Here is a 57671-nt window from a genome sequence, read left to right as displayed (position 1 = left end):
CGTTGGCGATCGATCAATTTATTGCCGGAGAAGCGATTTTGGCTGTGGTCGGCATCTCACCGCTGGTCGGTGGAGCCTTCGCGTTTTACTTTTTCTGGAAGCATCAACCAGTTGTCGCGTTTTCGGCCTATGGAGCCGCGAGTCTCGCGTTCATCTTGCTAATGTTCGCGTTCGCCGCGCAGCGGGTCGACCGCCACCAAATGAATCAACCCATTATCACGCTGCTGCGCAACAGCGACCACGCAGACGAGCTGTTCTCTTACAACACCTTAGAGCCAAGTTGGGTCTTCTACAGCGGGCGAGCCATCCGGGAAGTGCAAGGAGATGAGTCACTGCTAAATGCGTCGATCGCGGCAAGCAGGTCTCCGCTGATCGTAACGACCCGAGCTCAGTATGATCACCTGTCGATCGAAACGCAGCAAAAGCTGGCCATCATTGAGTCGGCGCCGTACTTTCTGCGAAAAGATGAACTTGTTGTGTTGGCGTTTGGGGATTCTCCACAGGCCAAGACAGCGGCCCTGCGTCACTCGGATTCTCGCTAGGCTTTCTCCGTCAGCGACTAGATCGCGCAAAAGACCTCTGCATTTACTAGATTTTCTCTAAAAAACATTGACGCCCTGGGGCTGGTTCGATAGTTTGAAAGGAGCGCCCTCCTTCCTGTCGCATCCCACCTACCCATCGCGGCGATATGCTTCAATTAACTTCTCGCGCCAAATCGGTGACTTGCGACGGTATGATCCGTCGTGATTTTTTGCAAGTCGGCGCGTTGGGCGCCCTCGGTTTGTCGCTTCCACACCTGTTGGCCGCCCAAGCGCAAGGTGCAATCGCCGACAATCATGATGAGCGTAGCGTCATCATGATCTTTAATCTTGGCGCGCCGAGCCAAATGGATACTTTCGATCCTAAGTCCGATGCGCCGGCCGAAGTGCGTGGTCCCTTCAAGCCGATCTCGACGAAGAGTCCCGACATTCAACTGACCGAGATCCTGCCGTTACATGCCGAGATCGCCGATCGATTTTCGTTGGTGCGCAGTTGTTATCACACCGGCGCTGCGGTCCACGACACGGGACATCAGATGTTGCAAACGGGGCGTCTGTTCACCGGTGGGGTCAACACGCCGCATGCCGGTTGCGTGCTTGAGTATCTCCGCGGCCGCAAAACGGACTTGCCAGCTCATGTGATCTTGCCAGAACCGATGGGCAACACCGGCGGCAATTTGCCGCACGGACAAGACGCCGGATTCCTGGGCAAAGCGTATGACCCCTTCGCGCTGATGGCCGATCCGTCGAAGCCTAATTTTCAAGTTCCCGACTTGCTGCCGCCCAAAGAAATCGGTCAAGCAAGACTGGAACGACGTCGCCGTTTGCGCCAAGTCGTAGAAGGCTCGATGCGCGACTTTGAAGCCAGCGAGAGCGCCAAGCTGATGGACGCCAACTTTGAGTCCGCCTACCGCATGATCACCAGCCCGGCTGCTCGAGACGCGTTTGATCTCTCCAAAGAATCGCCGGCGATGCGCGAGCGTTACGGCATGAATCGCTTCGGTCAAAGCTGTCTGCTTGCGCGACGTTTGATCGAAGCCGGCGTCCGGTTTGTTACCGTCAACACGTTTCTGACGGTCTTCGACGAAATTACGTGGGACATCCACGGATCAAAGCCGTTCACCTCGATCGAAGGGATGAAAGAGATCGTCGCGCCAATGTACGACCAGGCCTACTCGGCCCTGATCCATGATTTGGTCGATCGCGGTTTACTCGACAATACGTTGGTCTGCAATCTGGCCGAATTCGGTCGAACTCCGCGGGTCAATCCTGCCGGCGGACGTGACCATTGGCCGCAATGCTTTACCGTCTATTTTGCCGGTGGCGGCGTTCAAGGAGGTCGCGTCGTCGGACGCAGTGATCCCAACGGCGCTTATCCGGCCGAACGTCCTACACCGCCGTCCGAGGTGGTCGCAACCATCTATCGTAGTCTCGGACTCAATCTCGAAACAATGCTCCCCGGCCCTGCCGGTCGCCCCTTTCCATTGGTTGATTTTGGAGCGCACGCAATCGATGAATTGTTCTAACGCGGCGCTATTCCCAATTTCGCTTCCACTTTCAGAGGATCCATGCGCGTCCATCGTACTTTCCTGTCACTCGCACTGGCCGCGGCTTTTGCCGCCGTCGTCGGCGATTTGCACGCAAACGAGCCTTCGCTCAGCGTGCTCCCCGGCGAGATCGTCCTCGATACCGTTAAATCGTCGCAACGAATCATTGCGCAGCGATACGACGGTGACCAGGCGTTGGCTGAAGCCCGCGATGTGGTCTGGAAATCGTCGGACGAATCGATCGCTACGGTAACCAACGGAACCGTCATTCCGCACGCCAACGGTCAGGCAATCATCACTGCCACGGTCGGCGACGTTACTTCGACAGCGCCGGTACGCGTTACCGGCCAAGATGCGGAGTTCCACTGGAACTTCCGCAACCAAATTTTGTCGATCTTCTCCAAGGCAAACTGCAACGGCGGCGCATGCCATGGCGCACTGGCCGGTAAGAAGGGATTTAAACTTTCGCTCTTTGGATACGATCCAGCGTCCGATTACGATTCGATCACACGGCACGCACGAGGGCGCCGTGTGACCTATAGCGAACCCGGCCGCAGTTTGCTGCTGCTCAAGCCTACCGGCACGCTTCCGCACAAAGGAGGCGTCCGCTTTGAAGTCAATTCGCCCGACTATCTCGCCGTCGCCGAGTGGATCGCCGACGGCGCTCCAGCGCCGCAAGAATCCGACGCGCGACTGGATCACCTTGAAATTTTGCCAGCGGCTAGTCGTCAGACGCCCGGCGATGAGCAACAGTTGGTCGTCATCGCTCACTATGACGATGGTCGCCGTGAAGATGTGACTCGTTGGGCCAAATTCGACTCGGTTAATACGTCCGTCGCCGAAGTTGCCGCCGACGGACATGTAGCGATCGTCGGTCCCGGCGAAGGCGCGGTGAAAGCCTGGTTCTTGAACCAAAATGTCCTGGCCTTTGTCAGCGTCCCTTATCCCGGCGAACCCTCCACGGCGGCGATCGCTGCGGCGCCGCGACGAAATTTTATCGATGATCGGATCCTCGCAAAGCTGTCCAGCCTAAACTTACCACCTTCGCCGCCGATCGATGACGCGCAGTTTGTGCGGCGCGTCTATCTTGACGCGATCGGCGTGTTGCCGACCACCGCCGAGACCCGGGCCTTCCTGGCTGATCCAGACCCGGCCAAGCGTGACAAGCTGATCGACGCGTTGTTAGAACGTCCCGAGTTTATCGACTATTGGTCCTATCAATGGTCCGATCTATTACTGGTCAGCGGCGATCGACTGCGTCCAGAAGCGGTCAAAAGTTACTATGGCTGGATCCGCGGTCAGGTCGAGAAAAATCGTCCCTGGGACGAAATGGTGCATGAACTGGTGACCGCCAGCGGCGGGACCTACGACAATGGCGCCGCCAACTTTTATGCGCTGCATCAAGATCCGACCGTCATGGCCGAAACCGTCGCCCAGGCGTTTCTCGGGCTCTCAATCGGCTGCGCCAAATGCCATAACCATCCGCTTGAAAAATGGACCAACGATCAGTACTACGGCATGGCGAATCTTTTTTCGCGGGTTCGCGGCAAAGGCTGGGGTGGCGATTTCCGCAACGGCGATGGCAAACGAACCGTCTTTACAGACACCGCCGGTGAGTTGGTGCAGCCCAGAACCGGCAAGCCGCAATTGCCGCGACCGCTGGATGGTGAAGCGATCCCATTTGCCGCGACCGACGATCGCCGCGAACATCTGGCAGATTGGCTGACCTCGGCGGAAAACCCCTATTTTTCGCGAGCGATCGTCAATCGAGTCTGGGCAAATTTCTTTGGGGTAGGGCTGGTCGAAAAGGTGGATGACGTTCGCCTGACCAATCCGGCCAGTAACGAAGAGCTACTCGCCGCCGCGCAGCAGTACCTGATCGAACATGACTTCCAGCTCAAAGATCTAATGCGGGCCATCATGCAATCAGCCGCCTACCAGCGCAGCAGCCAACCGCTGCCTGGCAACGAAAATGACGGTCGATTTTATTCGCGTTATTACCCACGCCGGCTTTCGGCCGAAGTGATCTTGGACGCTTACGCCGCAGTGACGAAGGCGCCATCCTCGTTCAATGGTTTTGACGCCGGCACCCGAGCGATGCAACTTCCAGACGCGAGCGTCGAGTCCGATTTTCTGGCGACCTTCGGCCGTCCCGAACGTCTGATTACGTGCGAGTGCGAACGAAGCGACGAACCGTCGATGACCCAGGCGCTGCATCTCTACAACGGTGAGACGCTATTGAAAAAGCTGAGCGCCGAAGGGAGCCGTTCGCAGCTGCTCGCGAAGAGCGAAATGTCGCCTCAGGAAATCATTGAAGAGGCCTATCTGGCGACTCTTTGCCGCTTCCCGACCACCGCCGAAACAGAAGCCATCGCCGCCGAGTTTGCGCAGCTCAAAGCCGAGGATCGTCAGGAACTGGTCGACGATCTGTTCTGGAGTCTGCTCACGGCGAAAGAGTTTCTCTTTAATCACTAAGTCATTTCCCCCGCCGGCATGCGATGCGAATTTTATTACTCACCACCGTTCTGCTGGGTGCAACGCTGTCAGCATCGGCAGCCGAGCCAACAGTCGAATACACGCGCGATGTAGCGCCGTTGCTGACCAAATATTGCGCCGGTTGCCACAATCCGGATGATGCAAATGGCGAGTTAATCTTGACCTCTTACGATGGCCTACAGGCAGGCGGCGAAAGTGGCGCTATTCTCTCTGCAGCTCAGCCTGATCAAAGCTTGTTGCTGGCCGTACTCGCATTAGAAGGCGAACCCAAGATGCCGCCAGCAGAGGAGCCGCAGCCAACTGCAGACGAAATCCAATTACTGCGCCGCTGGATTCAATCAGGTGCGCAAGGTCCCGCAGCGGATGACGCGCCGGCCATGATGAATGTCCCACAAATCGCTGTCCGTGCTGATCTACAACCAGCGACCAGCAGCATTGCCCTTTCGCCCAACGCGCAGTTGATGGCGATCGCCCGTTATGGGAAGGTCGAACTGGCGACGTTTCCTGACAGCAAAACGCTGCATCGGTTAGAGTTTACCGGCAAGGTCAATCAGATTGCTTTCTCGGCCGATGGAGCTTTGGTTGCCGGGGCAGGGGGGCAAGTTGGCGTGAGTGGGGAAGTCCGCATTTGGGACGCCGTGACCGGTGAGCTAAGACAGACCATTCGCGGACATCGCGACGCGATTTATTCGGTTGCTTTTTCACCGGATGGTCAAGTGCTCGCGACCGGCAGCTATGACAAAGATGCGATCCTTTGGGATCTCCCCTCTGGCACACCACGCAAGACTCTGGCCGGACACAACGACGCGATCTACGATCTCGCCTTCCGTCCCGATTCTCAAGTTCTAGCGACGTGCAGCGCCGACCGAACCGTCAAGCTGTGGGAGATCGCCAGCGGTGAGCGGCTAGAGACGTTTGGCGAAGCGACCGACGAGACCAATGCCGTCTGTTTTTCGCCTGATGGGGATCGAGTCGCCGCAGCCGGCGCCGACAATCGGATCCGCGTCTGGCAAGTCAGTAAGTCGGCCGCCGAAGGAACCAATCGGCTTCTCTTTACAAAATTTGCACACGACGCGCCGATCTTGGATTTGACTCTTTCGCCCGATGGCAAACTGCTGGTTTCAGCTGCTGAAGATCGGACCGTGCGATTTTGGCGTTTCGCCGACATGGAACTGCTGGGCGAAACCCCGCATCAGGCAGATTGGCCCGTCTCGCTGGCGGTAACCCAAGATCAAGCGCTGATCGCGCTGGCTCGGGGAGATTGGCAAGTCGAACCCCTGGCGGCGATGCGTTCCAAATTGAGCTCCGCCGCCGAAGCGATTGGACTCCCTTATCAGCCCCCCCAAGCGATTCGTTCGCCCCAACATGTCGCGTGGGACAAGCTGCCGACAATTGAGGAAGTAGAACCAAATAACCTGGTAGAGCAAGCCGCGCCATTGGCTTGGCCACAAGTGGTTCGCGGCGGCTTGCAAGATGACGCCGCAGGCGCCGACATTGATCTTTATCGCTTCTCGGCCAAGGCCGGTGAACAGATCATTTTTGAGACGCGCGCGGCGCGTGACAAAAGTCCTGCGGATACGTCTCTGGAGATCCTCGACGCAGCCGGGGCGCCGGTCCCCAGCGTCTTGTTGCGCGCAGTACGTGATGCCGAAGTAACCTTCCGCGGCATCAACTCTTCCACCATCGATTGCCGCACGACCAATTGGGAAGAGATGGAACTAAATCAATTTCTCTATATCCAGGGAGAAGTCGTGCGGCTCTATCGTATGCCGCAGGGGCCTGACTCTGGTTTTAATTTTTATCCCGGACAAGGAAATCGTCGGTCTTACTTTGATACAACCTCCCATGCGCATGCGTTGTTTGAACCTTGCTATATTGTCGAGCCCTACGCGCCTGGGTCGGAGTTGCCTGACAACGGTTTGCCCACGTTTTCGCTGAACTATCAAAATGACGATGACAGTCAGGGACGCGGAGCAGGAGACTCGCTGCTGACCTTTGTCGCGCCGCAGGACGGTGAGTATCTCGTACAAGTTCGCGATGTCCGCGGCTTTGAAGGCGCCGACTTCAAGTATCAGTTGATTGCGCGACGCCCGCTGGCTGACTTCTCGGCCAAGCTCGAAGGCGCCAATCCAACGATCAACGCTGGCAGCGGTAAAGAATTTACCCTGAAGATCGAACGGTTCGACAACTTCACCGGGCCTGTAGAAGTCGAAATCACCGGGTTGCCCCCCGGCTTTCAGACGATCTCGCCGCTGGTGATCGAAGCAGGGCATCTCGAAGCGACCGGCGTGATCACAGCGCTCCCCTGGGCGCCGGCGCCAACCGCCGCCAATCAGGCCACTTCTCAGGTGATCGCCAAAGCAAAGATTGATGGACAGGATGTGATCAAACAGGTCGGCAGTCTCGGCAAAATCCAACTTGCCGAGCGTCCCAAATTGGCGGTCTTTCTCTCTCCCCAAACTTCGCCCGGCAGCCCCTTTGGTAATCCGCCGCCTAGTCGCAGTTGGAAGACTTTGCGTCCCGAGCAGTACGCCACCAGCGATGAGAAGTCGGAGCTGGCCCTACTCAACGATGGTTCGCTCTTAGCGATCGGCGCCAACCCCGATCACGATCACTATCGCCTAGAAATCCCGCTTCCAGCAGGCGAAACCGTTCAGGCAATCGCTCTCGACGTGTTAGGGCATGCGTCGCTGCCGAGCGGCTCGCCGGGGCGCGGCGCAGAGAACGGCAACTTTGTTTTATCCAGCATTAAGCTCTGGTATCAGAAGGACGGTCAGGCGCCTCAGCCGATACAGATTGCTGCGGCCAACGTTGATTATGCCCAAGAAGGTTTCAGCGCGGCGGGACTGATTGATGACGATCCCCAAACAGGCTGGGCGATCGCCGAACCCCAAAAGGGCAAGTTTCCGGTCAAACGAAACGGCGAAGATCCTGCGCACCATGCCAAGCTAGAACTGGCGCAACCCTTGGTGGCGACCAACGCGGGAAAACTAATTTGCGAGTTGCGTCACGAGGGGAATCCAGGGCATCAACTGGGGCATTTTCGTTTGTCTGCATCTGCAGAGCCGCCGATCGTGCCGGACTACAAGTTTCCGACTATCGAAGAACTGACCATCGTCGCCGGCGAAACGATTACATGCCAACTGCGGGTCGACCGCCATGGCTTTGACGATCGTATACAGTTCGATGTCAGCAACCTTCCACATGGGGTCATCGTTGACAACATTGGTCTTAGCGGAGTATTGATTCCTGCGGGTGAGTCAGAGCGCACCTTGCAGCTAACCGCCGCCGTGTGGACACCTGCGTCAGAGCGCACCTTTCAGGCTTCGACCAAAGTCGAGGGAAATCAAGCTTCCTTGCCGATCCGACTGCGCGTCGTCCGCCCCAGCAACAAATAGCGCGACGCTAAACTATTTAGCCTGAACAGGCTTCGGCGTACTCTGGCGACCGTGCCGGTGCGCCTCGCGAAATTTGCTCCATCTGCAAAATACGCAAAATGCTTTGCAGGGTAAGCAGCAAATCTGTCGTGGTAATGATGCCAACCACACGATCCGCATCCACCACCGGCAGACACGAGATGTTGTTCTCGATCATATGCGAGACACTCGGCAAAAGCATCGATCTTGGCGAGACCGCCATCACCGGGCTCTGCATCACATCGGCGGCGACGCCATCTTTTGCAGACAGCAGGTCTCGGTCGCTGATCACGCCGACAGCTCGTTCTGCATCGTCAACCACCACCAGATGCCGTAGATGCTGGGTGCTCATCAGCTGACGCATTTCTGCAATCGAGCGTCCCGGCGAAACGCGGATCACCTGGGTAGACATCAGATTGCGCACCTCAATCTGGTTTTCTAACAGCAGATCAAGGTCGTTTTGCAACCTGCGCAGGATGACCTGCCGTTTTTCGTAAAGCTGCGATCGTCGACCTTCGGCCGCTTTGAGGTCTGGCTTGATCGCTATGGTCGCGTTGCGAAAGCGGCCTGAAAGCAAATAGCCGACCAACACGCCGACTGCCAGTGATAATGCCGCCACGACGAGCGTGGGTGCGGCATCCTGATCAAAAGCCGCCATCGATCCCAACCAAGTTTTGATGTCGATCATCATCGTTCGCTTACCCCACGCTTGAGACAATGCCTGCCTATTTTAGCGTAGGGCGAAAAGAGCCCAGCGGCTGGAGTTATCGAACAAATTGAAAGAGTTGTTCGGCGCCCAACCAGGATAAACTCAACACAATCGACGCAATCGTTATTTCTCATCCCAGGGGTCATCAAACCCTGTCGATGCGTGCGGCGAGAGCAAGAGTTCTTCTTCCTGGACGCGTACCGGGACGGCTTGCGAAGTTGGGACGATATCCGCTGCCGAGATAATCACTTGCAGAAATAGCATGATCCCGGCGCTAAGCACTAGTAGCAGAATGCTGAGACCAAGCTCCGGATCCCAAACACTCATCGAATCTCCCCCGATCTCAACCAGCGTCCAAAACGGATTGGAGATCTGCACCAGGCTATATTCGTCGTTAGGCAGCCAATAGCTTGAAAGCTGGATGATGATCGGCAGAAAAACGCCAAACAGCAGCAGTAAGAGATGAATGATCGCGGATAGAAAAATATCGCCTGATCCCAAGCGGCGCAAGCCGATCATCAATAATCGTCCGACGCCCAGGTAAATTACCACATACGACGTCGCAGCGGCGACATAAGCAATGAGCCTTTCAAAATCGAGATTTGTGCTCAGGGCAGACTGCTGAATCACCGCAGCCAACACGACGATCGAAATCGCCGCGCTGACCATGCCGCTCACGGCAAATAAATAGCCGCGCGCCGGTCCAGGCAAAAACCAATTGGAGTACAACCGACCGAAAATTGCCTTGGGAATCGAGCGCCGAACGCGCGGTGATAGGACCGGACTTTCGCCGACCATTAACGCTCCATGGATACCCCAATGAATCGCCAAGAACGAAATCATCACCAGCAGCGCATCCTCATCATAGGAGGATTCGATAAATCCCCAACAAAACCAGATGAAAAACAGGAAATGCTGCACAAGCATCACCACCCGCAGTTTTGTCGAACGATTTTCGCTGGCGAACGAAATGGCTGCGGCGGCGGCAAAATACATTAGCGCCAAATAGCTGAAATAGAAGGTCAGGATGCAGACCGTCATGGTCCAAAATTGCGAATTATCATATTGCCGCCAACCGGTATCTTCGACGACGACGGCGAGCGTTAGCCCCAGTGATGAAAAGAAAGCGAACAAAAACAAGATAATGACGGCGACCGACAACACGGATTGCCAGGACTTGGAGTTTGTCACCGTCGCCAACAGCAGACCTGCCATTGACAAAATCACCGAACCCAAAATCGCGGCCATCATGACGTAGCCAATCGTGATGATATCGATGCCGCGCAGCAAATAAGTAAACGCAACGCACGGAGCCAGCGCCGACAGATAGACGATCATCTGCAGGATGGCGCTCCCCAGTTTTCCGCTGATGATCTTGGTCGGCGGCAGGGTCGATACCGATAGCAACTCGTACGTTCCATCTTCACGTTCCCCCGCCAACGAACGAAACGCGGTGAATGGAATAATCACCAGCAGCGGAAACAGCAAAATATCGATGTAGCCAACCAGCATGATGGGTCCGTTGGCCGAGTAGTAAATTGCCGGCGAATTTAGCGCTACCCCCAACAGCGACCAGGCCCAACCGCAAGCCAAGACCAGGGTGAACGTGATGGCGAATTGCCGACTCTTGAGCGCTTGCCGCGTCTCTTTCACCAGAATCGGATTCAAGAACTCGCTACCGTATTCAACCAATTCGTCAAAACGCCGCAAGCGAGTTGCTGGCGGCGTCTGCGTGGGCTCTTCCAGTACTGCGGCCGACTCCACCGTCGTCATTGCACTCTGCCTTGGGTTACCGTCAGGAAGACATCTTCTAAGGAAGTATGTTTGGCGCCGAATTCGGCAATCACAAAATTGGCGTAGATCATCTCCCGCAGCAGCGCCGCCTCGGAGACGCGATCGCCGGCATGCGAAAAGATCACCAGTTCGCCGTCGACAAGCACGTTGGACAGATCTTCGCGCTCCGTCAGCCATTGGGCCAATCCTGCGGGATTCTCCAAACAACGAACTCGCACCGTTGAATGCGAAACTTGACCGCGCTGGATATCGGCCACACTACCGGTGGCCAGCAATTGTCCTTGTTCGATAATCCCGACAATGTCGCACATCTCGGCCAATTCGGTCAAAATGTGCGAACTAACCAAGATCGATTTTCCGTCGCTCGCCAAGCGATTGATCATCACGCGCAGTTCGATTCGCGCTCGGGGATCTAAACCCGCAGCCGGTTCGTCCAAAATCAGAACGGCGGGGTCATGGATCATCGCTCGTCCTAGGCACAACCGCTGCTTCATCCCTTTCGAGAGTCCGCTGATCGGTTTCTTGGCCAACACGTCGAGCCCGGTAAAGTCCATCGTGTAGTTCAGCGCGCGGCGTCGCTCATGGCCACGCAGACCATATGCACGCGCGAAAAAGTCAAGGTACTCCCAACAATTCACATTGGAATAAGTGCCAAAATAGTCGGGCATAAATCCCAACCGACGCCGGACGCGGTCGGGGTCGCTAATGACCGAAAATCCATCGATTAGCGCATCGCCAGCAGTCGGCAGATCGAGCGTCGCTAAGATGCGCATGCTGGTCGTCTTACCGGCCCCGTTAGGACCAATAAAGCCAAACACCTGGCCCGCGGCGACTTCAAACGAGATGTCGTTCACCGCTTTGGTCGCGCCAAAAAAGCGATGCAATCGCCGTAGTTCAATCATCGGAGTAGCGGTCGCAATCATCGGCTTACCATTTCCCCCGGATCATCTCGAAGCTTAACTCTGATTGAAACTCCGGCACTCCGACCGGTGTCAACGAACTCCGTTCGACCAGCGCTTCGTAGCTGTGCGGAGCGCCAGGTATTCCGGACCGCACCGACTCGTTCAATTCTCGTTCCAGCCGACTGGTCGCATGCGAGACCGCAATCGCCTCTTCTGGAATCTGTCGATAATAGTTGCCGCGGTTGTAACGATTACTGGCGTTATAAGCGTACTGATCAAAGCCCGCCGGTAATTGCAGGTCAAATTTGCTGATTCGACCTCGAATCTCACCGGCGATCTGCGGCGTGGTGATCGTCAGCGTTCGCTCTTCTCCGGCTTTCAAGTCCTTGGTCGCAAACAGATGCTTGGAGTCCTTACCGGTGATCACGACCTCTTTGATATCCACGCCGAGCAAATTTTTGATAACTACGGTATCGCCGCGGGGGGTGATTGCTAATTTCAATTCCGTTTTGCTCGGTCGTACTACCAGCATTTGATGCGTAACGCGGGAACGAAAGTACCCCCGTTTGAGATGCTGCGAGTCTTCACTGAGTAAAAAGAGCTGATCCTGTCCCCGATCGTCGCGTGACTGATTGATCTCGAACACCGCCGTATCGCGCGGAAAGACAAACCCCGCAGACGGCGCGAGGCCAGCATAGTAGGCTTGCCGTGACCAGGTGACCGCATCGCCTGTTCGCTGATCCAACAGAGTAACTCCGCGCGTTCGCAGCTTGACTCCAAAGCCGTCCGAAAATAACGCAAAACCGATCAGCGCGAACGTCACCATCGCCGCACCGGCCGGCACCGTCACAATGATCCAGTTGAGTCGCCCCGCACTGCGTAAGAGGAAATAGTTGACCGGCCCAATGACAATCACAAACAACGAGATCAGGACCTGAAACGAAGTCACCGGAGCCTGACCTACGCCTGGGATCATAAATTGCCAGTAGTGGGAATTGTCGCGCAGTTGCGACTGCCCGTTACGCTGGAACCACATCCAACGATCGCTGCCGATTCGATCCAGCAGATCCTTCCATTGACGCGAGTCGCCGGGGAACGGCGAACCAGCAATCGCGATGACCAAGCCCATTTGCCAAGGGCGCATTTTCAATTCCAAAGGTGGCGCTAGCCCATGGGGATCGGTTCCGATCCGAAACTCTCCATCATCCGCCACATAAGACTCGGCATAAGTGTTGCCAGAATATCCCCGCGTGCGCAGCTGATCGATTCCGGCTCGGCGCGCAAATGGACTACGATCGGTCCAATCCTCACCGACGCTGGCCTGGGGCATTCCCAGCAGTTTTGTTAGTTCTTTACAATCCGCGGCAAATGCTTTTCCCTCGGTTAGATCGGTCACAATCAAATTGCCGCCGCTGCGTACCCATTCGGTTAACGCCGCAAATTGCTCGGGTTGATTCGCTTGCATCCCCTGCAGATCAGCCCAGGCGACAAACATCAGATCGACCGAAGTCAGATTCACCCATTTTTGAGGCAACTCGCGTGGATTTAAGATCTCGATCCGCCCGAGTATCCAGAGTGTATTGAGAACTTCCAATCCGGTTTTACCACCGCCGATCAGCGTGTTGACCGCTCCCCGTTCTGAAGGGATCACTTCATTGATTAAGACGCGTAAATCAGGAAGCGGCGACTTTGCCTGATTGTCGAGGATCAATTTCACCTGCTCGTTGTACCAGGCGATTCGTTGATCGCGGCTCGGAGCATCCGAGTCGATCACGAGGATCGCCGGAAATGCCTCGCTGCCAGAGTTGCCATAATTGTCAGAAATCTGAACCGGACTATCATCCCGGGTCGACAGCTCTTTCAATTCGGTCCCGTTCTCATAGGTAGTGACATTCATCTGGTACCAGAACGAAGTCGAAGGTGCTGAAATCTCGGTGGTCGCTGTGGTCGCTCCTTGAGGGAGTTCGACCACGGCGCTGATCCGCATGATCTGATGACTGCGCCAATCGACGCCGCTCAAATCGACGGTCAGCACCCGATCGGCTTTGGTCGGCATGCCGTTGGAAGTATTGACCGTGACCCAGATCGGGCGATAGCCGCTATTTTCGACCCAGTTTGTATCGATGGTCATCGTCAACTGGTGCTTAGCTGACTTGCCGCCTGTCGGAAACGAAACGACTCCCCGGTTTTGTCCCCAAGCGGTCGCCGTTATAAGCACGACCCCAACCAGCATCCCCAACGCACACTGCGTTCGCCTGTCTGCATGCATGGGAATATTTTTTCCTCAGAAAAGTAACGGCGACAATAGGCTTTAATCTGCGGCGGCTTTAATCTGCAACATGGTGATCGGTCGGCAAGATCTGCGGAGCAGGCGTCTCATGCGCGAACGGAGACTGAAGCTTTTTACGTTGCGTAGCGCCAAACACCAGCGAAGCCAGCGCGGCGAATGCGAGCAACAAAACCTGGCCAATCGCCCAAACGACCAGTGCGATCAGCGAGAGCATCACCGCGACCGCCCAGGGATGTCCACGTACGGCGCTGGCCAATGTCCAACAGACCACCGCCAACACGGCGGTGCTTAACAACATGCCTCGAATAGTGAATTGCAGTCCTAACATGTCGCCTATTGTCTTCGACTGAGCAAGCTTTTCAAGAATATTGTCGAACTCGGCCTCGATCTCTTGTTCGATCCAGCAGACGCAATCTTGGCTTGGAACCGTTTTTTGCCTATGGTTGTCGGTAGAAAGCTCTGGTGGACCCGAGAAAACGCTGCATGAATTCTGAACTACGAAATCTATTTGATACCGAACTGGACGCCGTCTTGGCCGAACTTCCCGAGGCAGTCCATCAAATTCTGGATCAAGTTCCCCTGTACGTCGAAGACCATCCGTCGCTCGGCCTGATGAAGCAATTGCGCATCCTGCATCGCAGTCATCTGTGTGGCCTTTATACAGGGATTCCGCTCACAGAAAAGAGTGTCACGCATAGCGGGATCTTGTCAGACGCGATTCAGATCTTTCGCGAAGGAATCATCGCCCAGACAATCACAATCGCCGGAAACCTGACAATGGAGGAATTGCGAAACCAAATTCGCATCACCATCCTCCACGAATTGGGGCACTTCCACGGGCTCTCTGAAGACGATTTGCAAGAGCTCGGATACGGTTAACATTTGGCCCCAGATTAACTTCTGGGCGTCCCTACATCGGGCAATCGTCAGAACTTTTTCCCCCGTTTTACCGGTATATTCGGAAAACTGGCCAAGTCTCGGCCGTCTAATGTCGAAACGGAGGATGGAGCAATCTGATTTTCCATCTGTAGTTGGGCCATGCACGTTCAACCGTTGCTACTTTCGTCAGCCAGCCTAATCGGCTCGACGCTGCGCAGCGGTTCGACCTCGGCCCCAGTTCGCAACTCTTCGATCGCTCTCCCCTCCAAGTCGACTCAGCCCGAGGACGAACTCACTCTTTCTTCGGCAGCGTTGAGCGCAGCGGCATCCGAAGATCCAGACAGCGCCTCTGCTGTGGTCGACCTGACGCCGGAAGAGCAAGATCAGGTTAACCGGCTCAAAAGCCGTGACCAAGAGGTTCGTCAGCATGAGCAAGCCCATCTAACGGCGGCCGGCCCCTATGCCCTGGGCGGCCCCAGTTACACCTATCAGCAAGCCCCAGACGGCCAGCGTTATGCGATCGGCGGCGAAGTCCAGATCGATACTTCACCTATCGAGGGAGATCCCGCTGCGACGCTTGAGAAGGCCCGCGTAATCCAGGCAGCCGCTTTGTCCCCCGGCGAACCGTCGTCGCAAGACAAAGCGGTCGCAGCCGCCGCGGTTCAACTGGGTCAAGCAGCCCAAGCAGAGCTTCAGGAACAAGAATCGGCGAAAAAAACAGAACAGCCGTCCGCTGCCGCCTCCTTGCCAGCTTCCGCCGACACAGCTTCTTCACAGACTCGCGGCGAACCTGCCAAAAACCCCCAACCTGCCAGTCTCCGCTATTTCTCCCAACAGGCGGAAGCTGCCTATTCGCAGTCAGAAGCCAAATTGAGCGGCAGCCTTTTTCTGTTGGCGTAGATATAGTGAGAGTTCGCCTGAACCTCTTTCGCTGGGGCGGTATCTAGTTATTCTATAGATAGTGTTATTTCAACACCTTGAAAGGCTGATTTGGTGAAACTGGTCAAGGTCGCTGCCGCCGTCGTCAATCAAACGCCGCTCGATTGGGCCGGAAACCGCGATCGCATTCTGGCCGCCATCGAAGAGGCGAATCTCAACGAAGCGTCGATCTTGTGTCTGCCAGAGTTGTGCATCACCGGCTACGGCTGTGAGGATGCGTTTCTTTCGGCCGACGTCCAACGCACCGCTCTGGCCGTGCTGCAAGAGATTGCTCCCCGCACGCGTGATATGTTTGTCACGCTGGGGCTGCCGATGACCTATCGCGGCGTGCTGTACAACGTGGTCGCGATCCTGGCCGATGGCGAGATCGCCGGCTTTGTCCCCAAGCAAAATTTAGCCGGCGACGGCATCCACTACGAGCCTCGCTGGTTTAAGCCTTGGCCCGAGGGATTGCAGGCCGAAGTCGAAATCGAGGATCGCACCTATCCGTTTGGCGATCTCGTCTTCCAGATTGAAGATGCACTGATCGGCTTAGAAATCTGCGAAGACGCGTGGGTTGCGGATCGTCCTGGCAGTCGTCAGGCGCAGATCGGCGTCGACATCATTCTCAATCCCAGCGCCAGCCACTTTGCCTTTGGCAAGCATGAAATCCGCCAACGGTTTGTGCTCGAAGGTTCGAGAGCATTCCATGCAAGTTATATCTACGCAAATCTGCTTGGCAACGAAGCAGGCCGCGCCATCTATGACGGCGACGCAATGATCGCCACCGGCGGCCGCATGCTGGCGGTCGGGCCGCGACTTTCGTTCCATGCGTATTTGGTCACCACGGCGGTGATTGATCTCGACCTGACGCGGATGTACCGCGCTCGCAGCGATGCGTTTCGCCCTAACTATCAAGCCTCGCAGCAACCGTTGGTGCGCGTCCCGTTTACGCTGCCCGAGATCGAACCAGAGCCTGCTCACTATGTGCGAGCCGCCTGGGAAACGGGAAGCCATGTCAAGCAAGAAGAATTTACCCGCGCTGTCGCGCTTGGCCTGTACGACTACTTGCGTAAGAGTCACTCGCGCGGGTACGTCGTTTCGCTCAGCGGCGGCGCCGATTCGGCTGCGACGGCGCTGCTCTGCAGTTTGTCGCTCCGCATGGCGGCAGAAGAACTGGGCTTCGGAGCGCTCAAACATTCGCTCGATTTTATCCCCGCCGCCAAAACTGCGGCGGCCATTGACGATCTGGTCAGCGCAACTCTCGATTGCGTCTATCAAGCGACGCGCAACAGTGGAGAAACAACGCTGCAAGCGGCCAAGCAAATCGCCGCCGCGATCCACGCCAACTTCCATCATTTCCAAGTCGATCGCCTGGTCGAGTTGTATACCGAACTAGGCGCTCAAGCGTTAGGGCGACCTCTCGCGTGGACAACCGACGACATCGCGCTGCAAAACATCCAGGCTCGCACCCGTTCGCCCAGCGTCTGGCTGTTGGCGAATCTCCGCGGTTCTCTGCTGTTATCAACCAGCAATCGTTCGGAAGCGGCGGTCGGATACGCAACCATGGATGGCGATACCAGCGGGGGTCTGTGCCCGATCGCCGGCATCGACAAAGCATTTTTGCGACAATGGCTTGCCTGGATGGAGACGACTGGCCCGGCTGGCTTTGGCGCAACGCCAGCGCTGCAAGCAATCAACGTCCAAGCGCCCACCGCCGAGCTGCGACCGCAAGCGTCAGGACAAACCGATGAAGCCGACCTGATGCCGTATGACTTGCTTGACGCGATCGAGCGCGCCGCCATCCGCGACAAGCAATCGCCGCTAGAAACCTATCGCCAAATGCTGGCTCAGTTTCCTCAATACGACGAGCAACAACTGGCCGCATGGATCGAACGGTTCTTTAAACTCTGGTCGCGTAACCAATGGAAGCGCGAAAGATACGCTCCCAGCTTCCATCTTGACGACGAAAATCTTGACCCCAAAACCTGGTGTCGATTTCCAATTTTGTCAGGCGGCTTCGAACGCGAGTTGGCCCAAATGTGGCGCGTCGTGCGCAGCGAACCCTCAGCATAAATTAGCCGCCGCAAAGTAACCCAGGCCGTGTCTGCAGCTCTTACAAACACATTATCTTGGGCGATCTACCGCTCTATTCACCTCAAAAATCACGCCCTTCCGCCATCGGCGGCGCAATTTCTTCGGCCTGCTTTTTCTTGGCCGGCGACTTCTCTGCTTTGGCCGGTGCAGCGCCGCCGAGTCCGAAGAAGTTAAAGGTCGGCAGTTTTAACGACGGTTCTGGCTTCTCGCGCCACATGTCGAGTTCGGCGTTGAGCACCACTTGGCCATCACCCATGTTGACCCGTGCGTTTAAGCCGCGGAACCATTTCAGAAAGTTCGCTTCAAACTCTCGCTGGCCATCTCCCCAAGCAGTCGATATCCAGCGCGTCGAATCTCCATCGCCTGTCGGCTCATATTTTCCTTCTAGCGGGCAGACAAACTGAAGCGCCAGCAGATCTTCGGCAAACCCTTTCGCTTTCTCCGGCGGTACGCCAAGCTGCGCGGAGATCGCATGAAACAATCGCGCACTTCCCAACGAGCCGCGTTTGGCCCATGACTGCGCCATCGCATTGGCCAGCGGCGTTACGGCCGAATCAGAGATATCGCCGATGTGCACCCGAGCTTGCGCGGGATACGGGTTATCGGCTAGCGACAACTGCGGCGTCACATTCTGCAAAATATCGGGGTGAAACGACAAGGTCGAAAAGCCATTGTACTCGCGCCGCCAAAGCCCCAACGGAAACTGCGTATAGCCATATTGGTCTGGCGCCGCCAGCGCACCGATCACCGGAAGTTGATCCAACAAACCGGGCTTCGGCCAAGCGGTTAGATAGCCCGGCGTCGCTTGCATCATCCGCAACGTGTTTAACATCCCGCCGCTGGTATAGCTGTCGATCGGAAACGGCACATCCTGCAAGCCAAGTGCGTAATGGTAAAGTTGGTTGTCCGCATCTCCTCGCAATACAAACTGCAGCATCGCCACGTCGCTGGCCGTCGGTTCGATTTGACGTTTGAGCGGCGGGCCAAGCCGATCGGTTAGCATGCCGTATTTCGCTTCGACAAACGGCGTCATTCGCGCGTCAATCGTCAGTCGTTCGGTCCCGTCATCGTCCAGCTTAAAGCGATAGATGCCCGCCATCAGCGGATCCATCTGACTCCAGTGCGAAACATGAAACTCGCGGACGCTCTCGAAATCGCGCGCTTCGGCCAGGTTGACCTTGGTCACCGGAACATCGGCGATCGGCAAAAAGTTGCCTGGCGCTCCGCGCAGCGAATCTCGCAGTACGCCGTCAACCTCTACAATGCGGCTGCCATCGCTACGCTGGCCAAACGAGGTGGGTAAAAACCCGCGCTCGATCAATTCTGCTTCGGTGAGATTGACCAAGCCTTCATTCATCGCCGCGGCGCGCGCCATCTTCAGCAGTTCAATCTCGGTTGACGCACGCAACCGGCGACGTAGTTCGACGCGGTACTGCGGGCTATACAACCCCTGAAAAAACTGTGACGACATGTAGCAGAAAATCGTGTCTTCTCGCTTCAGCGGCAAGAATGTGCGCGCCTGTTGAAACTCGGCCGTGGCGCCCAAGCTGCCGGTGTCGGCGTTCAGCGTCACAAATCGCTCGACAATCGAGCGCGACGTGGTCACTAGATGAAAATCACCGCGTCGCGCATAAAACGAGCGGACTTTGTTGTCCGGCGTCGTCAGCACCGAAACCTCTTGCCCGGCGATCGTGATAGTTTCTAGTTTTGCGCCCAGCTTTTTATTCAGCCGCAACGATTCTTTGCGATTGTTGTTAATGTCATTGGCCAGCAGATCGTTCGATTTCGCCTGAAAGATCAAGCCAAACGCGGCGCCTTCGCGGGTATAGATGTCTCGGCCAATCATCGCGACGTCGGCGACCACCTGATCGCCAAACAAATCGGACAGATCGTTTTGCTTTAGAGCCAACTGTTTTTGAACGACTTCGTTTAACTCAAGCTTGACGCCGCGATTGGCGATCATCATGCCTAGATCGCCGCCGTTCTCATCCATCAGCTTGTTCAGCCACAGGTAGTTGCTCAACTTGCCAAAGCGAATATAAAAACACTCCGGCGGCACCGCTTTGGCCAGCGGCTCAATCGGAACATCCGTGGTAGGCTTGGGTGCGATGATCTCTGACCAATTAATTGGACGCGGCGCCGGCAGCGTCGCCAGCTCTGTCATCGACTCGTCCAACATCACCGAGCGCATTTCAGCCGCGCGGACTTTGTCAGAGTTCAGCAGCACAAAGACCGATTGCTCAGGGCTGAACGCTTCCCGATCGTTCAAATCATTTTGCGATAGCGGAGGCGCCGGCAAACCCAATCGCCGCGACAGCATCGCAGTCATGTAGGTCTCTAGCACCATGGGGTAATTGGCCCAATCTTTTTGCTCACGCAGATTCTCGTGGTACTTGCGCCACCAAACTGTCTCCATGGCGGTCAGCATCGACGCCTGGGGCGGAACAGTCGGAGTCACGCGAAACTTTTGCAGAGTCGGCGTCGAAACTGTGATATTGAGCGGCTCTGTACCGGTGAACAAAAAGTAAACCGTCATTCGCTGCGGCGGCGTCACATTGCTAATGCCGGTCAGCTTTTGCAACAAGCCAAGCATGCGTTGCTTTTCAAACGCCGGATAGAAAATCCGATTATCGGCCTCGTGGATCGAAAAGCCGTTGCTATCAATCGGCTCGCCAAAATCGGCCCTCTGAAACGAGACAGTGATTTGACCAACGCCAAAGGGTTCCCCCGCAATAGCAATCGCCTCGGCTGCGGTCGCGCTAGTGGCCGCGAGCGACATCACGCTGAGTCCGAGCACAGCTATCCAAATTCGCATCTCGCTATCCTTGATGAAGTAGTCGTCTCGCTTGCTCGATCCATCGGAGCAATCCACCGCCGGGGCGGATCAGCGAGCCATTATGTCAACGGGCGCAAGCCACGCTCCGTCCGCTGTTGATTCAATTGTTGAAACGCCGCTGGCTCATCCTTCAGAAAACGAACCAACTGCGTCGTACTGCAGGATAACGCCTGAGCCGCAAACTTTGCATCCCAATCGGCCGCCGCGAGGTAGTCAAGCGCTTCGGCTAACAGCGCCGGAAAATCTCTATGCGTCGGATTGACCGCAATTTTTCCTCCTCGCACCCGCGATTTCCAGAGCGCACTGCAAGAATCTTCCAGCGAAGTCTCGCCGCGTACTTGGACTGCCAGGCGTAATCTTAGCCGAAAGATCGCAATTTGGCGATTTTCGGCCTGAGAGCGGCGCTCGTTCGCTTCGGCGCTGATTTCGGTAGGCCGATGCGTCAATACGACGGCTGTCTCTACTTTGTTCCGGTGCTGCCCCCCCGGACCGCTGCGACGCTCGCGGCGCATCTCGCACACGGCCAGCAGGCGATCTTCGGTCCAATCAGCAGGATGATCGCGCATCGGACTGGTCACTTAGACAGCGGCGGTCAGCGACTTGCCGTTGTCGCGGGGGCCAAGTTGCAACAAAAAGGGAGCGCCGACTTCGGCCCATTTTTCAGCCGATGAAAACCCGTTGGCGCTTGCTCCCAAACAGATTTGCAGCATGTCGGTATTGACCGCGCCGGGACTAAACGGGACTGCCGCCATCCCCCGGGGAAGCTCTTTGGCCAGCGCCAGCGTCATTCCTTCAACCCCAAACTTGCTGCTGCAATAGGGGGCGACCTTCGGCGAAACCGATCGTCCCCAGCCCGAACTGAAATTGACGATTACGCCTGACTCGCGCGCGACCATCGCCGGCACAAAGCTCCGCAGGACGTAAAACATCCCCTTCAAATTAACGTCAATCAAGTCGCTGAACTGCTCAGGATCAATTTCCCACAATACTTTCGAATCATTCATCAGCGCGGCGTTATTGACCAGCAGATCAGGCGCGCCAAATTCTGCGATCACCGCTGCGGCCCAATTCGCAACCATTTCACACTGCGTCACATCCAACACATCAAACCGATGCGGCGCGCCAAACTGGGCTGTCAAATTCGCAACATGTTCTGCACTGCGACCGCACCCAATCACCGTATGACCGGCAGCCGCAAACTGGCTCACCAGCGCCCGGCCTAGCCCGCGGGTGGCTCCTGTGACCACAATAACCTTTGCGTCGCTCACCACGAATGCTTTCCTGTAAAACGTCGACCGTTTGATCCTGTTTCAGCATACGGCGGCAGGCTGCCCACGGAAACCAGAGACGCCGATGAAACGCTATCTCCCCCAACTGCCGCTCCCCCCGTACTCTTACGTGCCGGGGATGCACGCGCATCCGATTTCGCATCCAGCAGGGCACAGCTACCAAGTCGAATCGTCGCCGATCGAAAAGCCAGTCGAGCTGCGAACCTGCGAATCTTTTTTGTGGGGGATCGATCTCTTCAACGCCGGCTACTACTGGGAAGCGCACGAAGCGTGGGAAGCGGTCTGGCATGCATTGGACAGAGCAGGGGAGCAAGCCGACGCGATCAAGGGACTGATCAAACTGGCCGCAGCCGGGGTCAAAGCCCGCGTGGGATCGTCCACCGGCGTGGCGCGGCATGCGACACGTGCACTGCAACTGCTATCCAAGACGACTCCTACGATATTGCCGCTGAACCTTGCCGAAATATGCCAATTGACTGCGGAGATCTCCGCTCGTCCTGCTGATTTTTTGAATCCCACCACGGCCGCGGTCGGCAGTCCGTTCGCCGTCCAGATCAAGTTGAAATGAAAACCATTCTCCGTCGTCGCTCCACTGCCCAACAGGCAACCAATCAAGCGCAAATGCGGCGCAGCGCTTGCTGATCTCGCTCTAATTGCTTGTCGCTCCATCGTTTTCTTGGCAGGCGTCTCCCTCTTTTCTCTCCGCCTGAAATCACCTGGATCGGCGTGATCTGCTGCACCCGGGAAGAGTTCACCATTTAGTGAAGCGTTATTGCGGGGATTCATGACATTGTCACGCCTGGCTTTGAAGATTGCATTGAATGCAACCTGACGTTTCAAATTACTACACCAAATGAAGTGTCGATTTTGTGTGAAGAAACGATACACTCGAACGTGTGATCATTGGCGGATGGTTGCGTTGCTCGCGGTAATTTCCCGGTCTATTCTTCGGAGATTTCCTGTTATGGCTCGCTCTTATCGACTTATTCTCGCTAGTTATTCACGCGTTCGCTCGGAAACTTGCTCTCCTCTTTCCAGCGGCGCATCCCTTCAACCAACAACCCGGAGACGACTCGGCTTTACCCTGGTCGAACTGCTGGTTGTGATCGCGATCATCGGCGTGTTAATCGCGCTGCTGCTACCAGCGGTCCAACAAGCCCGCGAAGCGGCGCGGCGTGCTAGTTGTATCAACAAACTAAAGCAGGTTGGTCTAGCATTGCATATGTACCACGATACGTACAAAGTTTTTCCACCATCCGGAATCAACTATGGTTGGTGTTCGATGGGAACTCCAGACCCTAATAGAACCACACATAATAAAAGCGGCTTGTCCCTGCTGCTCCCTTTTTTAGAACAGTCGGCCCTTTACGACAGCATCAATCAGAGTTCGGCCAACAGTGCTCAAAATACCGGCTTTTGCTGCAGCTACCCTGGATCGGGAGCGCCTCTGGCCGGCAATCCAGCCGACAACGCCAATCAGATGACGATCCTTCTCGACGCTTTTCTCTGTCCTTCGGATTCTGGAACCACACACTTGGGAACTGGCACGCCTTATGGAACGACGGTTGCACCAGGGCCTGCAAAAACGAACTATGAATTCAGCACAGATCAGTCAATCAGCTGCAATTACTGGGCGACCCAGAACGGGGCTACACGCAAGATGTTTGGAGAAAACAGCAAATCTAGAATCCGTGACATCCTCGACGGCACCTCGAATACGATCATGTTGTGTGAAACGGCTCGAGAAGTGAACAACGGCGAGGCGCCTGCTTGGGGCATGCGTGGTTGGGTATCCACCGGCGGTAGCGTCGACCCCGGGATCAATGTCTGGTTCATCCCAACCGGAGGGACTAGCCCTCAGGTCGGCAATTTGCGCAGCTGGGGACAAGTCGGCAGCCTTCACAAGGGTGGCGCTAATTTCGCCTTGGGTAGTGGCGCTGTCAGTTTCTTCTCAGAAAATATGGACCTTACCATGTTAAAAGGACTGGGAAAAATCTCTGATGGCGAGGTGGCGCAACTCCCTTAGCATGCGGATACCATTCTAAATTTTTTTCATTAGAGGTTCTCGATGAGTATTCTATCCTTCCGGCAGGCGACGATCCCAGTCGTCCTGCTGATAAGTGCAGTCTGTACCGGCTGTGCTGGATCCAGCAATGATGGTCCTCCACTAGCTCCCGTTCCTGGGGTGGTGATGCTGAATGAAAAGCCGCTAGTGGATGCCGACGTCTACTTTCTGCCGATCAATAATACGCCTGGCGTAGGGGGCGCAGGTCGAACCCGAGATGAAGGCAAGTTTGATATTGTGTATCACCGAGGAGGTCAGGGATTGCCGGCAGGCGAATACCGCGTAGCGGTCAGCTATCGCCTGATGCCCGATGGATCCGCGGTTCCAGAAGGTGATACCACGCCTGCGATCGAATCGCCGGCCAAGGAATCGCTCCCTCCCAAATACTCCAGCCAAGAACGGTCTGAATTGACCGCGACTGTGGCTTCGGGACAACCGATCGAATTGAAGCTGACCCAAAAAAAGTAGAGCCAAGCTCTCCGCAGATCTTCACCTCTGTCCCAGCCGAGGCTTGCGAATTCTGCTTCGCAAGCCTCGCTGTTTTGTCGACCCGATATGGTCGCGGGTCTTCCCCAACGCATCCTCTCGGCCGGATGATTTTTGGCGCCACCAAACGGCGACGGTTGGCCTTCGTTCAGACTCACGATCTGCTTGAACTCAAAGAGTTCAGCACGAAGTCGCAGCGATAGAGCATAAAGGGATTCGGCCCGAGCAGTGAATTCAGTTTGGGTTACTGATTCAGCTCTCAAATCAGAGGTCCTGCCGCTTCATTCTCCCTGTGCGTCCCCTTGTTTTTTTATCCCGACGAAATCCGCTCGATCTGAGGTGATTGCTGCTCCGGGGAAGAGAAATCCATTTAGCAAAGTGATATTGCGGGGATTCAAGACATTGCGGAGCCCTATTTCAGAAATTGCACTATATGCAACCTGACGTTTCAAATTATTACACCAAATGAAGTGTCGATTTTGTGTGAAGAAACGATACACTCGAACGTGTGATCATTGGCGGATGGTTGCGTTGCTCGCGGTAATTTCCCAGTCTACTCTTCGGAGATTTCCTGTTATGGCTCGCTCTTATCGACTTATTCTCGCTAGTTATTCACGCGTTCGCTCGGAAGCTTGCTCTCCTCTTTCCAGCGGCGCATCCCTTCAACCAACAACCCGTAGACGATTCGGCTTTACCCTGGTCGAACTGCTGGTTGTGATCGCAATCATCGGCGTGTTAATCGCGCTGCTGCTACCAGCGGTCCAACAAGCCCGCGAAGCGGCGCGGCGAATGGATTGCAGCAACAAGATGAAACAGCTGGGTCTGGCGCTTCACAATTATGTGGATACGCATAGTGCGCTGCCGGCATTCAGTCGCGGCTACGGCGGTTGTGCTGGCGCCACCGTGAACGGTGAAATCAAGAATGCCAACGGACTGGTCGCACTGCTTCCCTATATTGAACAACAATCGGTATACGATCAGTTCAATCATAAAGAAGCCTATTCCGTAAACCCCGGCAGTTATCAGCCTGCCTCCGGAACCGTGGTAGGCGATCCAATCACCAATGGAAACGCCCAAGCCGCCCAAACAGAATTACAAGCGTTTCTTTGTCTATCGGACAACAACCCTGTCAAGGGACGATGTGTAGGAGCCGCTTACGGTCCTGGCGGCTCGTATTCAGGAGCAGCGACCAACTACGACTTCATTGCTTCCGTCAATGAGTTTTACAGGTGCGACAGCTACCTCCTGCCTACTAACACAAATAAACGGATGTTTGGCGCGGATGTAAATACGCGACTAGCGGAAGTCGTCGATGGCCTGTCTAACACCTTTATGATGGGCGAAACGACCAAGTTCTATGTCAACGGCGGCGCTGCTGCCTGGGCGTATCGCGGCTGGGTCATGGCCGGGATCGACCCCTATAACAACGGGGCGAACAACGGCATTAATATCTGGAATCAACCACAGGTCCATCCCACGTGGCAAAGTCCCCCTTTTGTTCCGATCCGCGGTCGCGCTCGCAGTTGGTGGGTCGCGTCCGCCAGCTTGCATCCCGGCGGCGCAAATTTTTTAGCGGCCGATGGATCGGTTCATTTTGTCTCTGAAACGACGAATCCCACGTTTTTAGATCAGCTGTGCGCCATGTCCGATGGTGAGGTCGTCAGCATCCCCTAGCACCGCTCTTCAAACGCCCCGACGCTCCACACCCATCATCATCGCTGCTACTTTATTCTTGCAATTCGTGAATCAGTAAGGTGAGACAGATGATTTATCGATGGAAAATCTATTGCCCATTTATTTTGCTACTGCTACTCGGTTGCAGTGATGGTGGTCCCCTACGAATGCCTGTCGAAGGCAGGCTCTTCCTCGACGGTGAGCCGTTGCCAAACAAGAGCATCGCGTTTCATCCAGCTGATGGCACCACCGGACTTGGCGCTGCTGGCTTTGTTGACGGCCAAGGAAAATTTTATTTGCTCGCGATCGTCCCTAACGCCCTGCAAGACTATCGGGGATGCCCTCCAGGGCAATATCGCGTCGTTGTCAATGAGCCGGTCATTCCAATAACCGAGACCGCTTCGGTTACTAATATTCAAGGGGAAGCCGGTGAAGATGGGCCTCCCGCAGCCCTCGTCTTAGAATCGCCGAGCCGCCGCAGATCTGGCAGCGGGATCATACCAAAATTCTATACTCAGGAAGCAACAAGCCCGTTAGTCGTCGAAGTAGCGGAGGGCATTGAATCGTACGAACTTAAGTTGCTTTCTAAGCCTGGAGCCGTCGCCGCCTCTCTGACTAAGCCTAGAAACAATTAAGACAGCTCACAACGGTTCATTTAATAATTAAAGGTTGATCTCGTCATACCGGTCAGGTAACTCTACCAACAACTACAGGGGGAATCGGAGGGGAACGACGGCAAAGCGATTCACCGGCAAATCTATTGCAGCAGATCAATGCTTGCGACTAAGCAGGGGCATCACCCACAAAATATCATTTTTTTTGTGAGCCACTGGCCGACCTCCAATGTCTTCTCGTTCTTCTTTCTGCCTTGCAGAAGGAAGAACGCAGCAGTCTCCAAAGCCATTTCTTGACACGGTTCCCCGCTCACATTTCCTACCCCTTCCTAGCCCTGAAAGGGCGACCTATTCTAGCCCTGGGTCAACGCCGCCCACAAAAATGCTGACGTTTGAGCCAGCAGCCCCCCAGAGTCGCCTTTCGCTCCGCGAAAGCAGCGTCTTCCTCTCGCCCCCTCTAGGCCGCAATTCTCCCATCCTCAAAAAATCCCTCCTCAGAAATTTTTCAGACAATTTTCTATTGACAATGTCTTGGAACTTGCTTATACTTTTCTTGCTGTTCTCTTTGGGAATGTTTCGCATGTTACGCCCGCGGCGAAAAACCCAACCCAACCCCCCAAATTATCCCAACAACATCTACGCTCCAACAGGAAACGCCTCCCATGGGATCCGAATCACGTCAATCGAAAAAATTGCAATCACGCCGAGCCAAGGCCTCTCGGAAACGCCGAGCGCTGCGCAACCGTCTGCTGGCGGCCCGGAATAAATCGGCCGAAACCGCGGATTTAACGCCAGAAACCGCCGAAGTCGGGTGGTTGGATGGCAATTCCGATCCTCCCTGCATCCTGGCTCCAGATCCCCCATCGACCGATTTCTTTCAAACCCAAGCCTTTGATGATCTGCAAGCCGTGATTTCGGAGATGCAAGCCGCCGGGATCCCGATCAGTGATCTGCCGCGGGTGTTCGACGGGATGCTCGCCCTCGGTTATTCACTACAACAGACCGATGAAATCCTCAATAAGGTCATTGCAATCGAAGAAGAAATGTTCGGTCCTCATGCAGAAAGTCCTGGCGAAGAATCTCCTGAACCCAGTCAAATTAACCAGTCGGAAGAGACCTCGCAGCCCCAGTCCAGCGCACGGCGCAGTGGCTGGTTTCAAGAGCTAACCACCGCCGAACTACTCCATGAGCAACCACCGCGTGAATGGCTGTTGCCTGGCGTGCTGGCTCGCAATGAAGCAGGAGTAATTTTAGGGCCGAGCAAGAGCATGAAAACCTCGCTGGCGGTTGATTTGTGCGCTGCATTAGCCAGCGGGGGCAAATTTTTAGGAGAGTTCGCCGCTCCACGCGCTTATCGAGTCGGGTTTCTCAGCGGCGCGGCAGGCCGATCGATGCTGCACGATCTCGCGCGACGCTGGAGCGCCGCGTCTGGCGTTGATACCGAGAAACTTCCCAACTTGGTTTGGGCGTTGACCATGCCCTCGGCCGCCAAGACGGCCAGTTTTGAAGAGAACGTGGCGGAGCTGCGTGATTGGATTCAGCGTCATCAATTAGAAGTGGTGTTGATCGATCCGTTGCAATGGACCTCGGCGCGCGCTGCTTCGCAAAAATCGCAAATTCGCCAATTGGTCCGCTGCTGTCTCGAAGCTGGCGCCACGCCGATTGTTTGCAACGCAACGCGCAAATCGACTTCAAAACGGGCGATGAATATCGCCGATCTCAACGACTCCGAGCACGATTTTGCCCAGCAATGGCTGTTGGTAAACCGTCGCCGCGCGTACGAATCAGGCAGCGGACAGCATCGCCTGTGGTTAACGGTCGGCGGAAACGCTGGACAGGACGCGGTCTGGGGAGTCGATATTGACGAAGGTCATCTCGCAGACGCCAACGGCCGCAAGTGGAACGTCGCGCTGCACGCTGCCGAGTCGTTGCAAGATGAGGCGCCGGAGCTAGAAGCCCAATCGCAACAACAACGCCGCCGCGGAAAAATCCGGGCCGCAGTGCGACAACTCGCACCTCAGAATGCGACCAAATCAAAAATCCGCCAACTCAGCGGAATCAGCGCCGCCAAGTTTGGACTTGCGTGGGATCAAATGATCGACGACGGAGAAATCGCGCCGAACAATGTTGGTGCGACCGATTGCGATGCGACAGGGCAGAACCGGCTTGAGCTTTGTTATCACCTGATAGAGCCAGCGCCGCCCGATCAAATCAGCCCTGGAAGGGCGTCCTATTCTAGCCCAGGGTCAGTCGCTTTTAGCGACGCAGCCCTGGGTCAACGCGACCCAATTCGATGTTGACGTTTGAGTTGGCGGTTCCCTGGGTTACATCCAACGTCAACGTTGCGTTGGTGGATGATTACCCAGGGCTCCGTCGCTGCTGCGACAAGCGCCCAGGGCTATTTTAGGTCGGCCCGTTGGGCCTGAAAAATTGAAGAGCGTCAAACAATCGGAAGCTCAAACAACGGGGACGGGGAACAATTCCCACGGCGGCCTACCTTTCGTTGACCGTGTTCATCCGTGATTTATCCGTGGTGTCCGTGTTCTATTTCTTCTCCTTTGTCTTCAAATAACTAAGGCAAACCGTCCAAGAAGTAGGGTCCGCTGTGCGGACCAACGAAGTGCGAGAAAACTTGCCAGTCATCCGGCAGGGCAGATGGTCCGCACAGTGTACAGACAGCGGAGCCTACTTGGCTGGTCCGGTCCTGTCCGGTCCATTGGATCACCTATTCATTCTTTATTAGACATTAGGATTTAGACATTGGTCATTGACTAGCAACCACATTTCCCTCGCTCGCGCATTCGGGCTACGAAGAAAAAAAGCCGCTGTCCGGTCCGGTCTGGTCCGCTTTCATCTTCCTGCTTCCCCATTGAGTTTCTACCTCCGCTTAAGGATACTAAGTAGGCACCTCCATCGGGTGGGCTATTATCGGCCCAGGCCTCTATCGCTGAAGCCTTGGATGGCACGACCAGTACCTCCGAATTGATGAAGCTGCGCACCAGGGAAGCTTATGATGACGATCGACGATCGGCAGCTCGAACTGCTGGCACAATGGGAAGCTGCTGCCGACCAAGGGACAGAGATCGATATCGCTCTGCTCGCAGGCTACGACGCTGCTCTGGCGGCCAAGTTGCAGCGACACATCAAAACGCTGGAAAAATCAGCCTGGCTAAAGTTCCCTACGCCGGCGTTCGACAAGTTGCATTTGCCAACATCCCAGACTTTGGCAAGCGCATTGCTGCTGCCGGAAGATCTAGACATAGCCAAGTTGCACGCCAAGCTGATCAAATCCGAATTGATCGCCGCTGAACAGCTGCAAGCATTGCCGCCGGTGAAGACCGCTTATCAAAGAGCAGGACAACTGCTAGAAGCCGAACTGCTGACACGTTTTCAATTGCGAGCCATCGCCCATGGTCGCACGCGCGGTTTAAAGCTGGGTCGCTATTTGATTCTCGACAAAATCGGCGAAGGGGGGATGGGACAAGTCTTTCAGGCACGGCACGTCATTATGGATCGCGTCGTCGCCTTGAAGGTGCTGCCGCGCGACTCGATGTCCAAAGATCGAGCCTTGCAGCGTTTTCAGCAAGAATCGCAGGTCGCCGCGCGATTGCAGCACCCCAATATCGTGACGGCGTATGACGCCGATCAGGCCGAAGGGTTGCACTTTTTTGTGATGGAATATGTAGAAGGCCGCGATCTGAGCTGGGTGGTTCGACATGAGGGGCCCTTACCGACGTCCAAAGCGGTTGATTATGTCATCCAAGCGGCGCGGGGTTTGGATTACGCACATCGATTAGGGGTAGTGCATCGCGACATCAAGCCGGCCAACCTACTGCTGGATGAGCATGGAGTCGTAAAAATTCTCGACATGGGAATCGCGCGGTTTCAGCTCGACGCGAGTCAGGCAGGACTGACCCAAAATGGGACGATCCTGGGGACCGTTGACTATATGGCGCCGGAGCAGGCCGTTAGCGCCAACACGGTGACGCCGCAAGCCGACCTCTACAGTCTGGGTTGTTCGCTGTATTACTTGCTAACTGGGCAAACGCCGTTTGACGGCGAAACCTTGATGGTAAAGCTGCTCGGTCATCGCGAGCAATCGCCCCCTAGTCTAAGAGCCGTTCGCAGTGACGTGCCGCCGGCGCTGGAAGCGATCTATCAAAAATGTCTGGCCAAGTTGCCAGTCCATCGCTACGGCAGCGCCAGCGAATTGATCGCCGACCTGCAGCGTGTTTATCCGCATCTCTCAGACAACGAAGCGCCGCTTGACTTTGTCATGCCGCTCTCCAGCGCTGACACATCGCAAACCGGCATCTTCGCCACGCTGGGCGAGCACGTCCGCAATCTCTTGCCACTAGCGGCCTCCGCCGAAAGTGACCCAACGCCTCGATCGCCGCTGACTCCGGCATTTTACGGCGTCGCCAGCGCGATTGTATTATTCCTGGGGGTGCTATTCTTCTTAACCTCAAGTTCGATTTTCCCCGCCAGCCCGCCAAACGGTACGTTGATCGTCGAAGTAGACGCAGACGACTTTGTCGCCCACCTGCGTGATCATCAGCTACAGCTAATCAACACCGAGTCGCAGCAGACGACCACAATCACGCTGCGCCACACCGAGCAAATCACGTCACTGCCGCCGGGCCGATACAAGCTGGCCTGGGAGGCGAGCAGCCAACTAAGAACCGACGCTCTCGAAATCGCCATCGCCAGCGACCAAGAATCAAAAGTTCAGATCGATTGGGCACAGCCTAACAAGCGGAGCCAAGTAAACCCGCCGCCGACGCCGCCTAGTTACGCCGCTCAGGAAATGCCTGTCGATCCGGTCACTAGTACGAACGCTGGCAACGTCAATCCAGCACCAACCGTTGCAGAAATCGGGGAGGTCTCTCCTTCACCACTGGGCAGCGAGAAGCCGTCTACATTGCAGATGCCGGACGAAGTTGTCCCGGCGCTGACGATCGATTCTGAGCCAATTCAACCCCCTCCACCAGTTCCGAAAAAGTCAGACTACCTCGCCGCCCAATATATCCTCTCGGTGGGCGGCATGGTTCGCATCAATCACGGTGCAGACATCCGAACCGGGCAGCTACGCAAATTGCGTCCGTTTGCGCTGACCACCGTAGAGCTGGCCAGCGGCAGCCGAGGAACGGATGCAGGGCTCGCCGTCTTCGCTGATTGCTACGATGTGGAGTCGTTAACCATTTTCGATAGCTCGACCATCACCAGCCGCGGAGTCGCCTATTTCAGCAACTGCAAAAATTTGCGCAGCATCAACTTCAATCAAAGCCGCAAACTAGGAGCGGGGCTCCCCAGCTTTGCCGAGTGCAAGCAGTTAGAGGAACTTCAATGTTGGAGCGTCACGCTGAAGCTGGCCGATCTGTTGCCGATTGCCGATCGCAAGTACAAAAACCTCAATCTCGGCGCAACAGTCGCCAGCGATGATTGGCTGCCGCACTTCAAAACGATTGAATACTTAGAGATCCTCAATCTGCGCTATACCCGCATTAGCGACAAAGGCTTGGCCCATTTCAAGGGATGCCAAAACTTGAAAGAACTCTCGCTAGGCAGGACCGGCGTAACCGACGCCGGCCTGGCTTACTTTCAGAATTGCTGGGAGCTGAAAATGCTGATCCTGTCCGAAACGGCGATCTCGGACGAGAGTCTCGACCTGATCACCAACTTCAAACGCTTAGAGAATCTACAAATTGTGAAGACAAAGATCTCCGCCAGCGGTTTGCAGCGGCTTCGCCAAGCGCTGCCCCGCTGCGAAATCCACTGGGACGGCGGCGTGATCCAACCAAGCCAGCGGTGATTGGCTATTGTTGCTCTACCGCGGCAGGTTGCTTGGGCTGAAAAATGCTTTGTGCGAACCAATACAAGCTGCTCTTCCAGTGCTCTGGATCGTGACCATGACCATCCACATGCCAAACATGGGCGATCTCGTTGGTCTTCAGAAACCGATGCATGTTTTGACTAATGCGAATCAGGCCATCCTTGTTCCCACAGGAGATCCATAAGAGCTGCAGCTTCGATTTCGTGTCGTCGACGTTCGGTATCAGCTCTTCCGGCGTTTTTGTATTCGGGGCCGCCGAAAATGCTCCGATCAATGCAAACTGGTCCAGGTTTTTCAATCCAATGTTGAACGCTTGTCCTCCACCCATCGAGAGCCCCGCAATCGCTCGATGCTCGCGATCCGTCGCAACCGAGTAACGACTCTCGATCGTCGGGATCACATCACTGAGCAAGTCGCGTTCAAAATTAGCGAACGCGGGCGCATGACTGAAAACGTTCCCTTCGGCGCGATCGTTCTTTTGCGCACGACCATTGGGCATGACAACGAGCATCGGAACCGCTTTGCCATCGGCGATCAAGTTATCCAAGAGGACGTTGGGTTGCGCGAATCGCCGCCATTCGGTTTCGTCTCCGCCGATTCCGTGCAGCAGATAGAGGACCGGATATTTTTGATCTTTGGAGTAACCCGGCGGCGTATAGACCAACATTTTTCGTGTCGTGCCGACCGTCTTCGAATCATATTCGATCATCGCCAGTTCGCCGTGAGCAATAGCTTTGCGAACCACATTAAAACCCTCAGGCGGAGTCGCATAAGCCGCGACATCGTCTGGAGCAAGCTTGACCGCCCCAAAGTCAACCGGGCGAGCAGGCCTATTGTTGTTCGGCTCGGCCTGCGATTTGTCAGATCGTCCTTCTTGAGCCGACGCGTGAAACGCTGCAACAAGTATCAGAAGAATCGACGACCAGAAACGGGGTTGGGGGAGTTGCATGGATCATCAGTTTGGCAAAAGGTAAAGCGCTCGCCGAGTGCGCAGCGATCGCCGCACACCATCGCCGCACACCAAAGTATCTTGCATTCTTCGCTGAATCGCGGGCAAGTCCAGGAACTATTTTGCACGCCGCAGGAGATTATTCACAGGCTTGCTTGAAAAGCGGCTCGCTACCGCCTACCCACCCGATCTGCTTCAAGAAACAAAACCAGCCGCAAGAATCGCTTCGTGCGGCTGGTCTGGATTGAAATCGAAGGTGGGTGTCAGCGATTAGCCTTGCAGCAACTTTCGCAGCACGGTCTGCAGGATCCCGCCGTTGCGGTAGTATTCCATTTCGACCGGGGTATCGATGCGGCACTTGGCCTGGAACTCCATGACGGTTCCGTCCGGCTTGGTTGTTTTGACCGTCACGTCGCCGCCGGGGCGCAAGTTGTCTTCGACCACGATGTCAAATGACTCTTCACCGTTCAGCCCCAGCGTTTCCCACGATTTGCCGGTGGGAAACTCCAGCGGCAAGATTCCCATGCCGACCAGATTGCTGCGGTGAATGCGTTCAAAGCTAGACGTAATCACTGCTTTGACGCCCAGCATGAACGTTCCCTTAGCGGCCCAGTCGCGGCTGCTGCCGGTGCCGTACTCTTTGCCAGCCAACACCACCAACGGCGTGCCGTCTGCTTTGTACAGTTCGGCGGCGTCGTAGATCGACATCACTTCGTCGGTCGGCAGGTAACGAGTCCAGCCACCTTCGGTGCCTGGCGCTAGTCGATTACGAATGCGAATGTTGGCGAAGGTACCGCGATGCATCACGCGATCATTACCGCGCCGCGAGCCGTAGCTGTTGAAGTCGATCGGCTGCACGCCTTTCTCCATCAGATAGCGGCCCGCCGGACCATCTTTGGCGATGGCGCCGGCCGGCGAGATATGATCGGTCGTGACCGAATCCCCCAACAACGCCAAAACCCGAGCGCCGGCGATCGGCTGGATCGCGTCGATCTCGCGCTGCATCGCAACCATGAACGGCGGCTCTTGGATGTACGTGCTGTCGTCGTTCCAGTTGTACAACTCACCTTCGGCCACTGCGATCTTGTTCCAAGTCGGATTCGACTCAAACGCCGTTTCGTATTGGTCGCGGAACATCTCTGGCTTGACCGAAGATTCGATCGTCGCCAGCACTTCTTCGGAGGTGGGCCAAATGTCTTTGAGGAAGACGTCGTTTCCGTCGCCATCCTTACCCAGCGGCTCAGTCACCAAGTCGATGTCAGTGCTGCCTGCGATCGCGTAAGCGACCACCAGCGGCGGGCTCGCCAGATAGTTGGCTTTCACTAGCGGATTGACGCGGCCTTCAAAGTTGCGATTGCCGCTTAGCACCGCCGATGCGACCAGGTTGCCGTTGGTCACCGCCGCGGCGACCGGATCAGGCAGCGGACCGCTGTTGCCGATGCAGGTGGTGCACCCATAACCGACCAGGCTGAAACCGAGCGTTTCGAGGTCGTCCATCAGGCCGGCCTTGTTCAAATAATCGGTCACTACACGCGAACCTGGCGCCAAGCTTGTCTTCACATAAGAAGGAACACGCAGCCCCTTGGCGGCCGCATTGCGAGCCAGCAAACCGGCAGCCAACATGACCGAAGGATTGCTGGTGTTGGTGCAGCTGGTGATCGCTGCGATCACGACGGCGCCGTGCCCGATTTCTTCCGACTTGCCGTTGCTCTCGACGGTTCCGGTGCTTCCCAGCTCTTCAGCGGTCAGCGCGAAACCGCGTTGATCGACCGGCGATTTTAGCGAGCGCTGGAACTCGGACTTCATGTTGGCCAGCGAAACGCGGTCTTGCGGGCGTTTGGGGCCGGCCATCGAAGGTTCGACGGTGCTGACATCCAGCTTCATCAGCGTGGTGAACTTGGGAGTCGGCGCGTCATCGGTACGGAAGACGCCCAGCTCTTTGGTGTAAGCTTCGACCAGCGCGACTTCGTCGTCGGTACGACCGGTGCGGCGCAGATAGTTGAGCGTTTCGGCATCGACCGGGAAGAAGCCCATCGTCGCGCCATACTCGGGCGCCATATTGGCGATCGTCGCGCGATCGGCCAGGCTCATCTTGCTGACGCCGTCGCCGAAGAACTCGACAAACTTGCCGACGACCCCTTCTTTACGCAGGATCTGCGTGACGGTCAGCACCAAGTCGGTCGCGGTGACGCCGGGAGCAAGCTGCCCGGTGATTTCAAATCCGACCACTTCGGGGGTCAGCATATAGATCGGCTGGCCAAGCATGACCGCTTCGGCTTCGATCCCGCCGACGCCCCAACCAACAACGCCCAGGCCGTTGATCATAGTCGTATGGCTATCGGTGCCGACCAGCGTATCAGGCACGGCGACCGGGCCTTTTTCGTCCTGACGAACGAAGACCCCTTTGGCCAAAAATTCTAGATTGACTTGATGCACGATGCCGACGTTCGGGGGCACAGCGCGAAAATTATCAAGCGCCTTTTGGCCCCAGCGAAGGAACTCGTAGCGTTCGCGGTTGCGCTGGAATTCAAGCTCGACGTTCTTCTCTAGCGAATCTGCTCTGCCGAATGCGTCGACCTGCACCGAGTGGTCAATGACCAGGTCAACCGGAATCAGCGGATTGATTTTGTTGGGGTCGCCGCCTAGGCGCTTCATGGCGCTGCGCATCGCGGCCAGATCGACCACGGCCGGCACGCCGGTAAAGTCTTGCAACACCACCCGGGCCGGCATGAAGGGAACTTCGCTCGGATCTGGATTGTGGGGATTCCAGGCCGCCAGACGGCGAACGTCATCTTCCGAGACGATAAATCCGTCGCAGGATCGCAGCACCGCTTCAAGCAGAATACGGATCGAATAGGGAAGGGAATCTACGTCGCACAATCCCTGCTCTTGAAGCCGGCGAATCCGGTAAATGCCCAGCTCTCCCTGGGGGGCCGAAAACGTATCGCGAGCTCCAAACGGATCGAAAACCGTACCCATGCGTCAATCTCTTTCCACAAAGTTGCACAAAATGAAAACGATCTAACCGCCTTCACCAAGGACTGAGTTTACCGCAATTTTTATCCGCTGTCTGCTAGGAATCGGCCGCCGCAGAGGTTGTAACTTTTGCCCACACGCTGACATAATCGGGCTCCGTTTTGCACCGATCGGCCGTCCCTCAGACGAAAGCGCGGAATAATCGATGAATTCAGAACCAACGTCCCTGCCCAAGCTCAGTGAAGAGCGCTCGAACCTGCAAACCGGCGCTTTACTTCTACTAGCCGCAGTCGCCGTCTCGTTCGCCGTCGCCTATGCACGCAGCATTTTGATTCCCTTTACGCTGGCGATCTTTCTCAACTATTTGGTCGCACCAATTGTCGATTTCTCGATGGTTCGCCTCCGATTTTCGAAGTTCGTGGCGGTCACCGCGGCGCTGCTGATCGTCGGGCTGGCTTTGGTCGTTATGAGTTTCTTGGTATTGCTGGTGATCCAAAGTATTTCAGATCCGCAAATGTTGAGACAGCTCGAGTTTGACCTGCAGCGGAAGCTCGATGCCGTCGTGATCCAGGGATACGCGTTGGCCGACAGCTGGCTGGGGGTCAAATTTGATCGCCCTGATTCGGAATTGATCATCTCGGCGATTAAGACCAATTTAATTTCGCAAATGCCCTCTTACGCCAAGCAGTTGGGCGCTTTGCTGATGAGCCTGGTTTCGAGCACCACCCTGACCACCATTTTTGTCGGTTTTATGCTGGCCGGGCGCGATCCGTACAAAGTCTCCAAAGGGATGTACGCCGAGATCGATCAAAAGATCCGCCGCTATATCGCCACCAAGTTTATGATTTCGGCCGTGACCGGCATCTTGGTCTGGGCCTGTCTGGCGATGATGGGAATGCGGCTCGCATCGTTGTTCGGCTTGATGGCGTTCATGCTTAACTTCATCCCCTCGGTCGGATCGATCATCGCAACGCTGCTCCCCATTCCGCTGGCGATCGTCGACTTTGACAGCGTCTGGATGATCTTGCTGGTGATCGGCATCCCCGGCGTAATTCAGATGACGCTGGGCAATGTGATCGAACCGAAGATCATGGGGGACGGTTTACAACTTCATCCTGTGACGATCCTGCTGAGTCTCACGTTTTGGGGCATGCTGTGGGGACCGGTCGGCATGGTGCTGGCCGTGCCGATCACAGCGACCCTGCGTATCGTGTTGCTGCGGTTTGAAACAACCCGCGTGATCGGCGATCTGATGGCCGGCTTTTTGCCAGAGCATGAATAACGCAAAAGGGCTTGGTGCGTCTGGACGCACCAAGCCCTGGAAGTCGTGTTGACTGCTGCTGGCCTAGTTACCAAACACGCCGACCCAATAGGTCGAGCCGTCGCGTGCAACAGCATAGCCATAACCAACCTGCCGGGCGCTGCCTAGCAAGATCGCGCGATGGCCAGGGCTGTTAAGCCAACCTTGGAACGTGGAGTCAATCGACTTGGCGTTCCACAAGATGATTTCGCCGGCGGGGCTTCCTTTGAAATTGTGGCGACGAGCACGAGCAACAAAGCCGCCGTTAACGCTGTGGCTGAACTGCCCCGTCTTGGCCATGTACCACGCATGATCCTGAGCAGCCTTGGTCAGCTCTGGGCTCATGCGCTGCGCCGGCAAGTTGTATTGGCCGCGAACCGCGTTGGAATGCTTCCACATCTTCACCAGGCTGGGGTGATTGTGCAGAAACTCATCTTTTAGCTCGACATCGGCATCTTCTTCAGCCGTCGCCGGTTTGACGCTAGCGTCATCTGCAAACGACGAAGTAGCCAGGGTGAGCAAGACCGTGAGCGCAAGAAATTTCATCAGATCCGTCATTTTGAATTCTAGGGGGGTGTAGTGGTAGGACTCCGTTCGAGGACTCGCATTTTTGCGGCCTGGGTAAAATGGTTCAACTCTCCCAATGGGCCGTATGGTCCAAAAAATCGAGGTTGCGACGATTGCTGATCCATTGCTATAACCCGCAGCGACTAAAGCACTTGAGCCCAGTAACTGCGAGCCGTGAACGCATTCCTACGCGGAATCCTGCCCTCATTATTTTCCACCAAAATACTCGGTATTTCGGTGTGGGGCATGCTCGCGCTCTTCTTTTCTGGCTGTGCATCGATCCTGCCGAACAACAGTCGCAACTGGGCGCCTGATCAAACAAGATTGCCCACGTATGAAAACGTCGCCGGTGTGGTGACGATTCACAACGTGCGAAATTGTCGTTACGCCGCATCAGACAAGTACGTCGTGCAGTATTACGACAAGCAGTTTAATCTCAGCGATGTAGAGTCGGTCGACTTCATCGTCACGCCGTTTAATGATACGCCTGCGGTCGCCCACACGATGCTTAGCTTTGGTCTGGCCGACGGCGATCAGATTGTCTCTTCGGTCGAAATTCGCAAAGAAGCGGACGAAGAGTACTCGGCCTGGAAAGGCTTTTTGAACCAGTACGAGTTGATGTACGTGATCGGCGACGAGCGCGACATCATCAATCTCAGTTCCAACGAATACAAGAGCAACGTTTATCTGTATCCAACGGTTGCGACGCCAGAGCAATCGCAAGCGTTGCTGATTGACGTACTAGAAAGAGCCAACAAATTGGCCATCAAACCCGAGTTTTACAACACGGTCACCAACAACTGCACCACCAACATCGTGCGACACGTCAATGATTTGGTTCCAGAAAAAGTCCAATACAACTACAAAGTGCTGCTGACCGGCTATAGCGACTCCTACGCCTACGAGTTAGGATTGCTCGATCAAAGCGTTCCTTTTGAAGAGCTCAAGCAGCGATCGCTGATTAGCGAGCTTGCTGAAAAATACGAATACGATCCAGACTTCTCCACCAAAATTCGCCGGCGATGATTTTCTGACTATGACGCCTGCCGACATCCAAGCCGATCGACCCAACCGCACGCTAAAGATCGAGTGGTCGGATGGGCTGATAGGGACCGTCGATTTCTGGTCCCTGCGCGTCAGTTGTCGTTGCGCTCGCTGCATCAGCGAACATACCGGCGAGCGCATCTTGAACCCGGATGACGTACCGCGCGACATAAGTCTTGACTCGATGGATCTGGTCGGCGGCTACGCGATCAAGATCCGTTGGACCGATGGTCACGACACCGGGCTCTTCACCTGGGAACATCTCCGCGAAGCGACAATCGCCAGCTAGCACGCGTCGCTGTTTGCACTATTTTGGTGCGAAAACCCGCGAAACTTCATAATTCGTAATAGTTCGACATTGCTGTAGGACGAAAATCGGATTAGATACGCCCTACTGTGATTTTGCTGCCTGACTCACAACTTCCGACATGGAGGTCGACGATGAATGGCGTTGCACTCGCGTTTGCGGCTATGATGGCCGCTATTTCGGCACAGCCCATGGATCCTGCGGTGACGGATCAGGTTGATCTTGTAGAGATCAACCACTACTTTGATCCGCAGGGAAGGCTCGTGTTCGATCAGGTGATTTTCTATGAATGGTCGTCGAAGAATGCTCGCTTCGACGTCGTCGCTTGGCGTCTGCTGAAAACGCCTGCCCAGGTTCCAACACGCGATTGGAAGCGCGGCGGTTACACGACCAGCTGGCGTGACGGAGACGTCATCCGGCAAGTCCGCTCGATCCAGCGTCGCGAGACCTGGACTCAGCATGACCCCGAACTTGTCGAGCGTGATTACTTGCCGCGCGAATTGAGGCGCGGATTAACCCGCCAATTGGCCGAGCGATAACGTCGCGCGGATCGCTACCTGGCGATCAGCGCCGCGTCATCCCCGATCACAAAAACTTGAATCAACAGCATGGTCATTGATTGGCCGTTGAGCAAAAAGTGAACCACAATGCACGGCGTTAAGCGCCTTGTTCGTTGATAGAGATACCCTAGCCCAAGGGCGAGAAAAAAGAGGGGGATCGGTGCATAGCCTTGTCCCAGATGCATCAACGCAAAGAACGCGGCGCTCACCAAGATCGGGCCGCAGATTTGCATCACCGTTCGCTCACGCAGCGCTTCCGGCGGTTCGTATTGGGTGCTGGGAACGGCGGCGGGCGCACTTGGCGAGAAAAAGGGATTCTCTCCGTCATGGGGCGCCGCTACGGCCGCAATGATTTCTTCCTGCGGCTCCGCTTCCGCAGGCGAATGAACCTCCGCCGTATAACGCTCTGGCGGCGAGTCCACTTCAGACAACCAACGCACGCGTCCCAAAAAGACGTTGCCAACTTCTAATCGTCCGTCAACCGTATCTTGCAACCAACCTTGGAAGAGCCCGCGGAAGAAAAACTCTTCAAACAGCGGCGCCGCAAAAACCGCCGCCGTGACCGAAGCGATCGCCATCGGAACGCTTTTGTCGCGGACCAGCATATCGATCAACGGGTGCTCGTACGGTTTAAAGTAGGCGAGAATTGATTGCAGGATCAACGTCGGAACGACCAGCATGCCAAACGCGGCGATCCCCAGCAGCAAGTCGTCGTACAATTTTTCGCCGCGCTGGCCGAACATTTGCAGCCCATAGCCACGGATCAAGATCAAGCCGCAGATGGCCAGCATCGTCAATAATTCGCCGACAGAAAGGGCCATGATGACCCACGCATGTTGAACCGCAGTCATCGAATTTTCATCGATCGGCGATACGATTCCGGTCGCGACGACGGCGAACCATTGAAACGACCCGATCAAAGTGAGGCCGATAAAAACTGCCGCCAAGATATCGATCAGGCCCCAACTAATCGTTTCGCCAGCTTCTTGCTGCAAGATAGGTTCGCCGCGCATCAAGCGTCGCAGCGCCCAAGTCCAGCCAGTGCAGCAGATGACTAACAGCAGCGCCATCAAGCAAAGACCAGCAAACCCAAAGATTAATTGTCCCATGCCTGGCTCATGTTGTAGTCGCTTGATCGCGAATCATCTTGGCCGCGGCAAAGATGTAAATCACGCCGGAATGCACGGTTGACGCCACCGCCAACCAGGCCGAGATCAGCGCCGTCCATTGCAGCGTCAATGTATAATCGCCGGCTGACGTCTTTTGAACATACGCCAAAACGACCATCGATGCGACGGCGGCGACGCATTGCAGCACCATCTTGATCTTGCCTGGCATGTTGGCCGAGAAATCACCGCCATGCTGTTCGATAAAACTGCGGAGCACGGTGACCAGCATCTCACGACCGGCGATCACCACCGCCATCCAAGCCGCAATCTGCGAACCAGGCTCGGCAGCCAAAAAGATAAACGTGCCGCAGATGATGATCTTGTCAACAAAGGGATCAAACACGCGGCCGACCTGGGTCACCTCATTATATTTGCGGGCCCAATAGCCATCCATCCAGTCGGTTGCGGCGGCAATGATAAAGACAATCGCCGCCGCGACGTATTGTCCTAGCGGCAGCAGCACAAAGACCGCGATCGACAACAAAAAGCGGGCCATCGTGATCGCATTCGGCACGTTTACCACTTTGGTCGACGCGGTCGGCTTGGTGTCTGCAGTCGTCATGATGCCCGTCGTCTTTGAAGAAAGTTCGCTTCAAGGTGCCATGCTCTTACGGCGTCTTCGACGAAAGAGCATGTCTTTAACTCGGATCGCTAGAGTGGGTGGTATCACCAACTACTGGAAGACATGCTCTTCCCACGAAGACGCGGTAAGAGCATGGCGCCAAGGGCCTAACGCGGGTCTTCGACCGCGGCGCCAATCAAGTCATATTCGTGCGTCGCAACAATCTCGGTCGCAACAATCTGTCCGGCGGCCAGACCTTCGCCAGAGACAAACACCACGCAGTCCACATCCGGCGCGTCTTGCTTGGTTCGTCCGACCCAGGCGGTTGCTTGCCCCGGCACTTGTTGGTCAATAATGACATCCAGCTTCGTGCCGACCAATGCGTCGTTCCGTTCAAAGACGACCTCTTGCTGCACTTCCATCAGACGATCACGCCGTTCGGCCGCGACTTCTTCAGGCAATGCGTCGGGCAGTTTAACCGCCGGCGTTCCTTCTTCACGCGAGTAGGTGAAGACGCCGACGCGCTCAAACTTTTGCTCGGCGACAAAGTCGCTTAGCTCCTCAAATTGCTCGTCAGTCTCGCCGGGGAAACCCGTGATGAACGTGGTCCGAATCGCGAGGTCCGGAATGAACTTTCGCATTCGCGCGATCGTATCTTCGGTCGAACTGCGGGTCACGCGGCGCGACATCCGACGCAGCATGTTGTCATTGATGTGCTGCAGCGGCATGTCGATGTACGGCACAATCTTATCAGCGTCGGCGATCGTTTGCAGCAAATGATCGTCGATGTACATCGGATAGAAGTACATCAAGCGGATCCAGTCAAACCCTTTGACGTCGTTCAGTTGCTTCAGCAATTGCGCCAGACGGGGTTCGCCGTACAGGTCCATGCCGTAGTAGGTAGTGTCTTGCGCGACGACGATCAATTCACGCACGCCGTCGGCGGCCAGTTCTTCCGCTTCGCGGATCACTTCTTCCATCGGCTTGGTCGCATGCTTGCCGCGCATCTTGGGGATCGCGCAGAAGGTGCACAACCGATCGCAACCTTCCGACACCTTGAGATAGGCGAAGTGCTTCGGCGTGATTCGCAGCCGATGGCGATCTTCCAAAGCACGAACCGGGGCAGGGCGAAAGACCTCGCGCTGCTCATCCAAGTTCCCCACCAAGCGATCAGCGACTTTGGTGATCTCTTCGCGACCGAACACGCCGACCACCTGATCGATCTCAGGGCAATCGAGCAGCAGTTGTTCTTTTTGGCGTTCGGCCAAGCACCCGCACACCACGACGCCGCGGATCTTGCCTTGGCGTTTCAGCTCTAGCATTTCATGAATCGCCGCAAACGATTCGGTGCGAGCCGCTTCGATAAAACCGCAGGTATTGACCACCACAAAGTCGGCGCCAACCGGCTCTTGCACCAGCTTGTAGCCGTCGATCTGCAGCAGACCCAGCATCCGCTCGCTGTCGACCAAATTTTTGGGACAACCGAGACTGACGAAGGAATAACTTCCCTTCGACGCGCCGGTCGGCTTGCACGAGGTACCAGTAACCGCAGATTGATCTAGAATCGGTAATTGCGTCATCGAATAACTTTGATAAAGACTCACCAGGAGCCGATGTCGACTGGGCGCGACTGAAAGACGACCAGCAGCGAGTTCCGCAATCGGCTCACCCTCTAACCAAGGAGAAGACCCGCGCGGAAAACCTTTATCCTACTCTTCACAAGCGAAAACGGCGAGAGGCGAAACCCGCTAAGATGCGGGATTCCCCGTGACCGCAGCGGCCGAAATGGCCAGTTGCAGGTCTCGCAATCGGAACGGTTGCCCCAAAATCGCCGTAAATCCAACTTTGCTGGCCAACGATTGATCCTCCCACCGGGGCAACCCGATGCACAAGATCCGACTCTCGGCTGGGTGATCGGCGAGAAATTGGGTCGCATCGGCGACCGTTTGAGGTCCCCAATCGGCGGGCTGATAGATCACGCAGACAATCGCCGCGGCACGTACTTTTTCGTCCGGCGCACGCCAAACCGCCGACATTCCCAAAGCTTGCACCGCATCGGCCCAGTATTCAAAATCGTCATGTCGGGCAGCGGAGATCACGGCCAGACCCGACAAATTGCCCATTTCACCCAGATCACGCATAATCGCTTCTTCGGGAGAAGCGGTGAGCAGGGCTAATTCACTGGAGGAACTCAGCAGCATTTCTAACCGCGTCGCGGCCGCTTGCCAGGGGATCTGCTCGGCGCCGGGGATCGGTTTGCCGGTCCGTAGCTCTCCGGCGGTCCAAAATCCGGCGATCACCAGCCAGCGGGCAAGCGGAAATCGCCGCCGCAAATGGGCGATGTCAGACGCCGGAAACTGCCCGACGCGGCTTTGCAGCAGCACAATCACCGCGGGCGCTTCTGTTTCGCTCAAGATCGCAGCGGCAGGGACAAACCGGCAATCCCCATGCTGACGCAGCACCGCGACGGCAGCGACAAATTCGGTCGCAGCGGCGTCTCCTACGACTAACACCGATCGCGGCATGGGGTTCGCCTTACAAGTCTTCTTCAAATTCGGCGATCATCTCGATTGTCGCGATTGGATCAGCGGCGTCGCGCAGCTTGGTGTAAAACGCCGAGTCGCTGATGATCCGGCTCAGCCGAGCCAGCGTCCGCAGGTGCGAGCGATCGTCGATCGACGCGATCAGAAAAAAAACATCGGTTAAGATTCCGCGACTGCCGCCGAACGGAACCCCCTGATAGGTTCGCCCCAGACAAAGAAACCCTTCGCTGATGATATCGGGCAAAGGTCGCCGCGGGTGAAGCAGTGCAACGCCGTTATCCAGCGCCGTGGTATGCATATTTTCGCGAGTCAGGACCGCTTCGGACATTTTGGCCGGGTCCCACAACAGCTGGGCGTCGGCCGCAAGCTCACAAAGTTCTGCAATTATTTTTCGCGGCGACTTCCCCGTTAGCGGCGTTTTGATCGTTTCGGGGCGCAGCATGCGTGCGATCGAGACCACTTCGTCTTCGTGGATGCCGCCTCGATTTCGATCCAGCACGCTCTCGACCTGCACCAGCTCGGCTTCGCCAGAGAGCCCGATCCGATCTTCCAACCAATGGTGGATGTCGGCCTGGCTAAAACGCCATTGTCCAGCGACTTTTCGACCGGGAACGTTGCCTCGATTGGCGAGCTTTTCCACTTGCGGCGGGGTCAAATGGAGGTACGCGGCAAGTTGTTCAATATCGAAATCCTGGCTGGCCATTAGAAAAACCCAAAGGGGAATATGAGGGGCATTCCATCAATCTATGCGACCAGAGGTTTTCGTCCAACCCGCCCCGCTAGCAAAATGATCTCCGGTAAAGCCGGGTTGACTCTTGAGCCATTTTGGGAAACATTCTTGTGAAATCGAAACGGCCCCAAGTTGCTTGCGAAAAGATTCGCTCGCTAGAACTTCTCGGCCGCGGCGACGTAGGACTGTTGGAACGGATTCCGATAGCACGTCCCCATCGATCCAAAGTCGCACCAGGCAAGGAGGCCGAAAATGACTTTGTCCACGCAGCCAACGTCCGCGGTATCGCTTCGCCGGTTGTTGCCCAACGCCAAAATCCTTGGCGCTGATGACATCGTCGTTCGCTCTTGTGCGGCTAATTCAAAGCTTTGCCTGCCCAATGACCTGTTCGTCGCGATGGTCGGCCCCCATCAAGATGGACACGATTTTGTCGAAGAAGCGATCGCCAACGGCGCCGCGGCAATCTTGTCTGAACGAGCCCTGCCGACCACGCACCCCGTTTGCATCGTCGAAAACAGCCAAAGCGCCTATGCCCAGATCTGCCAAGCTTTGGCCGGCGATCCCTCGAAACGGATGCGGGTGATCGGCGTCACCGGCACCAACGGCAAAACAACCGTTTGCCGCCTGATTCAATCAATCCTAGAGACCGCCGGCGCTACGGTCGGGATCTCCTCTTCGCTCGGCTACGACAACGGCTACGATCGCCAACCGTGGGACTGCACCACGCCCAACGCCGCGATATTGGCCGATTTGCTCTCGCGGATGGAATACAACGGCTGCACGCATGCCGTTGTCGAAGCATCGAGCGAAGCCCTCTCGCGCGATCGCCTAGACGGAATTGAGCTAGACGCGGTTGCAATCACCAATTTGCGCCAAGATCATCTCGACGTGCATGGCTCGGTCACCAATTATCACCGCGCCAAAAAGAAAATTTTGGGCCGCCTACGCGAAACAGGTTTCGCCGTTGTCAACGCTGACGACGCCGCGTGCAGCAAGCTGCTCTCCCAAATCGATACGCCAGCGTTGTCGGTCGCGCTGCATGGCGCCGGCGAAATCACCGCCAGCGTGGTTGAACGCCATAAAAGCGAACAAACTTTCTTGCTCTCGGCCGGTGACGAAACCGTCCCGGTCTGTACGCGAATGATCGGCGATCACCATATTTACAACTGTTTGATCGCCGCGGCGGTCGGCTTGGTCTACGGCGTTGACCTGAAGACGGTCGTGCGTGGACTAGAACGGGTCGAATCGATCCCCGGTCGGATGCAGCGGATCGAATGCGGGCAGCCGTTTGGCGTCTTCGTCGACTTGGCGCATACCCATGACGCGCTGGCGGCAGCGCTCAAATCGCTACGTCGCGTGACCCACGGTCGTGTGATTTGCGTCTTTGGCGCAGATGGGCTAGACGATCCCAGCAAACGGCCGCTGCTGGGTCGAGTGGCCGAGCGTGGCGCCGATTTCTCATTGATCACCAGCGCCAATCCCGGCGATGATACGCCGCTAGAAGTGATCCATGACATCCTGGATGGTTACGAACGCCCAGCTCGCGCTCATGTGATGCCGGACCGCGCCTCCGCGATCGAATGGGCCTTGTCCGAAGCTCAAACCGGCGACACGGTCTTAATCGCTGGTCGTGGAACTCCCAATCTCAACACGCTGCGTGAAGAAGAGTTGCCGCTTGACGACGTACAAATTGCCCAAGCCTGGCTCTATCGCGAAGCGCCGCAAGCAGAAGCGCTGATCGATGACGAAGGCCCTGTCCTGCTAAAATTTCCTCGCGGTTAAATCGATCACGGCAAGCCTGCCGCTGGGCCAAACGCGAATCTCGAAACTGCCTTGCGGACGCATTAGCCAGACCTACCAGCCGGTTGAAAAACGCCATCAGAGCGTTTTTCAACCTCGCCAGGTTCAGAGCGAAGCGCTTCACGGCTCGAAAAATAACGACTTCCATCGCTATTTTGGCGGCTCATCTATAAAACGCAGCAGCCTGTGGAGAAAATCAACCGACTGCTACGCGTGGCCTACAACATCGTAGGCTCTCGGCTTGTCGATGCTTGACAGCGCGTAAGATCGGCAATTACGATCGCTATGTCCACCTTAGGACATTTGGATCGAAGGTCTCGATTTTTCGCAACTTTTGAAGGGGCATTTGCTCCTAGAAATTGATAGCCCGATGAAACGCTCGTTTCACTTTTTGCTAGGCTTGGTCGCCGTCACCCTGCTCACCCAAGTAGCGCGTGCGGGCGTTGGCGCCGACGCAACAACTGCGGCCCAAAATTTTCTGGCCGCTTTGTCACCTGAAGAAGCAGCAACCGCGACGATGAAGTTTGACGATCCGGCTCGCCTGGATTGGCACAACATCCCAAAAGCGACGCGCAAGGGGCTGCAGCTTCGCGACATGTCCGCCGAACAGCAGGAGCTGGCGCACAAACTTCTGCAAGCGACGCTCAGCGAAAGCGGTTTCAACAAAGCGCTTACGGTCATGTCGCTAGAGAACAATCTGCTGGAAGGTGAAAAGGGAAGTCAAAGCTCAAACTTGCGAGATCCGCAACGTTACTTTCTGACGATCTTCGGCCAGCCAAAAACCACCGGAAGCTGGGGCTGGAGCATTGAAGGGCATCACCTGTCGCTGAATTTTGTGATTCGAGATGGAGCGGTGATCAGTCATACGCCCAGTTTTTGGGGAGCATGTCCCGCGACGGTCAAAACCTTTGTTGCCGGAGGCCCGCCCGTCGGCACTCGGCTGTTGAAAGAGGAAGAACAACTTGCCTTCGACCTGCTGGATCAATTGCAACCCGATCAACTCAGCAAAGCGATCATCGCTGACAAAGCGCCTGCCGACTATCGCGCCGCCGGCAAGCCGCAACCGATCCAATCGGCGCCAGAAGGGATTGCCGCGGCCGAATTAACGGCCGACCAAAAACAGGCGCTATGGTCGCTGCTAGAAGCTTACTCCAATCATCTAGCAGCCGAGATCAGCGTCAGCGAACTTCAAGAAATCAAATCGGCCGGAATCGATCGAGTTTACTTCGCCTGGGCTGGCGGAACCGAACCAGGGATTCCGCATTACTATCGCGTGCAAGGCCCGACCTTTGTCTTGGAGCTGGTCAACTATCAAGAGGACCCTGCCGGCAACGTCTCGAATCATATCCACTCGGTTTGGCGCAGCTTAAAAGGTGATTTTGCCATTCCGTTGGCCAATGTGGGCAAGTAAGTAGAGCAGGACATGACCGCCGTGCTATCCAACCACGGCGCATGGAGATTGCCGAGCGATTTCCCCTTGCTGGCGCAATTTGAGGTTGCGCTAATTAGCAATTCAAAAGAAAGGAACACGCGGTAAGAATCCGGGACAAGTCCTCCTTCTCTTAGGCCCAACGCGGCCGTTTTAAAATAGCCCTGGGCGCTCGTCGCGCAGCGGCGGAGCCCTGGGTAAATGATCCTCCTGAAAAGGATGACGTTTGAGCCGGCAGTTTCCTGATTCAAACCAACGTCAACATCACAATAATTGACGCCCACCCGGGGCTGCGTCGCCTGCGGCGGACTGACCCCGGGCTAGTTTAGAACAGCCCGTTGGGCTTAAGCCACGGGGCGACTTACATGATTTTCTGACCTTGTTCCGCCGCGATTTATCCGTGGCCCGGCCGAGTTCGATTCTTGATGAATTGCCAACCAGCGCAACTTCAAAACGGGCGCTGCCGGCACGCAAGAAAAAATCTCCTAGTGCTTCGCACTGCACAGATTCAAACCCGCCACGCCGGCAATGATCAACAGAATACTGATCAATTTATAAGGTGAGAAGGTTTCGCGAAAGAAGCAGAAGCCGATCACGGCGATCAGTGCGGTGCCGACGCCAGACCAGATTGCATAAGCATGGCTGACTTCGATCTTGTTCAAAGCAAAAGTCAACGATGTGAACGAGGCTGCATAAAAGAAGAAGAGTAACAACGACGGCAAAGGGCGCGTGAAGCCTTCCGACATCTTCATCGAAGTGGTGCCGGCGACTTCCAACAAAATGGCGCCAGCCAAAAACACCCAAGGATGCATCATGTTACTCGCTTGGGATGGTTTGCCTATCGCACGCGATAGTTGGCGACTGCGATGTCCCCATAGTAGGTTTCGTTGTCGCGAAGAATGTAAAACTTGATCGGTCGCTTCTGGGCGATGATGTCGCTCTTCAAAATGTACTCGAGATTGTCAACTGAGATCGTTTCCCATTCGTGCATGCCGACCAACACGTCGCCGACACGAATCTGCTGACGAGCCGCCGGGCTATACGCTTTGACCGCCGTGATCCGCAGTCCGCCGCGGTAGCGAGTATTGTTGGACCGAAACTCATTGTCCGGCACGATCTGCACGCGAATCCCCAGCAATTCCCACGCGGCGTCGACCAACGCATTGGCCCCACCTTGGCCTTGCAGCACCAGGGACAGCGACTTTTCGTCTCCTTCGCCGCGTTGCAGCTTGACCGCGACTTCTTCACCGGTTTCGCGATCTAGCAACGCTCGTTCTACGTCCAACATCCAGCAGACGCCGATGTCACCGACTGACGTGATCACATCACCAGTCTGAAGGCCACAAACCGAAGCAGGGCTGTTGGGATCGATTGACTTCACATGCAGATAAGCGACGCCGTTGACAAACTTGGTTTCGCCGGTGATGCCGTGCCAATGTTGATCCAAACGTTCGATCGACATCAGTTGCGATGCGATGTCCATCACCGTATCGACCGGAATGGCGAAGCCAATCCCCTGGGCGCCGACACGAACCGCGACATTGATGCCGATCATCTCGCCGTCGATGTTCAACAGCGGACCGCCGCTATTGCCGGGGTTGATGCTTGCGTCGGTTTGAATCAGATCGTAATACTTTTGCGTATCGCTAACCTGGACGGTCCGGTGCAAAGCGCTGATGATGCCGCGTGTGACAGAGTTCTCATAACCATAAGCGTTGCCGACCGCGATGACGGTTTCACCCGGCATCAGATCCGACGAGGTTCCTGTCTTAACCACTGGCAACGGCTTCTCGGCGTCGACCTTGATCAAAGCCAAGTCGGTCTTCTCGTCAAAGGCAATCAGCTGGGCGATATAGGTCGTGCCGTCTTGCAGTGTGACCTGAATTCGGCGAACTCCTTCCACCACATGCTGGTTGGTGATGATGTAGCCGCGTTCGTCAATGACAACGCCGGTCCCCATGCCGTTGACCTGACGCGGAGCGTCGCCGATGGCGCTGGCCGTTGAGATCGTCTTGTGACCGTGAATATTCACGATCGACTCTTTCACCCCTTGCACCGCTTTGACGATCGGCGTCAGGCGGAGTTCAGTCGCAGCCGCAGTGCGTAGCGTTAAACACGACGCCAAGCAGGCCACAACAAACAGGCTTAGGGGATGACGCGAGGCAGGGTGACGCATAGAGGTCTCGTCGTTCCGTGAGTCGAGTCGAAGTCAGCATTCGTATGCCCAACCGGCGAAACGACGCAGGCAATCAGGCTCAACCATTCATCGGAACAGTGGGAATCCTGGCTTGACAGGACTAGAGCCAACCCGCAGAGTCAACCTAACTTGACATCCTGCCTGTTATCGTCCGCGAAGAATTTGCGCAGCTGCGCAAAACTACAGAAATAGCTGAAGCTTACGACGATTGCTTGCTGCGCCAGACGTTTTGAATTGTCCGAATTTCACTCGGCTGATCCAGGTCGATTTGCTGCGGCAGCGGCGCGATGATCGGTCGGGCATCGACCGTAGGCGGCGGCAGAGGTTGCGGCGTTTTTGCCTCTACCGAAGGTGGGGCAGTGTGCAGTGGAGCAGGAGCCCTCAGCAGCGGAGGAACCTTGAGCGGCTCTTTCACGTGGTGAGGAGTCGGCGTCTTCAGCGGCTCGACAGGTATCGGCATCGGCGCCGGCATCGGCTGCGGCGCCGCCAACTGTGGCCCGTCAGGAACTTCAACCAGGATCGGCGTGCGAATCAATTCAGGCGGCGTGTACTGTACCCGCGGAGCAAACGCCGGTCGCGTCGGCACCGGGTGAAATTTTGGTCGCGGCGGAATCATCGGTTGGTCATAAGCGACCGCTTTATGCGACTGCTCTTGCCGAGCATGGCGCCCATGTAATCCCTGCAAGCCCGACGCGGCAGTCTCGCAGGCTGCAGTTTCACAAGCTGCGTCGCATGTCGGCAGCGCCATCGTGTCACGATATCGCACGCCAAAGCAGCCAACGGCTTGCGTTGATATCAAGATGATCCCGAGCTGGCGCCAGCTTGCCTTCATGTATCCCATCCACAGGGCGCAATGTTACCTGGCCTTATTCATCGTCGCGCCAGCGTCGTCAACTTCGCCGAAATCGGCAAAGTCGATCCATTTCTCCATCGTCCTAGGTGGTTTTTTCACGCACCGCAAGCACTGCCAGCAGCGGTGGCAAGCGAGTCTCATAACGCCGCACTGCACTTACAGCCGCCGCAGATGGAACCCACCATCCACGTTGATCCGCTCGCCGGTACTGAACGGAAACAGATCGCGCGCAATCGCCAGGATCGCTTTGGCGACATCGTCAGGCTGACCCCAGCGGCGAATCGGCGTCATGCCGTCGGCAATCAGCTGGTCATATTTTTCTTTGACCGGCGCAGTCATGTCGCTAGCAATCACGCCGGGGCAGATCTCAAAGACTTGGATCCCATCCTCCGCCAAGCGTTCGGCTAGCAGCCAGGTCATCATCTGTAGGCCCGCTTTGGCCATGCAATAGTCCGCGCGGTTGGACGAAACCGCATAAGAAGAGAGCGACGAGATATTAATGATCTTGCCGCAGGGGATCTGCTTCGCCCCAATCTGATCAATCATCGAGAGCGCTGCCGCCTGACTCAAAAAAAAGGGGCCCTTCAAATTGGTGTCAAAGACTAGATCCCAATTTTCTTCGGTCGCTTCCAACAGATCCTTCCGTCCTGGTGAAGTGATCCCGGCGTTGTTGACCAACAGATCCAGCCGTCCAAACTTGGCCAGCGTTTCTTGCAGCAGCAAGCTGCGACCTGCCGGATCGGCGACGCTGGCTCCGACCGCAATCGCGCGGCCGCCGGCCGCTTCGATCTCGCCGACCACCTCGTCGGCCGCATCACGGCGGCTGTTGTAGTTGATGGTGACGGCAAATCCGTCTGCGGCCAAAGCGGTCGCAATCGCCCGGCCAATTCCTCGTGAACTGCCGGTAACTACCGCAACAGGCATGCTTTTCGACACGAAAATCCCCTCCCAATAGGCGTTATTTCTGCGTGAATCACCCTAGAACCCCGCGACAGTGCTGTCAACGCACGGGAAATGGGACGCGCCGGCAACTACAATAAACAGACCATTTGCACCGAGTCCTAGACCCCTGATAGAACTATGCTTCGTTCTGCTTTGTTGGTTGTGTTGATCGTTGGCCTTGCGCTTTGCGGCTATTTGACCTACGCCAGCTTAACGGCGTCACCGGTCGCCGGGTGCGGTTTCAATTCTTCGTGCCATGACGTTTTGACCAGCGAATGGTCGAAATGGTTTACGCTGCCGGTGAGTGCAATGGGGTTTGCGCTGTATGCGTCGGCGCTCGGCATTTTGGTGATGACCTACTTTTCGATCCCCGCCGAATCGAAGCAGAAGGGAGAACAACTGGTCGTCCTGCTAATGAGCGTCGCCGCCGCTGCGGCCCTTTGGTTTATCGGAATTCAAGCTGGCGTTTTGGGCAAATTCTGCCCGTATTGCATGGCGACCCACGCTTGCTCACTGATCGCGGTCGTCTTGGCCTGGCTCGCCTTTCCGCCGCAACTTCGTCAGGCGACCTCAGCCGGCGTAGTCAGTTTCCTTTCTTTGGTGATGCTGATCTTTGGTCAGGTCGCGATGCCCGAAGAAGGAGGCCCCCGCAACGCCGTCGTGTCGCAGCCTGCCAGTGAAAATGTCGAAATTCGACTTACCTCCCCCGACGAAGCATCAATCGAAAAGTCACGTCCTGTCCTTTTGGCCAACGGCGCGGTCGAAGTTGATGTACATGCCTGGCCGATCCTGGGAGATCCTGAGACCGCTGAGTTCTTCGTGATCGATGTGATGGATTACACTTGCGACTATTGCCAAGCAGCGAGTCACTTGTTAGACCAGGCACGCGCCAAATACAACGGCAAGCTGGCCGTGATCGTGATGCCGTTGCCGCTCTCCTCTGACTGCAACGACTATGTGCCGGTGACCAAACCAGAGCATCAGCACGCGTGCCAACTCACGTATCTGGCGATCAATCTCTGGAGAAACAAGCCGGAGGAATTTGCTGCGTTTCATCATTGGCTGTTCGCCGGCGATCATTTCCGCACGCAAAAAGAAGCGCTGGCCCACCTGGACGAAAAATATGGGAAAGAGTTCGTGGACACGCTGACCCAGGATCTAACGCCAAGCAAGTATATCAACGAATCGCTCCGCCTGGCCGATCCTGACCGTCCTCAACCGCTGTTTGGCTTGATGCCGGCGATCATCGGCAAAACGCAAGTCTCAGAAGGGGTCTTCTCGCAACTTGAAGAGATCATGCAGCCGTTTAAGGTCGACTTCGGACCGCCTGAGAAGAACTAAAAGCTCTCGAAACCATAGCGTTTGGTCAAAAGCTACTATACCAGGCGGCATGCTCTTGCGGCGCTTGAAAACTTTCCGCTGCTTCCAGAAATGGTTATGATAGAGGGCAGCTCATCTCCCCTCTTCACGGCGCCATAAAGTCGGAAACCACCCATGAAAATCTCGGGGAAGTGTCCCGCTATTTTCTGTCTGTTATTGGCGGTCGTTTTTGCCGGCTGTTCTACGCACAGCTCGGCGACGAAGCAGTCAGCGACAACAAAGCGCCGGATCGTTCGCTGGGACGCAGTCGCAGATCCTGCGCCAGCCCCCGAAACGCCAGCCGAGTCGATCCGCGGCAGTTTTCAAACGCCTATCGAACCTGAGTGGACGACTTCATTTCCACTGGCTTGGCCGCCGCTGGTCTATAAACATCAGCCGAACCAAGCCGAGCTAATTGATCTGCGCACCGGCAAATCGCTGGGAGTTATCCGCAATGACGAAACCTTGCCGGCCTTAGCGGTCGTTAGCACCGATGGCAAAATGCTGGCGAGACGCATGCCGGGAGAATTAGAGCATTTTAGAATCTGGTCCTTGGTGACCGGCGGATTCGCAAGCGATCGCATTCTGATGACGCGCCCCGACAACTATTCGCCAGCGGTCGCTTTTCAATTCGCCGGATCGGATCGACTGGTCGCGGTTCGTCCGGGGATCCACGGCGGTCAGGTCAATGTGATGAACCTGACAAAGACGGCGACAGAGCGGACCTTTGAGCTGGCCAGCGTTGATCCAGATGGGCAGTTGGTTTCTCAGGCGATTGGCATCTCTCCAGGCGGACGTTACTTGGCGGCTGTTGTCGGTCAGGCGCTTGTAATTCACGAGCTAAAATCGGGCAAATGCGTGGGAACTCAATTGCTTCCCCAAGGGCTGTTGGATGCCGCTGACACGATTCCCGAGATCATCTTCTCTGCCGATGGGAAGCGGCTCGCAATGTTGATTACCCAACCCGGCAAACCGCTTCGCTTGCTAGAAATGAGCGCCCACGATGTAATAGGAACCGTACAAAAGAGCTGGACTCCAGGGACTTGGTTGCAGAAGTCGCAGTATGATATCGTCAACGATCCGCACCCGCTGGCGTTTCTTCCCGATGGCAGCGGCTGGGTTTTGTTTGGTCGCTTGGTCTGGTCGCGCGACGCCGATGAGCCGACGCCTGACTTTGAAACGGTGCAGGGCGATCGGCTCCCTCGCTGTCTGCTGGATGATCAACACGTCGTTGCTTGCTTGCAAGCGAACGGCTCGACCAGCTTGCAAACCGTCGCGCGTGCCGGCGAAAAGTTAGCTTCCCTGCAACCTACCATCACCAATCAACCTGCCGAACAAATCAAAGAGCCGCTTCCGGTACCACCGATCCCGATTCCCGAGGTCGCCGCAACGCCTCAGCCTGCTGCGGCGATGCCCGATCCGGCGCCGCCAGAACCAGTGCCGCCAACGATTAGCTCGGTGACACCCAACCCCAGTTCCGCAATGCCCGCTCCCGTGCGGGAAACAAGCACCTTCCAACCTCCCAAACGCCCCCCAACCACAACGCCCCCAACCAGCACAACCGCACAACCAGAGGCGCCCAAAACCAAGCCAGCCCCGCAACCGCCGTCAAAATCAAGTTGGACGCCGATGATCGATCCGGTCGCCGACGCCCAGCCGTTGTCGCCGGCCCGAAAATTTGTCATCCCTGTGCCTCGCCGTCCGCGCTTTATCACTTCGACACGTCGTCAAAATTTTGTGTTGGTCGTAAACCAAGAGCAAAAGTTAGCCCAAGTCCTCGACGTGACCACCGGCGACGCGACCGGCGTGCCGATCCCTTTTCCTGACCGCGATGTGCCTGCGGCAATTGCCACCTCTGGCAAATATGTCGCCTATGCAGCGAGCGACGACGAAGCGTTTATCTTCGATACGGTGACCGGTAACTCGATCAAGGTCAGCAATCCCGATTCCGAAATTCGGTTTATTGAGTTCGCTGTCGACGACCAAGTTTTGATCGCCTTTGATGAGAAAAAACGGACCGAAATCATCCTCTGGAAACCGACCGGCGGGGAGCCAGTCCAACGCTTTTTTCTATTCAACGTCAGCGAGGACGATTGGGATCATGATCAAATTGGTCCAGCGATCAGTCCCGGCGGACGGATCCTGGCCATCCTGCTCTACAACAAGCTACACCTCTATGATCTCGTCGATCAGGACGCGCATCAATCGGCGGTCCTCCCTTTCGCATTTAAGGATCCAATCTTAAAGAAATTTCGGTGCGATGGGATCTGTTTTTCACCAGACGGACGTCAGCTCGCGGCCAACTATCACGACATTCAGCACGACTATTTTACGATCTGGAGCATGGAAACCGGCGAGACGCTTGTCTACCGTCCGACCCTGCACAAAAAGAGCACGCTCTCTCATCAACGAAGCGACTACGCGCGCTGGCTCACTTGGGCTGCTGATGGTAAGTCATTGCTGATCCAAGGGTCTACCCTCATGGATGCCGTGACAGGCTGTCCCTATTGGGTCCTCAATCAGGATGACCAAGAATCGATCGTGCCGCTGGCCCCTAAAACAATCTTAACGGTCGCAGACGGCTTTCCCGCTCAGCTTGAAGCGACACTGATCCCGGCCGATGCGTTTGCCGCCGCCGATGCTGCCCGCAAGTCGCCGTCGCTCGTTGCTCCTCCCCTCAAACCTATCGATCCCACCGCAGCGACACCGGCGCCAGAGTCGATCGCCGGACCTCCGCCAATAGACGGCCTTGCGCGGCCGCTGACCGGGGGTCCAATCCAAGTGGGCAAGCTGTTCGGTCCGTTTCACCTGCGCCGCATTTTGATTGCTCCGAGCGGGGTAATGGCAGTAGAAAGCGAGACCGACTACTTCTCTGGCGATCCGATCCTCACTAAGGGGCCGTTGATGCCAGAGTATCGGATCCACTTGGCGACCTTCGATTTGGCCACTAGTAAAGAACTAGGGAGCATGGACGTTCCGGAACGCTCCGTACTACTCGATATCAGTCCCGATGGCTCGCTACTGCTTACTGGCGATCGATTTTACGACATCTCCCGCTATACCCGTTTAGACGTCTGGGCGCCCAAACTAGGCATCCACGCCGCCGGTTGGCGTCCTCTCCCGCTCTCTACCGAACATAACGACACGGTCAGTTGGGCGCGATTTGTCGACAAGACGCATGTGCTGACTTGCAACTCACAACGCTTGATCTGTTGGCAGTTGCCTGAATGTCGCCAAGTTTATTCCCTCCCTTACAGCGCGACCCCTGAGCTCAGTCCCAATCGCAAGCAATTTGTCGACAGCGGAACCTTGTTGATTCATGATTCGCAGACGGGGCAACCGGTCGGCAAACTAGCCAAACTGCCGGCGAGTATCGGCGTGCGCGGCGTCACTTACTCGGTCGACGGAACCCAAATCATCGGTTTGGTAGACCACTACGGATCGCAAAGTATCGTGCGCTGGAAGGTACAGACCGGCGACATGATCGATCGCTGCGTGATCCCCAATATCAACTTCGTAAACAACCTTGTCCCCTTGGGGGATCGCGGCTTATTGCTGATGGCTTATGCAGACAGAACAGATCGCGGCGCTACGCTGTTTGATTTTCAGCAACAGCAGATCGTCTCGTTTCTTAATTCCTACGGATATTACGCCACAGCGCCGGGCGACCAATTTTGGTACGCGAACATGAAGGCCCCGACAAGCAATACAAGTCATGAATTCTTTGCACGTTGCTATAACGTCAACGACTTCACCTTTCCCCAGCTTTCGCCACCGGCCTATGTAAAGATTGCCCCCGGCGCCAAAGTGTCCGTCGAGATTCAAAGCATCCTGCCCAATGAGGCCGCGATCCGCGCTTCGCTAGAAAATCAACTCACGGCGGCTGGTTACATCATCGATAGTGCGGCAACGACCAAGCTCCGCTTCACCGCCAAACAAGATCGTCAAATCCTCCGCAGCACACCGGTCGAAATTTACACCCCTGTCATCGACTGCAGCG

The 57671-nt window shown here is 56.0% G+C and carries 42 protein-coding genes (2 of these 42 running past the window's edge); 22 read left to right on the top strand and 20 right to left on the bottom strand.

Annotated elements, in window-relative coordinates:
* From SH421x_RS13715 to SH421x_RS13700, 4 genes are all read left to right on the top strand, one after another.
* Positions 1–542: the end of an ArnT family glycosyltransferase gene (locus SH421x_RS13715; protein ID WP_488856326.1), read on the top strand. The gene continues 1198 nt to the left of window position 1, outside the view; the window shows 542 of its 1740 coding nt (coding positions 1199–1740); its start codon lies off the left edge, out of view; the stop codon is at positions 540–542.
* Positions 543–688: 146 nt separating this feature from the next.
* On the top strand, positions 689–2065 hold the full coding sequence (locus SH421x_RS13710) for a DUF1501 domain-containing protein (RefSeq protein WP_488856325.1): 1377 nt from the start codon (positions 689–691) through the stop codon (positions 2063–2065).
* Between the two features lie 42 nt (positions 2066–2107).
* Positions 2108–4561 (top strand): DUF1549 domain-containing protein, encoded by a 2454-nt coding sequence (locus SH421x_RS13705; protein WP_488856324.1) that lies wholly within the window; start codon positions 2108–2110, stop codon positions 4559–4561.
* Between the two features lie 23 nt (positions 4562–4584).
* Positions 4585–7980, top strand: coding sequence for a WD40 repeat domain-containing protein (locus SH421x_RS13700; protein WP_488856322.1), 3396 nt, complete (start codon positions 4585–4587; stop codon positions 7978–7980).
* A 16-nt stretch (positions 7981–7996) separates the two neighbouring features.
* On the opposite strand, the gene SH421x_RS13695 is transcribed toward SH421x_RS13700, so the two are convergent.
* From SH421x_RS13695 to SH421x_RS13675, 5 genes are all read right to left on the bottom strand, one after another.
* Positions 7997–8689 (bottom strand): CBS domain-containing protein, encoded by a 693-nt coding sequence (locus SH421x_RS13695; RefSeq protein WP_488856321.1) that lies wholly within the window; start codon positions 8687–8689, stop codon positions 7997–7999.
* A 141-nt stretch (positions 8690–8830) separates the two neighbouring features.
* Complete coding sequence (locus tag SH421x_RS13690) at positions 8831–10480, bottom strand: ABC transporter permease (protein ID WP_488856320.1); 1650 nt, start codon at positions 10478–10480, stop codon at positions 8831–8833.
* Complete coding sequence (locus SH421x_RS13685) at positions 10477–11424, bottom strand: ABC transporter ATP-binding protein (RefSeq protein WP_488856319.1); 948 nt, start codon at positions 11422–11424, stop codon at positions 10477–10479. The genes SH421x_RS13690 and SH421x_RS13685 overlap by 4 nt, the downstream gene beginning before the upstream one ends.
* A gap of 4 nt (positions 11425–11428) precedes the next feature.
* Positions 11429–13672, bottom strand: a complete 2244-nt coding sequence (locus SH421x_RS13680) for a hypothetical protein (RefSeq protein ID WP_488856317.1) — start codon at positions 13670–13672, stop codon at positions 11429–11431.
* Positions 13673–13730: 58 nt separating this feature from the next.
* Positions 13731–14021 carry a hypothetical protein gene (locus SH421x_RS13675; RefSeq protein WP_488856316.1) on the bottom strand — a complete coding sequence of 97 codons (291 nt, stop codon included), beginning with the start codon at positions 14019–14021 and terminating at the stop codon, positions 13731–13733.
* 155 nt (positions 14022–14176) lie between these two features.
* On the opposite strand from SH421x_RS13675, the gene SH421x_RS13670 reads away from it, so the two are divergent.
* The 3 genes from SH421x_RS13670 to nadE all read left to right on the top strand — a co-directional run bounded on the left by SH421x_RS13670 (position 14177) and on the right by nadE (position 17566).
* Positions 14177–14572, top strand: a complete 396-nt coding sequence (locus SH421x_RS13670; RefSeq protein WP_488856314.1) for a metallopeptidase family protein — start codon at positions 14177–14179, stop codon at positions 14570–14572.
* 159 nt (positions 14573–14731) lie between these two features.
* Positions 14732–15472 carry a putative metalloprotease CJM1_0395 family protein gene (locus SH421x_RS13665; protein WP_488856313.1) on the top strand — a complete coding sequence of 247 codons (741 nt, stop codon included), beginning with the start codon at positions 14732–14734 and terminating at the stop codon, positions 15470–15472.
* Between the two features lie 93 nt (positions 15473–15565).
* Positions 15566–17566 carry an NAD(+) synthase gene (nadE, locus tag SH421x_RS13660; RefSeq protein ID WP_488856311.1) on the top strand — a complete coding sequence of 667 codons (2001 nt, stop codon included), beginning with the start codon at positions 15566–15568 and terminating at the stop codon, positions 17564–17566.
* An 82-nt stretch (positions 17567–17648) separates the two neighbouring features.
* Here the strand turns inward: nadE and SH421x_RS13655 are convergent, their stop codons facing one another.
* The 3 genes from SH421x_RS13655 to SH421x_RS13645 all read right to left on the bottom strand — a co-directional run bounded on the left by SH421x_RS13655 (position 17649) and on the right by SH421x_RS13645 (position 21691).
* The gene (locus tag SH421x_RS13655) at positions 17649–20402 is read right to left on the bottom strand and encodes a hypothetical protein (RefSeq protein WP_488856310.1); all 2754 of its coding nucleotides are present in this window, start codon (positions 20400–20402) and stop codon (positions 17649–17651) included.
* Positions 20403–20482: 80 nt separating this feature from the next.
* A complete protein-coding gene (locus SH421x_RS13650; RefSeq protein ID WP_488856309.1) occupies positions 20483–20989 on the bottom strand; it encodes a peptide chain release factor family protein in 507 nt (168 codons plus the stop codon).
* Positions 20990–21001: 12 nt separating this feature from the next.
* Positions 21002–21691, bottom strand: a complete 690-nt coding sequence (locus SH421x_RS13645; protein WP_488856308.1) for an SDR family oxidoreductase — start codon at positions 21689–21691, stop codon at positions 21002–21004.
* 85 nt (positions 21692–21776) lie between these two features.
* On the opposite strand from SH421x_RS13645, the gene SH421x_RS13640 reads away from it, so the two are divergent.
* The 7 genes from SH421x_RS13640 (at position 21777) to SH421x_RS13610 (ending at position 32363) form a co-directional block, all read left to right on the top strand.
* A complete protein-coding gene (locus SH421x_RS13640) occupies positions 21777–22280 on the top strand; it encodes a DUF309 domain-containing protein (protein ID WP_488856307.1) in 504 nt (167 codons plus the stop codon).
* A gap of 417 nt (positions 22281–22697) precedes the next feature.
* On the top strand, positions 22698–23738 hold the full coding sequence (locus tag SH421x_RS13635; RefSeq protein WP_488856434.1) for a DUF1559 family PulG-like putative transporter: 1041 nt from the start codon (positions 22698–22700) through the stop codon (positions 23736–23738).
* Positions 23739–23780: 42 nt separating this feature from the next.
* On the top strand, positions 23781–24245 hold the full coding sequence (locus tag SH421x_RS13630; protein ID WP_488856305.1) for a hypothetical protein: 465 nt from the start codon (positions 23781–23783) through the stop codon (positions 24243–24245).
* A gap of 594 nt (positions 24246–24839) precedes the next feature.
* Complete coding sequence (locus SH421x_RS13625) at positions 24840–25937, top strand: DUF1559 family PulG-like putative transporter (protein ID WP_488856304.1); 1098 nt, start codon at positions 24840–24842, stop codon at positions 25935–25937.
* Positions 25938–26104: 167 nt separating this feature from the next.
* Complete coding sequence (locus SH421x_RS13620; protein WP_488856303.1) at positions 26105–26572, top strand: hypothetical protein; 468 nt, start codon at positions 26105–26107, stop codon at positions 26570–26572.
* A gap of 641 nt (positions 26573–27213) precedes the next feature.
* On the top strand, positions 27214–28851 hold the full coding sequence (locus SH421x_RS13615) for an AAA family ATPase (RefSeq protein WP_488856302.1): 1638 nt from the start codon (positions 27214–27216) through the stop codon (positions 28849–28851).
* A 710-nt stretch (positions 28852–29561) separates the two neighbouring features.
* Positions 29562–32363 carry a protein kinase domain-containing protein gene (locus tag SH421x_RS13610; protein ID WP_488856301.1) on the top strand — a complete coding sequence of 934 codons (2802 nt, stop codon included), beginning with the start codon at positions 29562–29564 and terminating at the stop codon, positions 32361–32363.
* Between the two features lie 4 nt (positions 32364–32367).
* Here SH421x_RS13610 and SH421x_RS13605 read toward each other — a convergent pair whose 3' ends face one another.
* Entirely contained in the window at positions 32368–33333 is a 966-nt protein-coding gene (locus SH421x_RS13605; protein ID WP_488856300.1) for an alpha/beta hydrolase, read from the bottom strand.
* 270 nt (positions 33334–33603) lie between these two features.
* On the bottom strand, positions 33604–36312 hold the full coding sequence (gene acnA / locus SH421x_RS13600) for an aconitate hydratase AcnA (protein ID WP_488856299.1): 2709 nt from the start codon (positions 36310–36312) through the stop codon (positions 33604–33606).
* Positions 36313–36514: 202 nt separating this feature from the next.
* On the opposite strand from acnA, the gene SH421x_RS13595 reads away from it, so the two are divergent.
* Positions 36515–37591, top strand: a complete 1077-nt coding sequence (locus tag SH421x_RS13595; protein ID WP_488856298.1) for an AI-2E family transporter — start codon at positions 36515–36517, stop codon at positions 37589–37591.
* Positions 37592–37654: 63 nt separating this feature from the next.
* On the opposite strand, the gene SH421x_RS13590 is transcribed toward SH421x_RS13595, so the two are convergent.
* Positions 37655–38155: a CAP domain-containing protein gene (locus SH421x_RS13590; RefSeq protein WP_488856297.1), complete on the bottom strand. Its 501-nt coding sequence runs from the start codon at positions 38153–38155 to the stop codon at positions 37655–37657.
* A 267-nt stretch (positions 38156–38422) separates the two neighbouring features.
* Between SH421x_RS13590 and SH421x_RS13585 the strand changes: the two genes are divergently transcribed.
* The 3 genes from SH421x_RS13585 to SH421x_RS13575 all read left to right on the top strand — a co-directional run bounded on the left by SH421x_RS13585 (position 38423) and on the right by SH421x_RS13575 (position 40066).
* The gene (locus SH421x_RS13585; protein WP_488856296.1) at positions 38423–39202 is read left to right on the top strand and encodes a lipoprotein N-acyltransferase Lnb domain-containing protein; all 780 of its coding nucleotides are present in this window, start codon (positions 38423–38425) and stop codon (positions 39200–39202) included.
* A 10-nt stretch (positions 39203–39212) separates the two neighbouring features.
* Positions 39213–39509 (top strand): DUF971 domain-containing protein, encoded by a 297-nt coding sequence (locus SH421x_RS13580; RefSeq protein ID WP_488856294.1) that lies wholly within the window; start codon positions 39213–39215, stop codon positions 39507–39509.
* 152 nt (positions 39510–39661) lie between these two features.
* The gene (locus SH421x_RS13575; protein ID WP_488856292.1) at positions 39662–40066 is read left to right on the top strand and encodes a hypothetical protein; all 405 of its coding nucleotides are present in this window, start codon (positions 39662–39664) and stop codon (positions 40064–40066) included.
* A gap of 14 nt (positions 40067–40080) precedes the next feature.
* Here SH421x_RS13575 and SH421x_RS13570 read toward each other — a convergent pair whose 3' ends face one another.
* From SH421x_RS13570 to SH421x_RS13550, 5 genes are all read right to left on the bottom strand, one after another.
* Positions 40081–41196 (bottom strand): CPBP family intramembrane glutamic endopeptidase, encoded by a 1116-nt coding sequence (locus SH421x_RS13570; RefSeq protein WP_488856291.1) that lies wholly within the window; start codon positions 41194–41196, stop codon positions 40081–40083.
* 7 nt (positions 41197–41203) lie between these two features.
* Positions 41204–41818, bottom strand: a complete 615-nt coding sequence (gene pgsA, locus SH421x_RS13565) for a CDP-diacylglycerol--glycerol-3-phosphate 3-phosphatidyltransferase (protein WP_488856289.1) — start codon at positions 41816–41818, stop codon at positions 41204–41206.
* A gap of 167 nt (positions 41819–41985) precedes the next feature.
* A complete protein-coding gene (rimO, locus tag SH421x_RS13560; protein ID WP_488856287.1) occupies positions 41986–43398 on the bottom strand; it encodes a 30S ribosomal protein S12 methylthiotransferase RimO in 1413 nt (470 codons plus the stop codon).
* 168 nt (positions 43399–43566) lie between these two features.
* Positions 43567–44343 (bottom strand): hypothetical protein, encoded by a 777-nt coding sequence (locus SH421x_RS13555; RefSeq protein ID WP_488856286.1) that lies wholly within the window; start codon positions 44341–44343, stop codon positions 43567–43569.
* 10 nt (positions 44344–44353) lie between these two features.
* Positions 44354–45064: a PTS sugar transporter subunit IIA gene (locus SH421x_RS13550; RefSeq protein WP_488856284.1), complete on the bottom strand. Its 711-nt coding sequence runs from the start codon at positions 45062–45064 to the stop codon at positions 44354–44356.
* A gap of 279 nt (positions 45065–45343) precedes the next feature.
* Between SH421x_RS13550 and SH421x_RS13545 the strand changes: the two genes are divergently transcribed.
* Both SH421x_RS13545 and SH421x_RS13540 read left to right on the top strand, forming a co-directional pair.
* Positions 45344–46873 carry a UDP-N-acetylmuramoyl-L-alanyl-D-glutamate--2,6-diaminopimelate ligase gene (locus SH421x_RS13545; protein WP_488856283.1) on the top strand — a complete coding sequence of 510 codons (1530 nt, stop codon included), beginning with the start codon at positions 45344–45346 and terminating at the stop codon, positions 46871–46873.
* Between the two features lie 388 nt (positions 46874–47261).
* The gene (locus tag SH421x_RS13540; protein WP_488856282.1) at positions 47262–48302 is read left to right on the top strand and encodes a DUF3500 domain-containing protein; all 1041 of its coding nucleotides are present in this window, start codon (positions 47262–47264) and stop codon (positions 48300–48302) included.
* A gap of 503 nt (positions 48303–48805) precedes the next feature.
* Here SH421x_RS13540 and SH421x_RS13535 read toward each other — a convergent pair.
* From SH421x_RS13535 to SH421x_RS13520, 4 genes are all read right to left on the bottom strand, one after another.
* Complete coding sequence (locus tag SH421x_RS13535; RefSeq protein ID WP_488856281.1) at positions 48806–49135, bottom strand: DMT family transporter; 330 nt, start codon at positions 49133–49135, stop codon at positions 48806–48808.
* 23 nt (positions 49136–49158) lie between these two features.
* Entirely contained in the window at positions 49159–50496 is a 1338-nt protein-coding gene (locus SH421x_RS13530; RefSeq protein ID WP_488856280.1) for a trypsin-like peptidase domain-containing protein, read from the bottom strand.
* Positions 50497–50716: 220 nt separating this feature from the next.
* Positions 50717–51349 carry a hypothetical protein gene (locus SH421x_RS13525; RefSeq protein ID WP_488856279.1) on the bottom strand — a complete coding sequence of 211 codons (633 nt, stop codon included), beginning with the start codon at positions 51347–51349 and terminating at the stop codon, positions 50717–50719.
* Between the two features lie 177 nt (positions 51350–51526).
* Complete coding sequence (locus SH421x_RS13520) at positions 51527–52306, bottom strand: 3-ketoacyl-ACP reductase (protein ID WP_488856278.1); 780 nt, start codon at positions 52304–52306, stop codon at positions 51527–51529.
* A gap of 144 nt (positions 52307–52450) precedes the next feature.
* Here SH421x_RS13520 and SH421x_RS13515 point away from each other — a divergent pair, with 144 nt between their 5' ends.
* Together SH421x_RS13515 and SH421x_RS13510 are read left to right on the top strand one after the other, a co-directional pair.
* On the top strand, positions 52451–53653 hold the full coding sequence (locus SH421x_RS13515) for a vitamin K epoxide reductase family protein (protein WP_488856277.1): 1203 nt from the start codon (positions 52451–52453) through the stop codon (positions 53651–53653).
* A gap of 153 nt (positions 53654–53806) precedes the next feature.
* Positions 53807–57671: the 5' portion of a hypothetical protein gene (locus tag SH421x_RS13510; RefSeq protein WP_488856276.1), read on the top strand. It continues 182 nt past the right edge of the window; only the first 3865 of its 4047 coding nucleotides appear in the window; it begins with the start codon at positions 53807–53809; its stop codon lies off the right edge, out of view.

The sequence above is a fragment of the Blastopirellula sp. SH421 genome (genome assembly GCF_057808535.1).
This window is presented reverse-complemented; position numbering and strand designations above follow the sequence as displayed.

What these genes read in the sequence shown, in the direction of transcription:
- SH421x_RS13575 (WP_488856292.1), top strand. Translation starts at nt 39,662, where the DNA reads ATGAATGGCGTTGCACTCGCGTTTGCGGCTATGATGGCCGCTATTTCG.
- SH421x_RS13525 (WP_488856279.1), bottom strand. Translation starts at nt 51,349, where the DNA reads ATGAAGGCAAGCTGGCGCCAGCTCGGGATCATCTTGATATCAACGCAA.
- SH421x_RS13650 (WP_488856309.1), bottom strand. Translation starts at nt 20,989, where the DNA reads ATGCGCGATCATCCTGCTGATTGGACCGAAGATCGCCTGCTGGCCGTG.
- SH421x_RS13675 (WP_488856316.1), bottom strand. Translation starts at nt 14,021, where the DNA reads ATGTTAGGACTGCAATTCACTATTCGAGGCATGTTGTTAAGCACCGCC.
- SH421x_RS13570 (WP_488856291.1), bottom strand. Translation starts at nt 41,196, where the DNA reads ATGGGACAATTAATCTTTGGGTTTGCTGGTCTTTGCTTGATGGCGCTG.
- SH421x_RS13695 (WP_488856321.1), bottom strand. Translation starts at nt 8,689, where the DNA reads ATGATGATCGACATCAAAACTTGGTTGGGATCGATGGCGGCTTTTGAT.
- SH421x_RS13540 (WP_488856282.1), top strand. Translation starts at nt 47,262, where the DNA reads ATGAAACGCTCGTTTCACTTTTTGCTAGGCTTGGTCGCCGTCACCCTG.
- SH421x_RS13515 (WP_488856277.1), top strand. Translation starts at nt 52,451, where the DNA reads ATGCTTCGTTCTGCTTTGTTGGTTGTGTTGATCGTTGGCCTTGCGCTT.
- SH421x_RS13530 (WP_488856280.1), bottom strand. Translation starts at nt 50,496, where the DNA reads ATGCGTCACCCTGCCTCGCGTCATCCCCTAAGCCTGTTTGTTGTGGCC.
- pgsA (WP_488856289.1), bottom strand. Translation starts at nt 41,818, where the DNA reads ATGACGACTGCAGACACCAAGCCGACCGCGTCGACCAAAGTGGTAAAC.
- SH421x_RS13640 (WP_488856307.1), top strand. Translation starts at nt 21,777, where the DNA reads ATGAAACGCTATCTCCCCCAACTGCCGCTCCCCCCGTACTCTTACGTG.
- SH421x_RS13615 (WP_488856302.1), top strand. Translation starts at nt 27,214, where the DNA reads ATGGGATCCGAATCACGTCAATCGAAAAAATTGCAATCACGCCGAGCC.
- SH421x_RS13630 (WP_488856305.1), top strand. Translation starts at nt 23,781, where the DNA reads ATGAGTATTCTATCCTTCCGGCAGGCGACGATCCCAGTCGTCCTGCTG.
- acnA (WP_488856299.1), bottom strand. Translation starts at nt 36,312, where the DNA reads ATGGGTACGGTTTTCGATCCGTTTGGAGCTCGCGATACGTTTTCGGCC.
- SH421x_RS13545 (WP_488856283.1), top strand. Translation starts at nt 45,344, where the DNA reads ATGACTTTGTCCACGCAGCCAACGTCCGCGGTATCGCTTCGCCGGTTG.
- SH421x_RS13610 (WP_488856301.1), top strand. Translation starts at nt 29,562, where the DNA reads ATGATGACGATCGACGATCGGCAGCTCGAACTGCTGGCACAATGGGAA.
- SH421x_RS13595 (WP_488856298.1), top strand. Translation starts at nt 36,515, where the DNA reads ATGAATTCAGAACCAACGTCCCTGCCCAAGCTCAGTGAAGAGCGCTCG.
- SH421x_RS13710 (WP_488856325.1), top strand. Translation starts at nt 689, where the DNA reads ATGCTTCAATTAACTTCTCGCGCCAAATCGGTGACTTGCGACGGTATG.
- SH421x_RS13550 (WP_488856284.1), bottom strand. Translation starts at nt 45,064, where the DNA reads ATGGCCAGCCAGGATTTCGATATTGAACAACTTGCCGCGTACCTCCAT.
- SH421x_RS13690 (WP_488856320.1), bottom strand. Translation starts at nt 10,480, where the DNA reads ATGACGACGGTGGAGTCGGCCGCAGTACTGGAAGAGCCCACGCAGACG.
- SH421x_RS13625 (WP_488856304.1), top strand. Translation starts at nt 24,840, where the DNA reads ATGGCTCGCTCTTATCGACTTATTCTCGCTAGTTATTCACGCGTTCGC.
- SH421x_RS13685 (WP_488856319.1), bottom strand. Translation starts at nt 11,424, where the DNA reads ATGATTGCGACCGCTACTCCGATGATTGAACTACGGCGATTGCATCGC.
- SH421x_RS13590 (WP_488856297.1), bottom strand. Translation starts at nt 38,155, where the DNA reads ATGAAATTTCTTGCGCTCACGGTCTTGCTCACCCTGGCTACTTCGTCG.
- SH421x_RS13670 (WP_488856314.1), top strand. Translation starts at nt 14,177, where the DNA reads ATGAATTCTGAACTACGAAATCTATTTGATACCGAACTGGACGCCGTC.
- rimO (WP_488856287.1), bottom strand. Translation starts at nt 43,398, where the DNA reads ATGACGCAATTACCGATTCTAGATCAATCTGCGGTTACTGGTACCTCG.
- SH421x_RS13580 (WP_488856294.1), top strand. Translation starts at nt 39,213, where the DNA reads ATGACGCCTGCCGACATCCAAGCCGATCGACCCAACCGCACGCTAAAG.
- SH421x_RS13655 (WP_488856310.1), bottom strand. Translation starts at nt 20,402, where the DNA reads ATGCGAATTTGGATAGCTGTGCTCGGACTCAGCGTGATGTCGCTCGCG.
- SH421x_RS13605 (WP_488856300.1), bottom strand. Translation starts at nt 33,333, where the DNA reads ATGCAACTCCCCCAACCCCGTTTCTGGTCGTCGATTCTTCTGATACTT.
- SH421x_RS13535 (WP_488856281.1), bottom strand. Translation starts at nt 49,135, where the DNA reads ATGATGCATCCTTGGGTGTTTTTGGCTGGCGCCATTTTGTTGGAAGTC.
- SH421x_RS13680 (WP_488856317.1), bottom strand. Translation starts at nt 13,672, where the DNA reads ATGCATGCAGACAGGCGAACGCAGTGTGCGTTGGGGATGCTGGTTGGG.
- SH421x_RS13665 (WP_488856313.1), top strand. Translation starts at nt 14,732, where the DNA reads ATGCACGTTCAACCGTTGCTACTTTCGTCAGCCAGCCTAATCGGCTCG.
- SH421x_RS13700 (WP_488856322.1), top strand. Translation starts at nt 4,585, where the DNA reads ATGCGAATTTTATTACTCACCACCGTTCTGCTGGGTGCAACGCTGTCA.
- SH421x_RS13555 (WP_488856286.1), bottom strand. Translation starts at nt 44,343, where the DNA reads ATGCCGCGATCGGTGTTAGTCGTAGGAGACGCCGCTGCGACCGAATTT.
- SH421x_RS13585 (WP_488856296.1), top strand. Translation starts at nt 38,423, where the DNA reads ATGCTCGCGCTCTTCTTTTCTGGCTGTGCATCGATCCTGCCGAACAAC.
- SH421x_RS13620 (WP_488856303.1), top strand. Translation starts at nt 26,105, where the DNA reads ATGCCTGTCGAAGGCAGGCTCTTCCTCGACGGTGAGCCGTTGCCAAAC.
- SH421x_RS13705 (WP_488856324.1), top strand. Translation starts at nt 2,108, where the DNA reads ATGCGCGTCCATCGTACTTTCCTGTCACTCGCACTGGCCGCGGCTTTT.